50 protein-coding genes and 1 pseudogene are annotated in these 52,763 nt (G+C 36.9%); 18 read left to right on the forward strand and 33 right to left on the reverse strand.

The genetic code is table 11. The features are described 5' to 3' along the window. Nucleotides 1-97, forward strand: a 97-nt coding sequence (locus FHL05_RS12840) for an IS3 family transposase (RefSeq protein ID WP_153384755.1), incomplete at its 5' end; no start/stop codon positions are given. Nucleotides 98-162: 65 nt separating this feature from the next. Here FHL05_RS12840 and FHL05_RS06070 read toward each other — a convergent pair. From FHL05_RS06070 to FHL05_RS06080, 3 genes are read right to left on the reverse strand one after another with little or no spacing between them, the layout of a single operon-like run. Beyond that, nucleotides 163-1,056: a shikimate dehydrogenase gene (locus FHL05_RS06070; RefSeq protein ID WP_153384914.1), complete on the reverse strand. Its 894-nt coding sequence runs from the start codon at nt 1,054-1,056 to the stop codon at nt 163-165. 27 nt (nt 1,057-1,083) lie between these two features. Continuing rightward, nucleotides 1,084-1,923: an SDR family NAD(P)-dependent oxidoreductase gene (locus FHL05_RS06075; RefSeq protein WP_153384913.1), complete on the reverse strand. Its 840-nt coding sequence runs from the start codon at nt 1,921-1,923 to the stop codon at nt 1,084-1,086. Nucleotides 1,924-1,925: 2 nt separating this feature from the next. Continuing rightward, a complete protein-coding gene (locus tag FHL05_RS06080) occupies nt 1,926-2,783 on the reverse strand; it encodes a sugar phosphate isomerase/epimerase family protein (protein ID WP_153384912.1) in 858 nt (285 codons plus the stop codon). A 172-nt stretch (nt 2,784-2,955) separates the two neighbouring features. Between FHL05_RS06080 and FHL05_RS06085 the strand changes: the two genes are divergently transcribed. From FHL05_RS06085 to FHL05_RS06105, 5 genes are all read left to right on the forward strand, one after another. Next, on the forward strand, nt 2,956-3,858 hold the full coding sequence (locus FHL05_RS06085) for a LysR family transcriptional regulator (protein ID WP_153384911.1): 903 nt from the start codon (nt 2,956-2,958) through the stop codon (nt 3,856-3,858). A 285-nt stretch (nt 3,859-4,143) separates the two neighbouring features. Continuing rightward, a complete protein-coding gene (locus FHL05_RS06090; RefSeq protein ID WP_153384910.1) occupies nt 4,144-4,635 on the forward strand; it encodes a PTS sugar transporter subunit IIA in 492 nt (163 codons plus the stop codon). Nucleotides 4,636-4,664: 29 nt separating this feature from the next. Continuing rightward, a complete protein-coding gene (locus tag FHL05_RS06095) occupies nt 4,665-5,510 on the forward strand; it encodes a PRD domain-containing protein (protein ID WP_153384909.1) in 846 nt (281 codons plus the stop codon). A gap of 6 nt (nt 5,511-5,516) precedes the next feature. Further along, nucleotides 5,517-6,980, forward strand: a complete 1,464-nt coding sequence (locus tag FHL05_RS06100) for a PTS transporter subunit EIIC (protein ID WP_153522267.1) — start codon at nt 5,517-5,519, stop codon at nt 6,978-6,980. Between the two features lie 6 nt (nt 6,981-6,986). Further along, nucleotides 6,987-7,745 carry a ChbG/HpnK family deacetylase gene (locus FHL05_RS06105; RefSeq protein ID WP_153384907.1) on the forward strand — a complete coding sequence of 253 codons (759 nt, stop codon included), beginning with the start codon at nt 6,987-6,989 and terminating at the stop codon, nt 7,743-7,745. Between the two features lie 107 nt (nt 7,746-7,852). Here the strand turns inward: FHL05_RS06105 and FHL05_RS06110 are convergent, their stop codons facing one another. The 8 genes from FHL05_RS06110 to FHL05_RS06145 all read right to left on the reverse strand — a co-directional run bounded on the left by FHL05_RS06110 (nt 7,853) and on the right by FHL05_RS06145 (nt 17,571). Beyond that, nucleotides 7,853-8,845 carry a sugar kinase gene (locus tag FHL05_RS06110; RefSeq protein ID WP_153384906.1) on the reverse strand — a complete coding sequence of 331 codons (993 nt, stop codon included), beginning with the start codon at nt 8,843-8,845 and terminating at the stop codon, nt 7,853-7,855. Between the two features lie 11 nt (nt 8,846-8,856). After that, nucleotides 8,857-9,591: a 2-dehydro-3-deoxy-phosphogluconate aldolase gene (dagF, locus tag FHL05_RS06115; RefSeq protein ID WP_153384905.1), complete on the reverse strand. Its 735-nt coding sequence runs from the start codon at nt 9,589-9,591 to the stop codon at nt 8,857-8,859. Nucleotide 9,592: 1 nt separating this feature from the next. Then, a complete protein-coding gene (locus FHL05_RS06120) occupies nt 9,593-10,690 on the reverse strand; it encodes a DgaE family pyridoxal phosphate-dependent ammonia lyase (RefSeq protein ID WP_153522269.1) in 1,098 nt (365 codons plus the stop codon). Beyond that, on the reverse strand, nt 10,677-11,804 hold the full coding sequence (locus tag FHL05_RS06125; RefSeq protein WP_153522271.1) for an amidohydrolase/deacetylase family metallohydrolase: 1,128 nt from the start codon (nt 11,802-11,804) through the stop codon (nt 10,677-10,679). Before FHL05_RS06125 ends, FHL05_RS06120 begins: the two co-directional genes overlap by 14 nt. Before the next feature lie 4 nt (nt 11,805-11,808). Continuing rightward, nucleotides 11,809-12,897: a DUF871 domain-containing protein gene (locus FHL05_RS06130; protein ID WP_153522273.1), complete on the reverse strand. Its 1,089-nt coding sequence runs from the start codon at nt 12,895-12,897 to the stop codon at nt 11,809-11,811. Between the two features lie 272 nt (nt 12,898-13,169). Further along, entirely contained in the window at nt 13,170-14,447 is a 1,278-nt protein-coding gene (locus FHL05_RS06135) for a PTS sugar transporter subunit IIC (protein ID WP_153384901.1), read from the reverse strand. A 74-nt stretch (nt 14,448-14,521) separates the two neighbouring features. Next, the gene (locus tag FHL05_RS06140) at nt 14,522-15,217 is read right to left on the reverse strand and encodes a GntR family transcriptional regulator (RefSeq protein ID WP_153384900.1); all 696 of its coding nucleotides are present in this window, start codon (nt 15,215-15,217) and stop codon (nt 14,522-14,524) included. A gap of 155 nt (nt 15,218-15,372) precedes the next feature. Beyond that, nucleotides 15,373-17,571, reverse strand: a complete 2,199-nt coding sequence (locus tag FHL05_RS06145; protein WP_420838739.1) for a glycoside hydrolase family 31 protein — start codon at nt 17,569-17,571, stop codon at nt 15,373-15,375. 210 nt (nt 17,572-17,781) lie between these two features. Between FHL05_RS06145 and FHL05_RS06150 the strand changes: the two genes are divergently transcribed. Further along, entirely contained in the window at nt 17,782-18,702 is a 921-nt protein-coding gene (locus FHL05_RS06150; protein WP_153384898.1) for an aldo/keto reductase, read from the forward strand. Nucleotides 18,703-18,768: 66 nt separating this feature from the next. Here the strand turns inward: FHL05_RS06150 and FHL05_RS06155 are convergent, their stop codons facing one another. The 3 genes from FHL05_RS06155 to FHL05_RS06165 form a co-directional block, all read right to left on the reverse strand. Then, nucleotides 18,769-20,442 (reverse strand): glycoside hydrolase family 13 protein, encoded by a 1,674-nt coding sequence (locus FHL05_RS06155; RefSeq protein ID WP_153384897.1) that lies wholly within the window; start codon nt 20,440-20,442, stop codon nt 18,769-18,771. Nucleotides 20,443-20,515: 73 nt separating this feature from the next. Next, nucleotides 20,516-21,274 carry a YibE/F family protein gene (locus FHL05_RS06160; RefSeq protein WP_153522277.1) on the reverse strand — a complete coding sequence of 253 codons (759 nt, stop codon included), beginning with the start codon at nt 21,272-21,274 and terminating at the stop codon, nt 20,516-20,518. Further along, nucleotides 21,274-22,350: a YibE/F family protein gene (locus FHL05_RS06165; protein ID WP_153384895.1), complete on the reverse strand. Its 1,077-nt coding sequence runs from the start codon at nt 22,348-22,350 to the stop codon at nt 21,274-21,276. The genes FHL05_RS06160 and FHL05_RS06165 overlap by 1 nt, the downstream gene beginning before the upstream one ends. A gap of 378 nt (nt 22,351-22,728) precedes the next feature. On the opposite strand from FHL05_RS06165, the gene trpX reads away from it, so the two are divergent. From trpX to FHL05_RS06180, 3 genes are read left to right on the forward strand one after another with little or no spacing between them, the layout of a single operon-like run. Beyond that, on the forward strand, nt 22,729-23,736 hold the full coding sequence (gene trpX / locus FHL05_RS06170; protein ID WP_153384894.1) for a tryptophan ABC transporter substrate-binding protein: 1,008 nt from the start codon (nt 22,729-22,731) through the stop codon (nt 23,734-23,736). Continuing rightward, the gene (locus FHL05_RS06175) at nt 23,733-24,623 is read left to right on the forward strand and encodes an ABC transporter permease (RefSeq protein ID WP_153522279.1); all 891 of its coding nucleotides are present in this window, start codon (nt 23,733-23,735) and stop codon (nt 24,621-24,623) included. Before trpX ends, FHL05_RS06175 begins: the two co-directional genes overlap by 4 nt. Beyond that, complete coding sequence (locus tag FHL05_RS06180; RefSeq protein WP_153384892.1) at nt 24,620-25,369, forward strand: ABC transporter ATP-binding protein; 750 nt, start codon at nt 24,620-24,622, stop codon at nt 25,367-25,369. The genes FHL05_RS06175 and FHL05_RS06180 overlap by 4 nt, the downstream gene beginning before the upstream one ends. Before the next feature lie 90 nt (nt 25,370-25,459). On the opposite strand, the gene FHL05_RS06185 is transcribed toward FHL05_RS06180, so the two are convergent. The 10 genes from FHL05_RS06185 to FHL05_RS06230 all read right to left on the reverse strand — a co-directional run bounded on the left by FHL05_RS06185 (nt 25,460) and on the right by FHL05_RS06230 (nt 35,302). Then, nucleotides 25,460-26,863, reverse strand: a complete 1,404-nt coding sequence (locus tag FHL05_RS06185; RefSeq protein ID WP_153522281.1) for an SLAP domain-containing protein — start codon at nt 26,861-26,863, stop codon at nt 25,460-25,462. A gap of 280 nt (nt 26,864-27,143) precedes the next feature. Then, nucleotides 27,144-28,271, reverse strand: a complete 1,128-nt coding sequence (locus tag FHL05_RS06190) for an SLAP domain-containing protein (RefSeq protein ID WP_153384891.1) — start codon at nt 28,269-28,271, stop codon at nt 27,144-27,146. A 110-nt stretch (nt 28,272-28,381) separates the two neighbouring features. After that, nucleotides 28,382-28,708, reverse strand: a complete 327-nt coding sequence (locus FHL05_RS06195) for a metal-sulfur cluster assembly factor (protein ID WP_153384890.1) — start codon at nt 28,706-28,708, stop codon at nt 28,382-28,384. A gap of 12 nt (nt 28,709-28,720) precedes the next feature. Further along, nucleotides 28,721-30,112, reverse strand: coding sequence for a Fe-S cluster assembly protein SufB (gene sufB, locus FHL05_RS06200; RefSeq protein ID WP_272950442.1), 1,392 nt, complete (start codon nt 30,110-30,112; stop codon nt 28,721-28,723). Next, entirely contained in the window at nt 30,105-30,551 is a 447-nt protein-coding gene (gene sufU / locus FHL05_RS06205) for a Fe-S cluster assembly sulfur transfer protein SufU (RefSeq protein WP_153522283.1), read from the reverse strand. The genes sufB and sufU overlap by 8 nt, the downstream gene beginning before the upstream one ends. Beyond that, nucleotides 30,548-31,777 (reverse strand): aminotransferase class V-fold PLP-dependent enzyme, encoded by a 1,230-nt coding sequence (locus FHL05_RS06210; protein ID WP_153522285.1) that lies wholly within the window; start codon nt 31,775-31,777, stop codon nt 30,548-30,550. The genes sufU and FHL05_RS06210 overlap by 4 nt, the downstream gene beginning before the upstream one ends. Further along, nucleotides 31,752-32,936, reverse strand: a complete 1,185-nt coding sequence (gene sufD / locus FHL05_RS06215) for a Fe-S cluster assembly protein SufD (RefSeq protein WP_153384886.1) — start codon at nt 32,934-32,936, stop codon at nt 31,752-31,754. Before sufD ends, FHL05_RS06210 begins: the two co-directional genes overlap by 26 nt. A gap of 10 nt (nt 32,937-32,946) precedes the next feature. Next, entirely contained in the window at nt 32,947-33,741 is a 795-nt protein-coding gene (gene sufC / locus FHL05_RS06220; RefSeq protein ID WP_153384885.1) for a Fe-S cluster assembly ATPase SufC, read from the reverse strand. A gap of 135 nt (nt 33,742-33,876) precedes the next feature. After that, on the reverse strand, nt 33,877-34,380 hold the full coding sequence (locus FHL05_RS06225) for a prolyl-tRNA synthetase associated domain-containing protein (RefSeq protein WP_153384884.1): 504 nt from the start codon (nt 34,378-34,380) through the stop codon (nt 33,877-33,879). Between the two features lie 34 nt (nt 34,381-34,414). Next, nucleotides 34,415-35,302 carry a helix-turn-helix domain-containing protein gene (locus FHL05_RS06230; protein WP_153522287.1) on the reverse strand — a complete coding sequence of 296 codons (888 nt, stop codon included), beginning with the start codon at nt 35,300-35,302 and terminating at the stop codon, nt 34,415-34,417. Between the two features lie 343 nt (nt 35,303-35,645). On the opposite strand from FHL05_RS06230, the gene FHL05_RS06235 reads away from it, so the two are divergent. Then, complete coding sequence (locus FHL05_RS06235; protein ID WP_153384883.1) at nt 35,646-37,070, forward strand: amino acid permease; 1,425 nt, start codon at nt 35,646-35,648, stop codon at nt 37,068-37,070. A gap of 78 nt (nt 37,071-37,148) precedes the next feature. Here FHL05_RS06235 and FHL05_RS06240 read toward each other — a convergent pair whose 3' ends face one another. After that, nucleotides 37,149-38,564, reverse strand: coding sequence for an NAD-dependent succinate-semialdehyde dehydrogenase (locus tag FHL05_RS06240; RefSeq protein WP_153522290.1), 1,416 nt, complete (start codon nt 38,562-38,564; stop codon nt 37,149-37,151). A 209-nt stretch (nt 38,565-38,773) separates the two neighbouring features. Here FHL05_RS06240 and FHL05_RS06245 point away from each other — a divergent pair, with 209 nt between their 5' ends. Beyond that, nucleotides 38,774-39,712: an AEC family transporter gene (locus FHL05_RS06245; protein WP_153522294.1), complete on the forward strand. Its 939-nt coding sequence runs from the start codon at nt 38,774-38,776 to the stop codon at nt 39,710-39,712. Between the two features lie 237 nt (nt 39,713-39,949). Here FHL05_RS06245 and FHL05_RS06250 read toward each other — a convergent pair whose 3' ends face one another. Continuing rightward, a complete protein-coding gene (locus FHL05_RS06250) occupies nt 39,950-41,125 on the reverse strand; it encodes a MalY/PatB family protein (protein WP_153384881.1) in 1,176 nt (391 codons plus the stop codon). Nucleotides 41,126-41,288: 163 nt separating this feature from the next. On the opposite strand from FHL05_RS06250, the gene FHL05_RS06255 reads away from it, so the two are divergent. Beyond that, nucleotides 41,289-42,680, forward strand: coding sequence for an amino acid permease (locus FHL05_RS06255; protein WP_153384880.1), 1,392 nt, complete (start codon nt 41,289-41,291; stop codon nt 42,678-42,680). Here FHL05_RS06255 and FHL05_RS06260 read toward each other — a convergent pair. The 3 genes from FHL05_RS06260 to FHL05_RS06270 all read right to left on the reverse strand — a co-directional run bounded on the left by FHL05_RS06260 (nt 42,677) and on the right by FHL05_RS06270 (nt 45,083). Next, nucleotides 42,677-42,997 carry a DUF898 family protein gene (locus tag FHL05_RS06260; RefSeq protein WP_153384973.1) on the reverse strand — a complete coding sequence of 107 codons (321 nt, stop codon included), beginning with the start codon at nt 42,995-42,997 and terminating at the stop codon, nt 42,677-42,679. The two genes, FHL05_RS06255 and FHL05_RS06260, sit on opposite strands and share 4 nt — an antisense overlap. A 262-nt stretch (nt 42,998-43,259) precedes the next feature. Further along, nucleotides 43,260-44,738 (reverse strand): IMP dehydrogenase, encoded by a 1,479-nt coding sequence (guaB, locus tag FHL05_RS06265; protein ID WP_153384879.1) that lies wholly within the window; start codon nt 44,736-44,738, stop codon nt 43,260-43,262. A gap of 126 nt (nt 44,739-44,864) precedes the next feature. Then, the gene (locus FHL05_RS06270) at nt 44,865-45,083 is read right to left on the reverse strand and encodes a hypothetical protein (RefSeq protein ID WP_153384878.1); all 219 of its coding nucleotides are present in this window, start codon (nt 45,081-45,083) and stop codon (nt 44,865-44,867) included. Nucleotides 45,084-45,368: 285 nt separating this feature from the next. Between FHL05_RS06270 and FHL05_RS06275 the strand changes: the two genes are divergently transcribed. The 5 genes and pseudogenes from FHL05_RS06275 to scrK all read left to right on the forward strand — a co-directional run bounded on the left by FHL05_RS06275 (nt 45,369) and on the right by scrK (nt 49,448). Then, the gene (locus tag FHL05_RS06275) at nt 45,369-45,680 is read left to right on the forward strand and encodes a nucleoside triphosphate pyrophosphohydrolase (protein ID WP_153384877.1); all 312 of its coding nucleotides are present in this window, start codon (nt 45,369-45,371) and stop codon (nt 45,678-45,680) included. 101 nt (nt 45,681-45,781) lie between these two features. Then, nucleotides 45,782-46,154: pseudogene (locus FHL05_RS06280) on the forward strand (DUF1304 domain-containing protein). Between the two features lie 49 nt (nt 46,155-46,203). Beyond that, entirely contained in the window at nt 46,204-47,811 is a 1,608-nt protein-coding gene (locus FHL05_RS06285) for a polysaccharide biosynthesis protein (protein WP_153384876.1), read from the forward strand. Between the two features lie 96 nt (nt 47,812-47,907). After that, nucleotides 47,908-48,384 (forward strand): nucleoside deaminase, encoded by a 477-nt coding sequence (locus FHL05_RS06290; RefSeq protein ID WP_153384875.1) that lies wholly within the window; start codon nt 47,908-47,910, stop codon nt 48,382-48,384. 191 nt (nt 48,385-48,575) lie between these two features. Then, nucleotides 48,576-49,448, forward strand: a complete 873-nt coding sequence (gene scrK, locus FHL05_RS06295) for a fructokinase ScrK (protein WP_162000232.1) — start codon at nt 48,576-48,578, stop codon at nt 49,446-49,448. A gap of 445 nt (nt 49,449-49,893) precedes the next feature. Here the strand turns inward: scrK and FHL05_RS06300 are convergent, their stop codons facing one another. From FHL05_RS06300 to FHL05_RS06315, 4 genes are read right to left on the reverse strand one after another with little or no spacing between them, the layout of a single operon-like run. Further along, entirely contained in the window at nt 49,894-50,304 is a 411-nt protein-coding gene (locus FHL05_RS06300) for a GtrA family protein (protein WP_153386192.1), read from the reverse strand. Nucleotides 50,305-50,316: 12 nt separating this feature from the next. Further along, nucleotides 50,317-51,114, reverse strand: a complete 798-nt coding sequence (locus FHL05_RS06305) for a metal ABC transporter permease (RefSeq protein WP_153386194.1) — start codon at nt 51,112-51,114, stop codon at nt 50,317-50,319. 3 nt (nt 51,115-51,117) lie between these two features. Beyond that, entirely contained in the window at nt 51,118-51,786 is a 669-nt protein-coding gene (locus FHL05_RS06310) for an ATP-binding cassette domain-containing protein (protein ID WP_162000233.1), read from the reverse strand. 2 nt (nt 51,787-51,788) lie between these two features. Continuing rightward, nucleotides 51,789-52,673, reverse strand: a complete 885-nt coding sequence (locus tag FHL05_RS06315; protein ID WP_153522292.1) for a metal ABC transporter solute-binding protein, Zn/Mn family — start codon at nt 52,671-52,673, stop codon at nt 51,789-51,791. Between the last annotated feature and the right edge of the window lie 90 nt (nt 52,674-52,763).

Below are 52,763 nucleotides of genomic sequence, written 5' to 3' on the forward strand. Positions count from 1 at the left end.
ATATGTATATTACTATAACAACAAAAGGATAAGGACAAAATTGGCCGGAAAGACACCGGTAGAATACCGGAATCTTTCCGACCAACTGATTGCCTAAAATAAACTCCAATTAATGGGGTTCACTTCAGTCTCTTTTCAAATAATATTTTTCTGATTAACTGATTAATTTTCTTTAACTGTCTCTTTAGCTTGTTCTTGCTCATAAGCTTGATATTCTTTAACCGGCATTTCTTTACCAGTAAATAACTTATAAGCTGCAGCTCCTTGCCACAACAACATCCCTTTACCGGGTGCAGTAATACAGCCTAAGGATTCAGCGTCTTTAATCAATTTAGTCTTGAGTGGGTTATAAACAGTATCCGCAACCACTAAATCTGAACGCAAAAACTTTTTATCAACTAAAGACTTGCCATCCATTGGTTTCATCCCAACGACTGTGGCATTGGCTAAAATATCAGCTTGAGAAATTTTTTCTTGTAACTTAGCCTGCTCATCGAGTGGATAAACATTAACTTTGACTTTTGGCGTAGCTTTTTCAATCTTTTCTTTAGTATTGACAGCATTTTGATAAAATTCATCCTGACGACTAAAAATGGCGATTTCTTTAGCGCCATTTAGAGCACATTGAACTTCAATCGCTGTGGCAGCACCACCGGAGCCAATGATAACTAGTTTTTTGCTGGCAATATCGACGCCCTTTTCCTTAAGATTGCGAACAAACCCAATCCCATCAGTGATGTGACCTGTCAATTTTCCATTGTCATTAACGATAACATTGATAGCGCCAATAATTTTAGCAGCTGGCGAAAGGTCATCGACTAAACTTGCAGCAATCGTTTTGCAAGGCATCGTGACATTGCTTCCGCGAACTTTTAATAGCTTTAGGGCATCGATTGCTTGTGGCATCTGATCCTTTTTCACGTCAAAGGCTAAATAGGCATAATCTAAACCTTGTTTTTGGAAGCTAAAATTAAACATTGCTGGTGAACCTGAATGCCCAACTGGTGAACCCAAGAGCGTGAATAAACCGGTCGTTCCGGAAATACGTTTTTCCATAGTGAAACCTCCTCTAAAAACTAATTTTTACTTTTTAGCTGGTTGATGGTGATCAATAGCATATTGACGACGGCCACCTGGCTTTGGAATCATATCAGAAATCATCATGTGAATTCCGCCATCGACCATGATTTCACTGCCGTTAGTGTAATCGGAACGGTCACTAGCCATAAATAAGACAGTATTAGAAATATCGTTTAGATTACCGATTCTCTTGCTGGCAACCAAGCGTTTTCTGCCATCTTCTACCTTAGGATCACTGTAGAAGTTCTCTGACAAAGGTGTCTTAACCAAACATGGAAGAACGCAGTTGCTACGAAGTCCGAACTGTCCCCATTCAGCGGCCATTTGTTTGGACATCATATTTACCGCTGCCTTTGTCGTGCTATAGGCACCACTGTAGGTTTCGGGTGAAAGTGAAGCGGCAGTCGAGATATGGATTAAGGTACCGTGCTTTTGTTTAATCATGACTTTGCCAAATCTTTGCGACATCAAGAAATAACCGGTAATATTAACGTTCAAAGCTTGTTTCCATTCGTCTAAACGTAAGTCTTCCAAAGGTGAAAATCTTAAGATGGCGGCGGTGTTGACCAAGACATCGACTTTGCCAAATTTGGCAACTACCTGTTTAACGGCATCATCAACTTGAGCTTCATTTGTTGTGTCACATTGGATTGCCAAAGTTTCCACATTATATTTTTCTGAAATTTCTTTAGCTAAGGCGTCAGTTTTATCCTTTAACAAATCGACTAAAACGATATTAGCTCCTTGTTGTGCAAAATCGTTAGAAAACTTTGTTCCCATTCCACCGACAGCACCGGTAATAACAACAACTTTTCCATTTAAACCTAACCATGTATCACTCATCTTTATGCCTCCACTTTTTTATTTTCTTGTAAAATTTCAGGCCATGCTTCTTTTAAAACTTTGACCGTATTTTTGTACGTATAATCGGCTACATAATCGATTCCTTTAGCCATATAGTTATCAGAAATCACTTCAACGCCAATGACTTTAGGGTCGACTCCGGCATCTTTAATCATTTTGACGAATCCAACTGTATCCAAATCGCCAGTTCCCGGAGCTAATCTGTCATGCATTGATTCATCCCGCAAAATCGACTGGGCATAAGGTCTTTTATAAGCGTCATCCAATTGAATGGAGATAACTCGTTTAGCTTGCTCTTTGGTCAACTTATCGTAAGGTTGGTTAGCTCTGACCCAGTGCCACATGTCTAAAAGCATGTAAACATTGTCACAATCAGCTTTTTGAATGATAGCCCAAGTCTTGTCTAAATCAGTCAAACCACTGTATGGCATTGGCTCTAAAGCAATAATCAATTTGCCAGCTCTCTTAGCTAATCCTTGAAGCTTTTTAGCTGTATATTCAACTGAATAATTTTCCATCAAACCAGTATTGATATGCTTGACGCCGAACAATTCGCACATGTGAAAGCACATTTGTTCTTTATATTTTTGTTCATATGAACGTGGCTCTTCACACCACTGCACGATGTATTCCACTTCAGTACATCTCAAATTATATTTAGCCAACATATCTAGAATATCTTGGTCAGTTAGTCCTTCATTTAAAGCATCGACGTAAGTTTCAGCTCGTAAACCGATGCCGTCGTAACCCGCAGCACTGGCCGCTTTGCAGCGCTCTTCAAAACTGCACTTATCGCCCAAAGTCCACGAACTCACCGTGATTGGATGTGTCTTTGTCATCATTAATTCCTCCAAAATTCTGGATTATTAATATGCATGTTTTTTAATTCACATATTACTTACAACTCCAATGTAATCGTCTTCTAAAACAGCGTCCAATTACTCTTTGTCACAACCATTCATAGCTAAAAGTTATCGGTTCTGTTATATTTGATTTAAAGAGGTAATCGTTATGAATTTAGATCATTTACGTTATTTTGTAGCCCTCTCACGGACGGAAAATTATACCCAAACGGCTAAAATGTTACACATCACGCAACCTAGTTTGACCAAGGCGATTCATTCGTTGGAAAAGGAACTAGACTTATTGTTGTTTCAAAAAAATGGCCGTCGCGTCGCTTTAACTCCAGCCGGAAAACTCTTTGCCAACAGCGTTTCAGCTTCTTTGATTTCACTGGATAAAAGTATTGCCGAAGCTAAAAGTTTCCACAAGAAAAAAGCCATCATCCGCCTAGCATCTTTACGAACGCTAAGCGTCAAATGGCTTCCAAATATTGCTCAACAATTTTTGAAATCAACGGACAATCATGCCGTCGACTTCCAATTTAATACTGGAACCGGATTGTCCCCCGATATTTTGAATGACTTACGAGCTAAAAAATACGACGTCGCCTTTTGTTCAAAATTAGACGACTATCCCGATTTAGACTTCTTCCCCATTGCTGAACAGACCATGGTCTGCATCACCCCAATCGACCATGCCCTAGCCAATAAATCAAGCGTCAGTCTGATGGAGACCTTGAATTACCCACAAATTACCTTTTCTAAAAGCAGTGGCTTGCATCCCATCATGAATAAACTTTTTAACGACGTCGGAGGACAACCTATCAGCGCTTATTCAGTCGAAGAAGACCAAACTATTGCTGGCTTAGTTGCCAATGGCTTCGGAATCGCCATCGTCCCCAATATGTCAATTCTACAAACCTTGCCGGTTAAAATAATTCCTATTTCTTTTCCCAACTGGCAGCGTATCCTTTATATGGCGACTTTGAAGCAAGAAACACAACCTGATGTGATGAGATTTGTGAACTTTGTTAAATCACAGAGTAAAGAACTTTCGGTAAATAATATTTAGACTAAAACCCGTGGTAATTAAAAATTTGATTACCACGGGTTTTGATTTATATATATATCATTAATTATTTAATAAAATAAAATCATTGCATTAAAAAACATTTGATTTCTTTTTACTACGTGCTATAATTTCTTTTGTAAGCGCTTGTAAGTGTTTATAAGTGACTTAAATTAATTAAAAAACATAAGGATTGTTACCCAAAACTCTTTGGGGCATTACCTTTATCTATTAATCATATTAGGTAAAGTGTGTGCCTTGAAGAGTTTTTTTGTCGTGGAGGAAAAAATGTTTGGATTAAAAAGTAAAAAAAAGCAACTTTTTGAAGTAGTTTCACCAATTAGTGGTGAATGTATACCAATTGATGAGGTTAATGACGAAGTATTTTCAAAAAAAATGGTAGGCGACGGTTTTGCAGTAAAGCCAGATGATTCTTCAAATATTGTAGTATCTCCAGTTTCTGGAAAGATTGTTGCATTGCCTGACAGTAAACATGCCATTGGTATCCAATCAGATATAAACGATATTAATATCCTAGTTCACATTGGACTTAATACAGTAAATTTGCATGGTAAAGGCTTTTCATCAAAGGTCAAGTTAAATCAATCTGTAAAAATCGGACAACCAATTATGGAAATAAATCGAAAAATTCTAAAACAAGCTAATGTTGATATGACCACAATGGTTGTTTTTACAGATGGGTATAATGGTTCCATTGAACTAGGAAGCAAAAAGAACCATTCTATAAAATCTGGACAGCCAGTTTTAAAACAAGCTTAGATTTTATTAATTGAGAGGAAGTGAGGTAATTGAAAGTAGTTAAAAAGATTAACAATAATGTTGCTGTTTGTATTGATAGTAATGGAGAGGAAGTCGTTGCTTTTGGAAACGGAATAGGTTTTGGAAAGATACCATATGAAGTTAAAGATCTTAATAAAATATCAATGACATTTTACAAATTGGATTTTCAATATTATCAACTTTTAAAGGAAATCCCCTCAGATATTTTTGATTTAAGTGAAGATATTTTAAAAGAAGCTGAAAGGGTAATTAATAAACCACTAAATCCTAATATTTTATTTAGTTTGGCTGATCACATCAATTTTGCAATAACAAGACTCAAAAAATATAAAAGCGCACAATTGCCATTTTCATATGATATTGAACATTTATATCCAAAAGAAACTAAAGTGGGCTATTATGCCGTTAATCTAATAAAAAAGAGATTGAACATTAACATGCCAATCTCAGAAGTTACAGCGATTGCCTTACATTTTCTCAATTCTCAATCACCAACTATCAAAAGTGAAAGAAGAAAAAATATTGATGAATTGATAGATTATTCTACAAAAATTCTAGAACAAGAATTTGATATTGACATAAACCGAAAAGAATTTATTTACAACCGTTTTATTATGCATCTTCGTTATTACATCCAACGGGTTAAAAACAATAATCAACTAACTGAACAAAATAATAAAGAACTATTTAATACTATTAAGGAACATGAGCCAAATATTTATTTAGGTGCTAAACGTATTGCAAATTATATTGATAAAGAACTTAAGACTAGTAGTAACGATGATGAACTATTTTACTTAATGATTTATGTCAAAAGAATAGTTAATAAAAAAGATACGTCAGTGAAAGGATGAAATAGTATGTCAAAAAAAGACGAAAAATATAAAAATTTAGCTAATAAAATACTAGATGAAATTGGTGGAAAAGCCAATATTTCATCAGTAACACACTGTATGACTAGATTGCGCTTTAATCTAAAAGATGAAAGTATTCCCAATGATGATAATATTAAAAGCATTAATGGAGTCTTGGGAGTCAATCGTTCTGGTGGTCAATATCAAATTGTTATTGGTCAAACTGTACCCAAAGTTTATGATGCATTGATTGCCATTAGTGGATTAACAAAAAATGCTCCCATTGATGAAAATCTGGATAAAGATTTGACCAAAAAAGAACCATTCTCATGGAAAAAACTTGGGTCAGCTATTTTAAACAAGTTAGCTGGAAGTTTAACTCCTTTGATTCCAATACTTGTTGGAGCTTCCATGTTCAAAATGTTTGTAGCAATTTTTGGACCAACAATGTTAAATTGGCTTTCTACAAGTAGTGATACTTATAAGCTATTTACATTAGTCGGAGATGCAGGATTTTATTTCTTCCCAATTTTCTTGGGATATACAGCTTCAAAACAATTTCATACAAGTCCCATGATTTCAATGCTTTTAGGTGCTATTTTACTGGATCCTAATCTAACTAGCATTGTAAAAGCTGGAAAGGCCTTCAGTGTTTATGGTATTCCTATGAAATTGGTCAGTTACAGTAGTACTGTAATTCCAATAATTCTTGCAGTTTGGGTTATGTCTTATATTGAACCACTAGTCAAAAAAATTGTACCAGATTCCTTATCAGTCGTTTTAACTCCAACAGTCACACTATTAGTAATGCTTCCTATCACATTAACTGTTGTTGGACCTGCTGGTGCTTTCTTAGGACAATACGTTTCAGATGGTATTCTAGCATTCAGTAAATCAGGCGGTATCTGGAGTATCCTAGGTATTGCAATTATTGGTGCCCTTTGGGAACTATTAGTAATGACTGGAATGCACTTGATTTTAATTTCAACTATGATGATGATTTTTGCGACAGCTGGTCATGAAAACTTTATTAGTATCGGTGGATTAGTCGCAAGTATGTCAGTTGCTGGTATGTGTATTGGCACTGCTTTGGCTCTACACAACAGAGATGAAAAAGTTCTCGCTTGGGGATATTTTGTTGCATGCTTTATTGGTGGTGTTACCGAACCAGCTCTTTATGGTTTAGCTATTAGATACAAGCGTCCATTTATCGGAATGATGCTTGGTGGATTTGCAGGTGGATTATATGCTGGTATCGTTCACCTAGATGCTTATTCTCTTGTACCTGTTGCTAATTTTCTCGGCTTAAGTGCATGTATTGGTGGAACAACCGCCAACTTCATAAATGCAATTATTTCCGCTGGAATTACTATTGTGGTTGCTGCAATTGCAACTTATATAATTGGTGTTGAACCTAAAACTGGAAACAGTAAAGAATCAAGTAAAAATCTAAAATTAGTCGAGGCATAATTAAATATGAAAAAAATGATATTACGTGCTGATGATTTGGGATATTCAAAAGCTATCAATCTCGGTATTTCTGAATCTGTTCACAACGGTTTAATAAATAACGTTGGTGTTATGGTAAACATGCCTGAAACAGAAAACGGCTTAAATCTATTAAAAGACACAGATGTTTGTCTAGGACTACATACAGTCATCTGTACTGGTAAACCATTAAGTGACCCTAAATTGATTCCAAGCATCACAAATTTTGATGGAACTTTCGTTCATTCAAAGGTTTATAGATCCGTGAATAAAGATTTTGTAAATTTAGATGAAGTAGTTATGGAAATAGAAGCCCAATATCAAAAATTTGTTCAATTAGTTGGTCGCGATCCAGATTATTTTGAAGGCCATGCGGTTGTTAGTGATAATTTCATTAAGGGATTAAAAATAGTCGCTAAACGTCATAATCTTAATTTCTTAGATTTTGCCCTTGGCCCTGATTCTGATTCAGTCCCCTTCAAAAATATCAGGCTATATAGTTATATGGATAGTATGAATGATAATTACGACCCTTACGATACGTTAAGACGTGCTGCCTTGGCAGAACATGAAGATGGATATTCTATGATGGTCTGTCATCCAGGTTATCTAGATAATGATATTCTTACACATTCAAGTTTAACTATTCCTCGTACTCAAGAAGTCGCTATGCTGACAAATCCTCAAACAAGAAAATGGATAGATCAAAATGATATATCATTAATCAAATACTCAGATATTAAATAATTCCTCTCTTCAAATGATAAGTGTATATATACTTATCATTTGAAGAGTTTTTTTTTACAAAAAAGTCCCATAACCATTGATTAAGATTATGGGACCTGCTATAAATTTTATCTGATTAAATCATTCTTACCTTCATAATCGATGTAATTAAAAACATCCTCCCGACTAAAGATAGGTGAATCATTCATTGAAGCTTGTGCTAAAACGGAATTAGCAATCGCAAATTCCAAGGTATCGTCAAAATCCCACTTTTCAATCAATCCGGTTAGGATTCCACTGGCAAAGGCATCTCCGCTTCCGATTCGATCGAGGATATTCAATTCTTTAGCAGCTGAATGGTAGATTTTATTATCGTGGAACAAGAAACCGGCAAAATACTTCTTGCCTTCGACAAAACTGCGGTTGCTGCCGGCAAAAAAGTTGATTTGATAATCTTGGCAGAATTTACGATATAACTTAGTTTCGTCTTTTTCTTGATAATCCAATAAATCGGTTAAATCTCTTTTACTTCCAAAAATTATATCGATAAATGGTAGAATTTTTTGATAGCGTTTCTTCATCATTAAATGGGTATTGCCCTTATTCAATTGATTGCGATAATTGAAATCAAAACAGACGGCTTTGCCACGTTCGTGCGCCATTTCAGCTAATTTAAAAGCTGCTTCTCTGGTTTGATCCGTTAAACTCAACGAGATTCCACAAATATGGACGATATCTACTCCCGAAAGAGCTTTTTCAAAGTCATAATCTGAAGCTTTCATCTGACTAAAGGAACTAGCTAAACGATCTTGATAGGTCACCCTTTGTGGTCTTGCTCCCTGGCCTAATTCGACGAAGAAGCTACTGATGCTGTTGCCTTGATAAATAACTTTTTTATCGGAGATACCTAATTTTCTAATATCCGCACTGGCTTTTTTCCCGATGGGATTATTTGGTAATACTGTCAAAATCGAAGTGTCATAACCAAAGTGAGCTAAGCTACTCAATAAATTGACGCCAGTTCCGACTGTCGATAAGTGGAGGTCATCGGTTTGTTCAAGCAGCATTTTATCGGCAACTGTAAAACGAAGCAATACTTCACCAAAAGCTAAAATATTCATCCTTGAACCTCTTAAAATTTCTTGATAATTTCGTAGAGTTTAGCAACGTCTTCAGGTTTAGTATCTCCAGTTGCTTTGTCGATAATTGAGCTATAAACGTGAGGGATAATCCTTTTAACACCAGCATCGACGGCGATTTGAACAATTTCTTCAAAGTTCTCTAAATCAATTCCACCGGTTGGCTCCAAGTCAAAATCATTTTCAGCACAAGCTTTAACTACCGCTTTGAATTCTTCTTCATGAGTTAAACCTTTCATAGGAAAGAACTTGATGGAAGATCCGCCCATATCTTTTAATAAGGCGATAACTGTCTCAATTGGAACTTTGGTTGGTTCTTCTTGGCTGCTGAGTGGACCAGTGGCTAAATTGACAAGACCAACTTCTCCAGTAGGTGAAACTAGACCATTGATGATAGTTTCATTCTGTCCTAAAGCTTCTCGACTAGCTCCAACTCCAGTAAACACTTGATTGACGTGTTGTGGTTGAATAGCTTTAGCTACTCGAGTAACCATACCACTTTGCTTAGGGTCGCCTGCCCCGAGTCCAACAGATACAGCATTGTCGATTTCAGCTTGATACTTCTTCATATCCTCAATGGCCGCTTCGTCACTAGGATAATTCTTCGTCAAAACTCCCAAAACGACATGACCTTGTGCAGCCTCGTAACAGTCCTTGGCATTTTGCACTGAATTAGCCAAGACATTCAAACAAATTCCGTTCTCTAAATAATTTGGTCGTAAACTCATCTTAATTTCCTCCAACGATTTCTTTTAATCTTGCAACGATTTGGTCCATTTCGCTTTGGTCGACCGCTCTAATATCGAATTCGATGAATCCTTGGTTGACGCGATATTCACGGGCATAAATGGCAGTTTTGCCATTTCGTAATTGGTCACAAATTTGCTCAGCGGATAACTTGCCAACAGGCTTCACCTCTGCTCGATAGATTTGACGGCCAGCGGCATCTTGAATCACCTTGACTTCAAAGTCAGGAATCTTCTTTAATTCAGCAACAAATGGTTCGAGTCGCTCAATCATCGAGTCGCCAGTTTCTGGTCCATCTTGCAGGTACTTCGTGATAGCGGCTGTTAATCCGATAATATTTTCCTTACCAATTTTCATAGCTCGACCCATACCATGACCTTGCAGTCGAGCCCACTTGATATAGTTGCTCTTGCCAAAAATCACCCCTGAAGCTGGTCCCTCTAAAGCTTTAGCACCACTATAAATTACGACATCAGCCCCGATTTTCAGATACTTTGTTAAATCTTCTTCAGCAGCTGCATCTAAAACTAAAGGTAGGTCGTGACTATGTGCGACTTCAATTGCTTGTGGTATCGAGAGCATACTCTTTTGAACCGTATGGTGGCTCTTGATATAAAGGATGGCAGCCGTTTGGTCAGTGATTTGCATCTCCAAATGTTCTGGTTTACACATATTGGCGTAGCCGGCGGGAACCATTTTGGCTCCGGCTAGTTGCAACATCACGTCAACCGGTGCTCCGTAATCGACATCGTGACCCATTGGTAAAATCACTTCTCGTTTGGTAATGCGACTGGTGTACGGATGGTAGAGATGATACTCGCTGCCTTGTCCAATGATTCCAGCAATTGTTTGTGCGATTCCTGCTGAAGCAGAATTGACGACTAAGGCGTCTTCGCTGCCGACTAAATTGGCTAAATATTTACCCGTTTGTATCAAGAGATCTGACATTTCAAAGAAGTTTTGGTCGCCCAATTTTTGAGCTGCTACTACTTCATCAGGCACTTTGGAAACACCGAGAATCGTCATCTTGCCGTCAGCATTGATGACGTGTTTTAAATTGTACTTTTCATAAAGATCCATGCTTTTCTCCTAACGAATAAATTTTGCCGCCAATAATGCTATACAATGGTCGAATTATTGTATCGGTCTCTTTTGTATAACCATCGGAATCGGTCAACTTTTTTTTGCCATCTTCAACATTGAAAATCGTTACGTCCGCATCAAGTCCTTCAATCAAGCGACCTTTAGTTTTCAAGCCAAAATTCGTAGCCGGTACGCTTGTTATCATTGGTATAATTTCGGTCAAACTAAAACCTAGATAGAGCATCTTTTCGATACAAGTGGCCATGTTATAAACTGGACCTTCTTCACGATTTTTATGGTAGATATCAGTACTGAGGCTTTGGGGATAAAGGTGATTTTCTTTAGCAACTTCAGCTGTGTGGAAATTGAAGCTATCAGTGCCATGGCCAATATCGAAGATGATGCCTTTTTCAACTGCCTTAAAGACGAATTCTTTAATCTTGCCATCAGCATTCAAAATGCCATTTTTCTTACCATTAAAGCAGTGCGTTAAAATATCGCCTTTTTCTAGTAAATCCAAAATCCCTTCAAGTTCAGGTGGATTGGATCCAACATGAACCATCAAGGGCAGTTTTGGCAGTTTAGCTTGAATTTGCTTTGCCAAAATCAGCGGCTTGATTCCGTTATCCACCACGACCGACTTACTGATACGTGCTTTCATCCCAATGATGAAGTCCGGATATTTAAAAACAGCTCCTGCAAAAGGTTCCAGTTGAATCTTGTTCAAATCGCCTAATTCGTTTTGTGCCAAAATTCCGGTTTTAGCAATATTGAGCATGGCATAAACATTCGTTTTTTTCTTGCGTGCAAGTCGATAAAAGTCACCTACATTGTCTGATCCAGTCGAACCTGCATCGATTAATGTCGTGACGCCCGTTTGATAGCCTACCTTATCAGGGTCGTCATAATAAAGCGACAATTTTTCATAACAGTGAACATGGTCATCAATCCAACCCGGACTGATATAAGATTTGTTGTGCAGGTTGATTTCTAAGTCTGCATCGACATTTCGCAATTGGGAAGCAATTTCTTTGATTTTGCCATCTTCCAAAAGGACTTCAAGTGGCTGTCCATCAATATTCTTACCATTTCGAATATATAAACTTCCCAAAAGATCACCTCCTAAAGCGGAATTTTGCCCAAGGACCAAGGTAGTCGAGCAAGAATAATTCCTCAGGTGCAATCGAAGCAACTTTGTTCTTTCGAGGGTCGGTGTGATCTTCCAAAACGACCTGTAACTCATTCTTATACTTACCAAAATTATTATTACCAATGACGATGTCGCCACGCTTGAAATCATGGGTACCCAAACTAACTGAATTGTTGCTATCCTTATACTTCTTACGAACTTCCGTCGATCTGATGACTAAGTCAGTGATGTCGCCACGTCTAACATGTTGATTATCGAGTAAGATTTCTCGTTCAACTTGCGTGATGTCATCAGCTAAATCAACTTTGAAAACTAATTGGTAGCGGTCGAGTTCACCCAATTTTCTGAGTTCAGCTTCTGAAGCATAAGCGTTGCCGATAATTACGCAATCGATCAGACCGGTGCTGAAAAGATGCTTAGCTTGAATCTCAACTGGTAAATCCCGGTGCATCTCTAAGGTTGGCAAGCCATCATTGATGTCCCAAGGTCCAATCGTCCCAGTTTGCGAAGTGATAAAGGCTGCTGTTTCAATCCCATGTTTTTTAAAGCGTGTCGATGAACTGATAAAGAAATCAAGTGGCAAACCAGTCCCTCGTTGAGGATAAAAATTATGGCAACCATAAATGAAAGGTTTGTTAGCGGCGTAGCTCAAAATATTGTTCAAATAGGCAACGTCATTACTCATGTTCAATTCAATATTGAGGTGTTGCGGATTGTAAGAAATCAAAGCTTCTTTTTGTCCATCGAATCCTTGATCCAATCTGATAGCATCGGCACCTAATTCCGAGAAGAAATCTAAATCATCATATGAGATTCCTAATTGGTTGAAGATGTTAGGTGCAATATCCAAGGTCGTTGAAAAGCCGAGATCTTTAGCAAATTTAATCAATTCGCTAAATTTTTTGGCAACTTTTTCTTTGCCTTCAGAAACTTCCAACATACTCATAAAAATACGGGTAAAACCGTAGCGATTGGCCAGCACTAAATATTTTTTGTCTTCATTTAAATCGCTGTGGTCGGGATAAAGTGAAATACCTAAAGTCCTCTTGGTCATATTCTTTTACCTCTTTCCCATTTCTGGAATTCCTTCATGTAGTAATCTGAAATTACGATTGACAGATAGATTGTGCTTAAAATTACGAAAATAACAGCGAAGCGTAAGAAGAAACTAATTGTCGCAAAGCCTAATATGATGAGTGATGAGAATAAAATCAGTTTTCCGGCGGCTAATTTTTTCAAAAACTTCGGTACGAGGCCTTTTTGAACGAGGACTTCGCAGATTAGAAAATAAATTGCAAGTAATAGAAAAATCATCGTCTCACCTCATTATTCTTTTTCTAGTTGTTGTTTTTCGAAGACTTTGAAGAATGGATAGTAGATTGCCAAATCGATGATGAAGTTGACGAAGACTAGAATCATTGCGGGGATGCTCCAGTTCGTGCTGAGGTATGCGGCTAGTGGACTAGGCATTGTGAATGGCAACCGCGCCATCATCATCGGTACGACTCCGGTAACTGTCATGACATAGGACAAGGTTCCGGTCACTAATGGTGCGACGATGAACGGAATGCTCAAAATTGGGTTCATCACGATTGGTGCACCGAAGATGACTGGCTCGTTGATGTTGAAGAGTCCTGGTAGGATTGCTAATTTACCAAGATCCTTTAAGTAAGCCGACTTTGAGAAGAGGAACAAGACAACCAAGGCTAACGTACCACCGGCACCACCAATCCAGAGGAACCACTGTAAGAACTGTTCTGTAAAGATTGTTGAAAGGTGGTTAGCGCTAGTACCTGATGCGAATTCACTCATATTTTGGGCAATCGACATTTCCCAAAATGGTCTGGTAATTGGTGCCATAATGGCAGCACCGTGAATACCTAAAGTCCAAAATCCAGTAATCAAGAAGATAGTTAACAGACCACCGAAGAGACTGTTTCCAACTAAAACTCCTTTTAGTGGCATTAAAATCATACTCAAGAAGTTAGTTAGATTGAAGTTCAAGACGTAACGGATAAACCAGAAGAACAACAAGATAAAGGCAGCTGGAATCAAAGCCACGAACGAATTGGAAACTTCTGGTGGTACTCCATCCGGCATCTTGATAGTGATATTTCTTTCTTTAAAGAAACGATAAATCTCAACTGTCAAAAGGCCTGTAACAATTGAAGCAAATAATGACGAGGCACTTAAATTGGCAATATTGATATAACGACCAGCCTCAAGAACTCCTTTAACGTTTTTTTCAACGTTAATTGGCGTTGCAGCAGAAATCATAAATGCTAAGACAGCTAAAATACCATTAGTTAATTTATCTAATTTATAACTATCGGCCAGTGACGAGGCAATTCCAAAGGTCGCATATAAAGCTAAAATTCCGACAGTGTAGCGGAATGGAATATCCAAAATTTCCTTGTAAGGCAGTAGCCAGCCGGCAACCGTTTTGTTAGGAATATTATTGATAATCGTAAAAAAAGAACCCACGATCGTCAGTGGCAGCGTTGAAATAATTCCTTTCCGAATCGCCATCATATGCCGTTGCGCTCCCATTTTATTGGCAACGGGAAGTATTTTGACGTTTAAAAAATTAACAAAGTTATCCATGTAGTACCCTCCTTTTTTTTCGGAATCATCATAACATTATAATGTTATGATGTAAACGCTTAAATAAAGATTAATTAAATATCATATTCAATTTTGTATGGCATTTTATTACTGTCATAGATAGACTCAGTATACTCAATTAAATTTCCTTTATTATCAAAACCACGACGGATGCGTTTCAAAGCTAGAGCATCTTTCTTATTTAAAATCTTCTTTTCATCATCATCTAGTTGAATAGCACTGAATTCATCGCTAAAATGACTGATTTCTTGACCGTTATCCTTTAAAAACTTGTATAACGATTGATGATTGAGATTTTTAACTTGCGATGTCCCCTCAATTTTTGGCAATAAATGGTTCACGATAATAAAGGGTTCATCATCTAGTGAATAGAGGCGTTTAACAAACACGACTCGAGGACTAGTGAATTCATCTTTTAAAGGCGTTTGTTCAGTCGGTAAAATCTTTGAAGAGAGAATCTCCTTTGTCAACTTGCCCTGTTCGTTGACGATAGCTGAATAAGACTTAGCTTTCGAGAGTTTGTTGAAGAGATTATCGCTGATAACTCGAGTACCGATGCCGCTTTTCTTTCTCAAATAGCCGTCAGCAACTAATTGTTCCACTGCCTTACGAACAGTGATTTTACTGACGTCATACTTTTGTTCCAAATCATTTTCAGTTGGAATCAAACTATCAACTGGATAAGCTCCAGAGAGAATATTCTTCTTAATATCAGCTGCAACCTTTTGATACAAAATTTCTACGACCATAGACACGCTTCTCCAAATATCAATTTTATTTATATATATTATCGCATTACTTATTCTAACAAAATTAGTAGTTTATGAAAGCGAATAACAATTTTATTTTTCACGGCAAAATAAAAAACGCCCTGTTATCAGGACGCTAGCTTAGTAAAATTTGATTAAAATGATTCACGAATAAAAGCCACTTCGCTTAAACTACTTCGTAAATTATCATCATCCAAAGTATTCAAAAGATTGATGAATTGAGAATAATTATAATTTTTAGCTGTAAAACTGTCATAGAGCTTTTGTTTCAAATCAAATTCAATTTTGGCACGTTGAATTCGAAAGCGCATTTCTGAAAAAATCTGCTCTGGATTATCTTTATAAATAACCTTTTGAATAGTTCTCTTTTCAGGCACGATGTGTTCAGGATCTTCAACGACAATTGACAATTTTTGTTCTTGATCATCCCAAGTAAATTTAGTTCTTGCAATCTTCTTTCCTTGATGCTCAAATAATTCAAACTTGCCATTGGCTCCAGAAAAAATCTCCACTTCTAACTTTTCCGGTAAATCATTGATATTAGCCATTGAATCAGGATTAGTAACAATAATAGCTCCCTTTTTAACGAAAACTGGCATCTTATCAATATCGCGATAATTTTTGATGACCGTAGCCCCGTTATAAGGTAAATGCGTAAAGTAGTCGATCCACTTTCCTTCTGGCAGCCATGTCGTTGCATGGGACATTTGAGTAGTCTTGTCATGAGGTTGCGTGATGGGTGAAACCAGCATTTGCGCACCGAAGAAATATTCATTTTTAATTGCATAGGCATTATCGTTTTTGGGAAAGTCATAATAGAGCGGCTTGACGATGGGGATGCCTGCAACATGTGTCTGATAATTGGCAGAATCTAGATAAGGCACTAACTTAGTCCGCAAACGTAAGAATTTTTCTTGAGATTTTTCGTAATCTAAGCGGTAATTCCATGGTTCTTTACCTGAAAATAGATTATTTGAAGAATGCAAGCGATTGATGGGACTGAAAACGCCCAATTGTAACCATCTAGTGGCTAATTCGCCATCGAAACTGCCATGCATATGACCTCCGATGTCATGACTCCACCAAGTGTAACCAATATTTGCCGCTGTAATTGTAAATTGAGGTTGGAAATTTAAGGATTTCCAAGAAATCACCGTATCGCCAGAAAATCCTAATGGATAACGATGTGAACCAGGTCCGGCGTACCGGCTCAAAATCAGTCCATTGCCGTTAGTTCTGCGATTGTTATCCTGATAGTGGTAATGATTCAACAACCAGAGCGGATCCATCTTGTTTTCTGATTTAGCCAAGCCTTGTTGCCAATCAATCCACCAAAAGTCAACGCCTTGATGTTCCAATTGATGATGTATATCTTCAAAATAAGCTTTTCTAAATTTAGGATTTTCTAAATCAAAGGAAATTGGCTCACCCTTTTTAGGATCCATCCCCATCGTTGCGCAAGCTTTTTGATAATTATCTTCAAAGGCTCTGATACCAGCAGCCGGGTGAACGTTCAAGGTAACTTTTTCACCATTTTCATGAAGCCACTTGAGTAATTTTTCCGGTTCTGGAAATAGTTCTTTGTTCCATGAATAACCAGTCCAACCAGAACCGTATTTTTGAGGAATATCGAACTTATGCCAATCCATATCGAGGACGCAAACATTAATTGGAACATCTTTTTGAGCAAATCTTTCCATTAATTCCTGATAGCTAGTTTGCGTATATTGATAAAAACGGCTCCACCAATTTCCTAAAGCATATCTAGGCAATAATGGCGTTGGTCCTGTCAGTTGATAAAAGTCGCTTAAAGATTTTTGATAGTCTCTGCCATAACAAAACAGATAACCATCGACTGTTTCAGATTCTCTTTTTGTAAATGAGTCAGTCTTTGTTTGATAAATAAAGGATTTCGAATCATCCAAATAACTGTAGCCGTCTTTTGACATGATACCTTTGCCTAAGTCAGTTGCTCCATCGATTTTGTCCAAAGTTCTAATCGTGCCACCTAAGTTTTGGCGATGGCTATCGTTGTCAGCTCCAAAGTACCAACGATTCCCATAAGTTGCATGACCTTTTTTCAAATCGATATAAAGAGATTCAGAATTAAGGCGACCACCATCGTAGTATAAGTGAAACGAGTCTGTCTCGATTTCAATCTCATGTTGGTTGTTATCACGTAAAACTTGAACCTTAGGACTGGCAAAATCTCGATTAACCACTGTCTGGGTAGGTCGATTCTCAAATTGACCACTCATGTCTTCTTCAATTCTCAATAACGAGTCCGTTATAACGGTAAAGCGACAAGTTCTTCCAGCAACTGCTTTCATCAAATCCACTCCAATTTCAACATATTATCCATCTAACTAATTTTTCTTGCAGCAAAAATCGGTTGTTTTTAAAATTATATCTTTAGAATACCACCTCTACTAAATAACTGTAAAAAAGCTTAGAATAGTCTTTGTAAGCGCAATCTTAATTATTGACTTCTCACAGGCAACATTCAATAATAAAATTGTTAATCAAATATTGGAGGTATTTTTATGAAACAACGTTATATTGGTGAAACTAATTGGCAAGCATCAGCAGTTGCGTTAGGAATCATGAGGATGAACAAATTGAATCCTGACCAAGCTGCTAAAGCTATCGACACTGCTTATAACAGTGGCATTAATTATATTGATTCAGCTGATATTTATGGCAATGGCGATTCAGAAAAAATCTTCGGTCAAGCTCTTAAAAAGAGCAGCGTCGACCGTGACGATCTCTTTATTCAATCTAAGGGTGGCATCGTTTCCGGCGAGAGATATGACTTTTCAAAACAACATATCATCGATGCTGTCGATGGTTCTTTGAAACGTTTAGGAATTGATTATCTCGACTCCTTCTTGTTGCACCGTCCCGATCCATTGATGGAACCTGAAGAAGTGGCTGAAGCTTTTGATGAATTGCAAAGAACTGGCAAAGTTCGTCACTTCGGTGTTTCAAACTTTAATCCTCAACAATATTTACTCGTTCAAGAAGCTGTTGACCAAAGACTGATTATCAATCAATTGCAATTTAGCATCATGCACACCGGTATGATTGACTTTGGACTGCATACCAACATGACCGATACTCGCTCGATCAACCATGATGGTGGCATCCTTGAATTTTCCAGACGTCTTGGCGTAACTATTCAAGCTTGGTCACCATTCCAATATGGTAACTTTGCTGGAACCTTCATCGACAACGATAAATTCCCTAAGTTAAATGATGAATTACAAAAATTAGCTGATAAATATAACGCCAGCAAGAATGCGATTGCGACTGCTTGGATTTTGAGACATCCTGCTAATATTCAAGTAATTATTGGAACAATGAATCCTGAACATATTTCTGACAGTGCTCAAGGTGGAGACATCGACCTTACGAAACAAGAATGGTACGACGTTTACTTCGCTGCTGGAAACGACTTACCTTAAAATACGATTTTTATAATAAAAAAGGAGGTTCTCATTGATTTGAGAATCTCCTTTTAATTTCTAAATTTATTTAAAAATATAAACTTTGCTCTCGTAAGGTCTAATTTCCATATTTAAGTCATCATCATAGTTACCAATCAACAACTGGCCCTTTTCTTGACCATAGTCACGAGTCAATTTCTGGTCAGTGAAATTACTGATAACTAAGAGTGTTTGACCGTTATAACGACGTTTGTAACTAAATACCTTTTCATCCTCTGGGTCAAGCAATTCATACTCGCCGTAAACAATCAAATCGCTGTTATGACGTAATTCAATCAATTTCTTATAGTAGCTAAAGACTGAATTTTTGTCTTCAATTTGATCACGAGCGTTGATTTCTTGATAATTAGGATTCAATTCAAACCAAGGTTTGGCGCTAGAAAAACCGGCGTTCTTATTTTCATCCCATTGCATCGGCGTTCTAGCATTATCACGTGACCTAGCAGAGAGATACTTCAACATTGAATCTTTATCGACGATTTTTTCATCCTCAACGAATTCATGATAAGCATTCAAGGATTCCAAATCCTCATATTGTGAAAGTTTCGTATAGTGAACGTTGGTCATTCCCAATTCTTCACCCTCATAGACGTAAGGTGTTCCCTGCATCATATGTAAAGTGGTCCCTAACATTTTCGCAGCTTTTGTCCGATACTTCGGATTATCTGTTGCAAATCTTGAGACAGCCCGAGGTTGGTCGTGGTTATTCCAATACAAACTGTTCCAACCTTTGCCATTGAGCCCGGTCTCCCACTTACTCAAAGAATGCTTTAATTCCGTCAATTTGACTGGAGCATCATACCATTTTCCCAAACGCTTATCGGGATTTCCAGAAAGTCCCACATGATCGAATTGGAAGACCATGTTCAACTCGTGTGAATCCAATCCGGTGTATTTTATTGCATCTTCCGGCGTTGAGTCAGGCATTTCGCCAACTGTCATCACATCATATTTAGATAAAACTTTTTGATTCATTTCTTGGAGAAATTCATTTAAACGGGGACCGTCAGCAACGACTTTACCCACGTCAGCGTATTTCTCATCAGGCAATTTCTTTCCGTCAGGCAAACCTGCAGGTTTAGAGATTAAATTGATAACGTCCATTCGAAATCCGTCGACGCCTTTGTCTAACCAAAACCGCATTACATTCCAAACTTCATCGCGAACTTTAGGATTTTCCCAATTTAAATCGGGTTGACCCTCCGCAAACAGATGCAAATAATATTGGCCTGTTTGTTCATCAAATTTCCAAACTGAACCATTGAAGTAAGAACCCCAATTATTAGGTTCGTGACCATCCACTGGGTCGCGCCAAACGTAATAATCACGATAAGGATTATCTTTTGACTTGCGACTTTCTTGGAACCACTTGTTCTGATCAGACGTATGGTTGACCACTAGATCCATCATAATTTTCAATCCTAAAACATGTGCTTTTTGAAGCATTGTTTCAAAATCATCCATCGTTCCATAGGTTGGCTGGATGCTGCGATAATCGCTAATATCATAGCCATTATCTTTATCAGGAGACTTGTAGATTGGATTTAACCAAATTACGTCCGCTCCTAAGTCCTTGATATAAGGCAACCGACTCGTCAAACCTGGTAAATCGCCGATACCATCGCCATTGCTATCTTGGTAGCTTCTTGGATAAACTTGATAAACTACTGATTTTTTCCACCAATTATTCTCTGTCATACTTTGCCCTCTTCCTAGAATTATTAACTCTATTCTAGGTTTGATTACAATTTGTGACAACGGTTTCAGAGAGCTATTTTTCAGTTTTTTTAACTTTGTTATTAGCTTTTCGATAAACCAAATAAGATGTAATCGGCACTGTCAAAATAACGCCAATCGTACAAATCAAAGTCGTTAAAATCTGCGCCACAATCAATTTATCATTCAAGATTTCTGAAAATTTGTATCCCAATGAATGAATCAAGAAAAACAATGGAAAAGTTGAAGAAAAGAAATTGAAGAGCAAAGTATTAGTCTGCGTATTGAGAATTTTATTGCCAACTGAAAAGCCATCGTTAAATATTTCTCTTGGCGTTAAAGTTGGCTTGTTATCAACGATTTCATTCAAGCCACTCGTTATCGCCACACTGGTTTCAGAAATAACTCCTAAACTATTGATAACGATGATTGAAATTGCTAATTCGGGAAATGAAATTCCTGCGGCTAGAGAAAAGGCTTCAAGTTCATCTTGATTTTCAGCCCCCATCCCTTGAGCATTAACCCAGGTTTCTAGGGGAATCGTAATCAATAAAATAATAACTACAATTATCAATGACGTCTTAAAAGCTGTATTGGCTGTTTGCGGATTGTCGACATTCATAAAAATTGCGACTACCAAAATTATTAACGCAACGATACCAGTCGTAATTAAAATATTGAAGCCATCTGCAATCAAAATTAACAAAGCTAAAATTGAAATAACATTGATGCCAAGTCCGAATAATAAAGTAAATCCTCTAGTTCCACTGACTAATAATAGTAGAACAACGAAAGTTAAAAATAGATATAGCATTAATTCAACCTCCTTGTAATTACTTTACTAGCAATAAAACTAGTGACCGGCACTGTCAAAACGATACCGATAGCACTGATCAACAGCTGTGTGACGCCTAAACTCAAGGTCATGTTCAACGTGTAGCCGACGGAATTGCCATTGCTCAAATAAAGTAAGACAACATTCAAACTCTCCGCAATCACAATAAATAACAAGATATTGATTAAAGGTCCAATCAATTCCCGACCGATATTGATACCAGATTTAAAGAGCGTCTTATCAGTTACATCGCTCAATTCCTTTTTCATTTGAATCAAAGATGAAGAAATATCCATCGTCTCATCAAGAATAACACCTAAAACACTAAAAATGACTTGCGACAAGAAGACGCTCAGATATGGCTGCAGTTCATAATCGTTAAGTTCCAAGTGAATCCCACTGTAGCCTGTCATTCCAAGAATAAAAGTACTCAATAACATTGCGGCCGTCGTAGCAACCACCGTACTCGAAAAAGCCATTAAAGCTGAATAAGTCGGCCCTAAAATAACTAATAACGCCGTTGCAGAAATTAATAACGCCGTTATGATAGTCATCAAAAGTAACGCGTTGTTGTGTGTTTTAATAATCGACTGCATATAGCCATAGAAAATAACGATGTTAATCAAAACACTGATAAATAATTTTTTCCGGTCGAATTTCATACAGAACAATAGGAAAATGACTAGTCCGAAAGTAAAGACCAGACTCGTGTCACGCTTGATATTTTGAGGTGAATACGAGTGTCCGCTATGTGCTAGGATAACTTGCTGTCCAGTTTTATACTTTGTATCAGTCAACTGCGACTTGTAGTAAGTATTGTGAAACGAAATCGTTTTGCCTTTATTTTTACTATTTAATAATTTACCACTGACACGTTGCGTGATTTGCGTATCGGTGTTTTTGTACTGATCCTTAGAAGTATTTTTACTAAGATTCTTAACATTTGTCACTCTTACCACAGGGTCGTGGTACAAGAAACTGTCAAAATACGTTAAGGCTGTGGCAAAAATCACCATCAACCCCACGATTAACAATAATCGTATATTTTTTCTCATAAAATAAATTTCCTCGCAATTCTGCCAATGTCTACATTATATGTTTTTTCAGAAAATAATTAATAGGCAAAGTATTATAAATTTGTGGTTGACAAGAGTTAGTTATTGAAATATATTTGAGTCATCAATTTGTTAGGAGAAAACATTATGAAAAATACATACTCTCTAATAAATATTCGTTGGCAAAGCCGATAACTCAGATTGATCCGATATGGATTCAATCTGGAGTGGATTGTATCCGTGTCGGCTTATTAAACTATGATAATTTTAGAGCCCACATGGAATTTTTATACAAAATAACCATGTGGGTATTTTATTTTCTAAGGACAATCCCACAAAAATTCTGGGATTGTCCTTTTAATTTGGGGGAATATAACGATGAAACATACGAGAAGACTTTATTTTACGCTAGCTGCACTAGCAATGTTCTTAATTTTTGCATACTTCTACACAGGAAGAGCTGATGGACAAAAGCAAAATGCCATCCCGAAAGTTGGTATCTTGCAGTTAATGTCGCATCCAGCTTTGGATCAAATCAATAAGGGGATTAACGATACACTCAAGAAAAATGGTTACGTTGATGGCAAGAATGTCAAAATTGAATTCCAAAATGCTCAAAACGACCAAAGTAATTTACGAACGATCAGTAAACAATTCGTTCAAGACAACGTGGATGTAGCAGTCGGTATCGCTACTCCATCAGTTCAATCATTGAAAAACGCTACTAACAAAATTCCCATCGTTATGGGAGCTGTCACTGATCCTGAGGGCGCGGGAATCATTAAAAACAATAAAAAGCCAGGTGGAAATATTACCGGTGTTTCCGACCAAGCTCCACTAAAAGCTCAATTAGATTTAATGAAAAAGGTCATCCCTAATTTGAAAACGATTGGAATTATTTACACTTCTAGCGATGCCTCAGCCACTAGCCAAATGAAAAAAATGCAAAAATTGGCTAAAAAAGAAGGCATTACCGTTAAGGTCTCAAGTATCAATTCTGTCAACGATATTCAACAGGTCGGAACGGCTTTGGCTGAAAGTGTTCAAACGATTTACGTTCCAACTGACAATACCGTAGCTTCTGGTATGAAACTCCTATCTTCAATTGCTCAAAAACAAAACATCGCTGTCTTCCCTGCAGCAACTACCATGGTTAAAGATGGTGGTTTAGCTACTGTCGGTCTTAGCCAATATGAACTCGGTGAAAAAACTGGCGAACACGTCGTCAATATCTTAAAGGGTAAAGAGAAGACCGCTACGACACCAGTTACCTTCATGGAAAAAGGACACTTGATGTTAAACGAAAAAATGGCTAAGAAGCTCAATATTACTTTCTCAGATTCACTTATTAAGGAAGCTAAAAAGAAAGGACAGATTATCAAATGAATTTAATTGTCTCTACTATAAGTCAAGGTTTTATCTGGTCGATTATGGCTATCGGGCTCTTTATCACTTTTAGGATTCAGGACTTCCCTGATATGACGGTTGAAGGCAGTTTCCCACTCGGCGCTGTCACTGCTATCAGTTTGATTCAAAGTGGTCATTCGACGATTTACGCGCTTTTCATTGCTTTTATTTTCGGATGTTTGGCCGGATTTGCGACCGCATTTCTTTACGCTAAATTAAACGTTCCGATTCTTTTAGCCGGTATCTTAACGATGACCGCTCTTTACTCTATTAACTTACGTATATTGGGTAAAGCTAATATGTCATTGACTAAATCAACTAACATTTTCAATCAATTCGGATTGGATAAGTTGCCTACTAATTTCAATGGCATCGTCTTAGGAATCGTTGTGATTGCTTTGATTATTTTCCTACTGATCATCTTCTTGAATACTGAAAAAGGGCAAGCCTTGATTGCTACAGGTGATAACGAAACTATGGCCGCTTCCCTTGGTATCAACACAACTGTGATGAAATTCATCGGCTTGATGGTCTCAAACGGAATCGTTGCTATCACTGGTGGTCTGATTGCCCAACAAAATGGTTTTGCGGACGTCAACATGGGTATCGGCGTCATCGTTATCGGCCTTTCTGCTATCATCATCGGTGAAGTCATCTATCCAGATGTTCCCTTAAGTATTCGCCTTATCACCATTGTCATAGGTAGTATCTTCTATCGTCTGATTTTGATGGCCATCTTGCAACTAGGCTTCAATACTAACGACTTGAAACTGATTTCAGCTATCATTTTGGCACTGTGCCTAGCCTTGCCAACGATTCGCGAACAATTCTTGAAAACTCTTAGAAATGGGGTTAAAACCAAATGAAACCATTATTAGAAATAAAAGATGCCGTTAAAACAATCTATAACGACGATGACACTTTGAATATTCTCAATAATATCAATTTAACGATTAATCCCAAGGATTTCTTAGTCGTTCTCGGAACTAATGGTGCTGGGAAGTCGACTTTACTGGACGCCATCACCGGTACCAACAAATTAACCTCTGGTAAAATTTTATTGAATGGTGAAGATATTACCTCTGAAAATCTAGCTAAGCGCAGTCGCCACATCAGTCGAGTTTATCAGGACCCAAAATCGGGGACCGCACCACGAATGACCGTTGCGGAAAATCTGCTTTTAGCCAAACGTCGAGGACTTCCTAGACGATTAAGATTACGTAAGTTGAAGGAAAACCTCCCTGAATTCAAAGAGTTAATCTCCAACTTGCCCACCTTGGACAACCGCTTGAATACTTTCACCGAAAAATTATCCGGTGGTCAAAGACAGACTTTGAGCTTTTTAATGGCCATCATCCAACGACCAGAATTGCTTCTACTCGACGAACACACCGCCGCTCTTGATCCACAAACTAGCAAGGATTTAATGGAATTAACTAATCGTATCATCTTAGAAAAAGAACTGACTTGCATGATGATTACCCACGATTTATCAGAAGCTATGAAATACGGCAACCGTTTAATCGTTTTGAAAAAAGGTGAAATCATCCTCGATTTGAATCAAGAAGAAAAAGATAAGTTAACTGAAGCTGACTTATTGCAATACTTCTAAAAATAATACTTATAAAAGTCATAAAAAAAGGCCAATCCATAACGGATTAGCCTTTTTGCGTGATTTCAAAACTTTTATGATTTTAAAAAATTATTTAACGTCGCTAGCTCTTAACCATTCGTTAGTTGCTACATGATACATCTTGATACCATTGATTGTTGCTGTTCTGTCAGTAAACCAGCTTGAGTTTCCGGCAATAGCACGGTTACTAATTTGTTTACCATTTTCATCGAATAATACTTTATATTGACCACCAGTAGTTTGAATAGTAGTGATATTTTCAGTATATTCAAGAACTTCGCTAGCTTTTGCCCATTCGTTAGTTGCTACACGGTAGTAAGTAACGCCATCAAGAACCATTGTTTCATCAGAAGCCCAGTCTGAACCATTGCTGAGAACACGGTTAGTAATTTCCTTACCTTCTTGATCATACAATCTAGCATATCCCTTACCATTAACACTAACTACACTACGGTGATTTGAAACAACACCCTTGTTAGATTCTTTTACAAGGTAAACTTTAACAGCTTTTGTCTTGCTGTCTAATTTGATTGTGCCATTTTCACCATTAGCAAGTTTGTAACCTTTAGGTAAAGTAAGCTTTTGTTGGTCGCCAACTTTACCTGTGATTGTTGAAGTTGTGATTGTTTTGTTTGTTGCTTTGTTGATGTATGTCACTGTTACGTTTAGGTTTTGAGTTGCATTAGTTGATGTATTTGGTTTATTTACAATTGTATCTTTAGGTTTAAAAGAAACTTCTACATAATTTAAATTACCATCTTTCAGTATTTCCCAACTATCATTACCAACTAATTCATATTTATTATCATCAAAATCTAAATCCTGTTTGGAGATTTTATTAGCTGAAGAATCTACTTTAATATATTTAATATCAATTTTATCTTTTGACTTACTATTTACATTCTTAAATTTAACTTGAACTTCTTTTTTGGAATTAATACTTGTAATTGGCACCACTTTAACGTTTAGGCTTCCATCAGTATTAAGGTTTTTTAAATTTAAAATCGTTTCACTCGCTTTATACCCGCTTGGTATTTTTTCTACTAAAGAATTTGTACCCAGTTCTTTAGTTGCTGTCAGAACTTCTATTGAGTTAGATGTATTTTCTAATTCAGTTTCACCGTTCAAATAATGTAAAGTGATGTTTTTTTTCTTTGAAACCTCTACTTTTACTACTTTATTATCAACGTTATATTCATCTTGTATATTGAAGATACCATAATCTGGATAAGCATCTTTTAATTTCGTAGCAATTTTTTCTTTTGTGATTTTAGATTCATTAGAATTAATTGTTGCTTGCATTGTTGAATTATCATCAACATTTTCAAATTTAATAGTCACTTCTTGTTCATTTGGCAATTGATTTGAATCTGATGCTGCAGTTGCCAATGAAACAATATTACTAGCATTAACCCCACCTAAAATGCTTGAAAATAGAATCCCCGTTACAATTATACTTTTAGCTAACTTCATAATACCCTCCGGAATAAAAATATTTTTCCTTAATACTCATAAGGTAATCCTAATGTAATATATCTTTAAATTCCTAGCAATAAAAAAATCAAATATTTTAAATTAGTTAAAATTCCTACAATTATAATGATGATGTAATAAATAATAAATTCAAATATAAGCTAATGCTTATGAATAAAGATAACATTATATTGTTTCTTTCATAATTTACCCACAAAAAAAAGCCACAAACCAAAATTGATTTGTGACTTCTAATTAGTTCATTAATATATAAAAATTTCTATTCAACAATATCAGTTACTTTAACCCATTCATTTGTAGCAACGCGATACATTTTAACGCCATTAACGGTTGTCATTTTATCTGTTGCCCAAGCAGATTTTGCGCCTAAACCACGGTTACTGATAAGGTCGCCAGTTTGAGTGTAAAGTTTTGTGTAAGCTACATCTTTAGTTGTTACAACATTTCTATCAGCTTTTTGAACGATATCGTCATTTGATGTTTCTTGTGAAACAACTGTAACGTTGTCGGCTGGAACCCATTCGGTTGTAGCTACTTGGTAATATGTTTTGCCGTTTAGGACTAATTTATTAGCGACCATCCAATATGAATCAGCGGCTAAGGCACGGCTTTTAATTTGTTCACCTTTTACTGTGTACAAATTAGTAAATGTTTTGCCAACTTTAACTTTTCCAGTAAAAGGTGTGACATCGCTAGTTGCTTTAGTAACTGTCACGATTTGCGTATTGCCTTCAGTTTGCAATGTGAGAGCTTTGCCATCGGTTGCATAACCTGCGGGGATTTGTTCATCAGTTAGTGAAATTGAGTCTCCTGCTTTGTCTCCAAAAATTTGTGTGCGGCCAACTTCTGTTTGATCAGCTGTCTTGAAGATAACAGTATTAGAAACTTCTTTTTCGACAGGAACGTTATATTCCTTGCCTTGTTCCAAAGTGATTGTCTTATTAGCATCTTTAGGCCATGAACAACCAGCTGGCAAGTTTGAAATTGTGTAGCTATTGCCAACGCCACCATTAACTGTTTCTGATTTAACTAGTTTATTGTTTTGATCCACAAAGTTAATTTTTGCGGAAGTTAATGGTGTGATAGTAACCCCAACACTTGAATTATCAGAACCCTCATTTTTTACATAAGTAGCATTTTCGCCGTCTGCTAAAGTGTAACCATCTGGTACATTAGTAATCTTGGCGCCAATTGTGCCCTCTAGTTCAACTGGTTGACCAACTTGTTCGCTATTTGATGCTAAATAATAAGTTACTTTATTAGTTACATTTTCAGATGCTTGTGTAACTGCACTAGCAGCATTTACTGCTGTTGGAGTTATAATGCCTCCTAATACCATCCCTGAAACTAAAACTCCACTGAGCAATAATGATGTTGTTTTTTTCAAAATAAATCCCCCGTATTCTATTTGAACTTTTTCAAATCTCAATATCTAAATCTTAATTGAGTCCAACCTTTCTTTCAAGGAATTTATAAAAAAATCAATAAAAACGGAAACTAGACACCAAATCCTTCAGGTATCCCCAAGGCTACTCGCGCGTAGCGACTCATCTTGCTAATATCCCAAATTGGATACCAGACTAATTCGATTTCAACTTCTGTAATGCCGGAAACGGATTTAGCTGCCTGTTTAATGGCATCATTTAACATATCGCTCAACGGACAGCCCATAGTGGTCAAGGTTATGGTGATAGTTGCTTGATTGTCATTTTTTATTTCAACTTCATAAATCAAACCGAGATTGACGATATCAATGCCAAGTTCTGGATCGATAACTTTTTCAAGTGCATCCATGACTTGGTCTTTTTTTGCCTTTTCTGCCATAGTGACCTCCTATTATCCGATTGAACCTTCCATTTCAAAACTGATCAAGCGATTCAATTCAACCGCATATTCCATTGGTAATTTCTTGGTGAACGGTTCAACGAAGCCCATCACAATCATCTCCGTAGCCTTAGCTTCAGAAATTCCTCGGCTCATTAAATAATAGAGCTGTTCTTCCGAAATTTTAGAAACTCTCGCTTCATGTTCCATCGAAACGTTGGCATTAGCAATCTCATTATAGGGAATCGTATCAGAAGAAGATTGGTCATCCATGATAATCGTGTCGCATTCAACGTGGGCCTTTGAGCCATCGGAATGCTTGCCAAATCGAACAGTCCCTCGATAATCGACTGAACCACCTGTTTTAGCAATTGACTTGGACACGATTGAACTAGAAGTATTCTTGGCATTATGAATCATTCTAGCTCCAGAATCTTGATGAATCCCATTACTAGCGACTGCAATCGACAGCATCGTTCCTCTAGCATTTTCGCCATTTAAATAAACGCTCGGATATTTCATCGTTACCTTTGAACCAAGATTGCCATCGACCCATTCCATCGTGGCATTTTCTTGCGCTGCTGCCCGTTTAGTTTCCAAACTATAAACATTGTCAGACCAATTCTGAATCGTTGTATAACGGCAGTACGCATCCTTATTGACGTTTACTTCCACCACGGCCGCATGCAAACTGTCAGAAGAATAATTAGGAGCCGTGCAACCTTCAACGTAATCAACCTTGGCACCTTCATCGACAATAATCAAAGTCCGTTCGAACTGACCAGAGTTCTCTGAATTCAAGCGGAAATACGATTGGATAGGAATATCGCAGCGTACGTTTTTGGGCACATAAATAAATGAACCACCCGACCAAACGGCACCATTTAAAGCCGCAAATTTATTGTCTGCAGGCTTGACCAATTTACCGAACCATTTCTTAAACAACTCTGGATATTCTTGCAAAGCTGTGTCTGTATCAGTAAAGAGAATCCCCAGTTTACCAAACTCGTCGCGCATATTGTGGTAGACCACTTCGGATTCGTATTGGGCCGACGACCCAGCCAGATATTTCCGCTCAGCCTCTGGAACCCCAAGCCTATCAAAGGTTTGTTTCAATTTATCTGGCACATCATTCCAATCACGGTACTTACGATCGGTCATTTTTTGATAGTAAAGCATATTCTTCAAATCTAGGTCCGATAAATCGGGCCCAAAGTTTGGCATGGGCAATTTTTGGTAGAGTTCAAAAGACTTAAGACGGTAATCTAACATCCATTGCGGTTCATTTTTTTCAGCTGAAATTTGGCGAACTGTTTCTTCAGTTAAACCACGACCGGTCGAATATTTAGGTTTTACATCGTCATGAAAGCCATACTCGTAATCTGAATCATTTAAATCAATCATCGTCTTCATCTCCCAAAGATTTTCTCAAAGCCCACCAGCATAAAGTAGCACATTTAATACGAGCCGGAAATTGCATCACGCTCGATAAAATGGCCGCATCCTTTAACTTATCTAAATCCTCTTGTGAATGTTTTTTACCCATGACCATATCAGAAAATATCTGGGCCATTTCAAGTCCCTGCGTGGTGGATTTTCCAATAACTGCATCGGTCATCATACTAGCCGAAGCCTGACTAATCGTGCATCCAGAACCAGTGAATCCAATATCTTCGATTACATCATCTTTTAAAGCTATTTCTAAATTAATCACATCGCCACAAGTAGGATTTTTCAAAGTAATCTTTTTTGTAGCCTGATTTAAAAGGTGTTTGTGATGTGGATGTTTGGAATGGTCTAAAATCACTTCTCGATATAAATTATCTAATCCTGATAAACTCATACTTTGAAAAACTCCTTTGTCTCAAAGATGGCTCTTAATAATTGATCAACATCTTCTTTAGTATTGTAAAAATAAAAACTAGCTCTGACAGTGGCAGATACTCCTAGGTATTCCATTAACGGCTGGGCACAGTGATGTCCCGCTCTGACAGATACACCATCCATATCAAAAGCTGTGGCAACATCATGTGGATGAATATTCGCCAGATTAAAGGATATAACACCGTTATGCTTGTTGCTTTTTTTTGGACCATAGACAGTTAGTCCTGGTACTTCCAAAAGTTTTGGCAACGCATAATCAACCAATTCATGTTCTATTTGAGCAACCTGTTCCATCCCTAAATCTGTTAGATAATCGATTGCTTTGCCTAATCCAATTGCATCAGCAATATTTTGCGTGCCAGCTTCAAATTTCCAGGGAATTTCAGTCCAAGTACTGTGATACTTCTTGACGAAATCAATCATCTCACCACCATATTGATAAGGCGACATCTTCTCAAGCAATTGCTTCTTACCGTATAAAACGCCAATTCCCGTTGGACCCAGCATCTTATGTCCTGAAAAGGCATAAAAATCAGCATTTAAATCTTGAACATCAACTGGCATATGAGGCACTGCTTGGGCTCCATCAACTACCATAACGGCGTTATGAGCGTGTGCTATTTTGGCCATTTTTTTGATGTCATTGGTAACGCCTAAGACATTGCTAGCATGCGTTAAAGCGACGATTTTAGTTTTATCAGTGATTTTATTTTGCATATCTGCTAAATCCAACTGACCATCAGCAGTTAATTCGATATATTTGAGGATGGCTCCTTTTTCCAAGGCTAATTGTTGCCAAGGTATCAAGTTGCTGTGATGTTCCATATAGGAAATCACTATTTCATCGCCCTTTTGAATATTCTCTTCGCCATAAGTGCTAGCTAAAAGATTAAGACTATCAGTCGTTCCCTTAGTAAAAATAATTTCATGAGCATCTTTTGCATTAATAAATTTTTGAACTTTAATGCGGGCATTTTCATATTCTTCAGTCGCTCTTTGTCCAAGCGTATAGACGCTTCGATGTACATTCGCATTGTCATTTTGATAAAAATTCATAATTGCATCTAAAACTGCCTGTGGTTTTTGACTTGTAGCGGCGTTATCTAAATAGGCCAAGCGTTCATTATTAACCTTCTGCTTTAGAATTGGAAAATCTTCTCTAATTTTCAAAAATTTTTTGTCCATTTTCCAACTTCCTTTCAATCGTCTCAATTAATTGCTGACGAATAATCTTTGAAGGAATCGCTACGAGTACATCGCCTAAGAATCCACGAATAACCATTCTTTGGGCCGTTTTTTGATCAATTCCTCGGCTCATCAAATAATACAATTGATTCTTATCAACTTGACCAACACTTGCGGCATGTCCTGCAATAACGTCATTTTCATCAATCAATAAAATCGGATTGGCATCGCCATAAGCCTTACTAGACATCATCAAGACCCGATTTTGCTGCTCAGCGTGAGAACCTTTGGCGCCATTTTCAATATGACCGATTCCGTTAAAAATAAGACGAGACCGATCCATAATTACGCCTCGTTGATTAATATTTCCAATCGAATGCTGACCATAATTGGTAACTCTAGTATTGACTCCTTCTTGTTGACGTTTAGACGTGATATCGACCACTTTAATCTCTGAATGGGCACCTTCGCCATTGAGGTCAGTATCAAAGTCAGCTACGGTATCGCCGTCATTCATTAGCCCAATTGACCAATCGACAAACGCATTTTGACCGACACTAGCACGACGACTCAAATATGAAGTGACATTTTCACCAAGTTCATCGACTGCCGCATACTTAATTCGACTATTATCTTTTGCCACGATTTCAACGATGCAATTAGCTACAGATTTTTTATCGCCTTTAGAAGTCATCTTTTGGATAAATGAAAATTCTGAATTTTCCTCAGCCACGATTAAAATATGTGAAACAAAGGGACTGTCCGACAACTGCTCCAAATTAACCTCAATCGGCTGTTCAACTACAGTATTTTTGGGGACGTACAGGAAAATACCCTGATTCACAAAAGCAGCATGGTAAGCAGCTAACTGATTTTCAGAAAATTTAATAACTTGGTTCATATAATAGTGCTCAATAATTTCTGGATGCTCTTTCAAAGCTTCAAAAAAATCCATCAAAATATAATCTGACCCTGATTTCAAGTCAGTATGGAAAATCTGCTTGATATCAGGCGTCATCTGCCAAGAATGATAATCGAAACGCTGCATCTTAGGCAACGACAACTGTTCTATCAAGTCCCTTGCTTTTAATCTCGTTTCCACAAACCAATCCGGTTCCCCATTAGCAAGTGCAATTTGCTTTAACTCTTTTGGTGACATCACGCTCCTCCTAATCTTCGTCAACTAATTTAACATCAAGTCCTAATTCATCTCGTAAACCAGCGTAGCCTTCATTTTCCAATTTAACGGCCAATTCACTTGAACCGCTCTTCACGATTTTTCCACCCATCATCACATGAACAACATCTGGCTTGATATAATTCAATAACCGTTGATAATGCGTGATTATTAAAGCACAAAAATTGTCGTCTCGCATCGAGTTAACGCCTTTAGAAACAACTTTTAAAGCGTCGATATCAAGGCCTGAATCAATTTCATCTAATAAAGCAAAACTAGGTTTAATCATCAACAGCTGCAAAATCTCATTGCGTTTTTTTTCGCCACCGGAAAAGCCTTCATTTAAATAACGTTCCGCCATTGATTGACTCATATCTAATAAGTCTAAATTGTGGTCGAGTTCTTTTAAAAAGTCCATGACGGAAATCTGATCATTTTCGGGTCGACGAGAATTGATGGCAGATCGCAAAAACTCCGCGTTCGTCACACCTTTTATTTCAGCAGGATATTGCATTGCTAAAAAAAGGCCTTGGCGAGCACGTTCATCAACTGGCCAATCCAAAATACTCTGTCCATTTAAGAGGATGTCGCCCTTTGTCACGTGATAATTTGCCTGACCCATGATTGTCTGCGAAAGAGTCGATTTCCCAGTTCCGTTTGGTCCCATGATGGCGTGAATCTCGCCTGTTTGCATCTGCAAGTTCACACCTTTGAGAATTTCTTTTTTCGTCTTCTTTTCTTCGTCTTCAACTTCAACGTGAAGATTTTTAATTTCCAAGCTGGCCATATAACTCCCCCCCATTTTATCTAATCTAAAATCATTATAGTATAGGTTACGATCATTTATTATTACAATATTTATATGTACATTTAACAGAATTAATAGGCATGGCAATCTTTTGTGATCGTCATGCCTATTGTTTTACTTTAAATCAATAATTTTATAATCGAAGCCACAGGCTTTAATAAATTTCATTAAGTCAGATGCTTCCAAGAAAATCGTGTGGGTATTGAGATTAGGATGAAAGGTCAAAATATTTTCGGCATCTAGCATCTCTTTATCAAAGAACACCTGAATATTATGAGTTTGGTTGTTAATTAATCCAAATGGAGAAATTATTCCTGCTTCTAAACCTAATTGTTCATCAATATCATGATTGTGCGCCATCGACAGACGTTTAGTACCAGTCAATTGTTGAAAATCTTTAAAATCAAGACGCTTTTTATCATCCATAACAATCATATAAAAATGCTTCTTGTCTTTAAGGAACATGCTCTTAGTTCTAACGCCCTCTAAACCTGCAATATAACTATCTGCTTGTTGAATAGTTTCAGCAGCTGGGTGATCAACTATTTTATAGGAAATTTCTAATTTATCTAAGTTATCAAGTAAGTCGATATATGCCTTTTTTGTACCCTTAGTCATCAAATCTCCTCCTATTTAATGTGCCTTAATATTTTTAGTCATTAGACTCATTTTGATATTTCCCTTGCAGTGCTTTAACTTTCAAACCGACAATTTCATTATGATTGATTCGCGCAAAGGCTGAAGCATCAGCTAACAAACTTAAAATTTTCTCTTTTGGCTTCTTCTGAGCAATAGCGTTTTGAGCTGATAATAATTTTAACCGGGGTAAATAATAGGTAATGTGCTGTTCAGAACAGAGTTTGATTCCTAGGTAGACCAATTGTGTACTTAAATCATATTTTTCATTCTCTAAATAAAAGTCAGCTGTGAAAAAGACAATTGTCAGAATACGCAAATAAGCGTTAATGCTACCCTTGTCAAAATTTTCATCCTTATGACGTTCTATATAATCAAATACTTTAGTAAAATAAAAGTCGGCTTGTTTTTTTTGATCAGTTCGCGAATAAACGATTCCTAAACCAACGTATGCCAAATAAGAGTAAATCGTTCGATGGTTTTCGTCCAAATTATCCAAAATTTGTGCAAAATAATAAAAAGTATCCTCAGTTTTACCATTAGTGAGGGCATTATACAGTCCTTTTTCATAGAAATATTGCATCTCTTGGGAGTCACTCTTGATTTCACCCACTTTGATTTCATCTAAACTGTTACCGACATCTGAATAACGCTGCATCATCAATTCGCTTTCAATTCGATTCAAGACGTTTCTCATGTGAGTCGTTGATGCTAAAGCATTTCGATAGAGGTCATCAACTGATAGCCCTAAGCGTGCACAAAGTTTGCTCAAAATGCTCAATGAAGGAACTCGACCATTGTTCTCAAATTTGCTTAAAGTCGATTGGGTGCAAATCCCCTTGCATAGTTTAACTTGGGATATCTTTAATGATTTACGACGCTCAATAAATATATTAATGTCCATAATTTTATCCTTATAAATTTTGTTTCTCATAAAAATTATTGCGAAATATAAGTTAAAAGTTTGGCCTATATTTCGCATGACTATTTAAAGATCCCAAAATTCCCTTTACTCATATATACCAATTATCCAATTTATAGAGCGATTTGTAAATATATATAAGTGTATTTATATTGGTTTAAAAAATAGTTATTTTTATTTCAATTATTAATTATAATAATATTAATTTCTTATTTTCATATTATTTTGGAAAAAAATATGACAACTTCACAAACATGATGTATGATAGAGTCCATCAATAAAAAACAAGTGTTCATTTCTTGTGAACACAAAAGGTGGGATTAATATGGCTAAAGAAAAATTAAGCCGAAGTTTATCTTCAAGACAAATGCAAATGATCGCTTTAGGTGGAACCATCGGAGTCGGTCTATTTATGGGTTCTGCATCCACCATCAAGTGGACCGGACCTTCAGTCTTATTGGCTTATGCTTTAGCTGGGCTAATTCTTTATATGGTAATGCGTGCTTTAGGGGAAATGCTTTATGTGGACCCTTCAACCGGTTCATTTGCCAAATATGCAACCGAATATTTACATCCGGTGATTGGATATTTGACAGCTTGGAGTAATGTTTTTCAATATTTAGTCGTTGGTATCAGTGAAGTTATCGCCGTGGGAACTTATTTGGAATTCTGGTTCCCCACAATGCCAAAATGGATTGCAGGTGTTATTGTTGTTGTAACACTTTGCTTAGCCAATTTGACATCAGTTAAAGCATATGGTGAATTGGAATTTTGGTTTGCCTTAATTAAAGTTCTTACTATTATTATGATGATCATTTTAGGATTTTTCGTCATTGTCTTTGGTTTTGGTAACCACGGTAACCCTGTTGGTATCAGCAATCTTTGGACAAACGGAGGATTTTTCACTGGTGGTCTGAAAGGATTTATTTTTGCATTATCGATTGTTGTAGCTTCTTATCAAGGTATTGAAGTTATCGGTATCACAGCTGGTGAAGCTGAAGATCCACAAAAAAATATCGTGAAAGCTATTCGTTCAATCGTTGGTAGAATTTTGATTTTCTATATCGGAGCAATTTTTGTTATCGTTTCTATCTATCCTTGGAACAAATTAGGTACGATCGGTTCACCATTCGTTGAAACATTTTCCAAAGTTGGTATTACATTTGCAGCCGAAATCATTAACTTCGTTATGTTGACAGCTGCTATGTCAGGCTGTAATTCTGGTATTTTCAGTTCCAGCCGGATGCTCTACACATTAGGTATCGAAAAGAATTTGCCTAAGTCATTTACAAAATTGTCAAAACACAGTGTTCCTTATATTCCAGTTATCGCAATTTCAACTGGTATCTTAATTGGTTTGATTTTGAACTATTCATTGCCAGCACTCCTACATACATCAAGTAATATTTTCGTTATCGTATATAGTTCCAGTGTTCTACCAGGAATGGTTCCATGGTTTGTGATTTTATTCAGTGAACTACGTTTCAGAAAAATCAATAAAGATAAGATGGCTGAACATCCATTCAAGATGCCATTTTACCCAATCAGTAATTACTTATCGATTGCGGCATTATTGGTTATCCTAGTCTTCATGTTTTTAAACCCTGAAACAACTGTTTCATTACTAGTTGGCGTGGTCTTCTTGATAGCTATGACCATCGTCTACTTCGTCAAGAACCGTAAATCAGTCAAAGCAAAAGAACCTAAAGCTGAAAAAGTCAGTGATGACTCTGAAGAAGAATTAGATTAATAAATAAAAGACATCTATCCAAGTTTAAGTTGAAAACTTGGATAGATGTCTTTTTTCGTTATAACGCTCTAATTAATTTTATTTAAAAACTGCTAGACCACCAGCTGGATTATTCCAATCTGGTTCTTGAGCTGTGACAATCAATTTCTCATTAACAAAGGCCATCAAACCTAATTCACTCATTTCACGTCCATAACCTGAACCTTTGATACCGCCAAATGGCAATTCTGGCAAAGAGATGAAGAAGGAATTGACGAAGACCATTCCTGTTTCAATCTTTTCAGCAACTCTCTTACCACGTTGTGGGTCGCCAGAAACAACTGTGCCACCAAGTCCTAATTCAGAGTCATTAGCTAAATCAATAGCTTCTTGGTCTGAACTTACTTTAAAGACTTGAGCAACTGGTCCAAATAATTCATCGTAAAATTCAGGATTATCCTTAGAAATATCTGTCAAAATGGTTGGTTCTAAAAATTGACCTGGCAAATCAATTGGTTTGTCGCCATAGTAAATTTTGGCACCGCCTTCAACAGCTTTATCGATTTGTCCTTGAAGCTTTTCCTTAGCACGCTTAGAATTCATTGGAGCAATTGTAGTATTTGGATCCATTGGATCTCCTGGCGTCAATTTTTCAAAATTTTCTTTTAATTTCTTCAAAAATTCATCATAGAGATTATCAGCGACAATAAATCTCTTAGCAGAAGTACATACTTGACCAGCATTATAGATTCTAACTCTCCATGCTAGGTTAACCGCCTTATCAATATCAGCATCTGATAAGACGACAAAGGCATCAGAACCACCTAATTCCATCGAATTCTTCTTCAAATTCTTACCAGCATTAGCAGCAACTGATTGGCCACCACGCTTTGAACCTGTCAAAGCAACGCCTTGAACTCTCTTATCGGCAATAATATCGCTAACTTGATCATAACTGGCAAACAAATTAGTCAAACTGCCTTTTGGAGCTCCTGCTTCAGAAACGATTTTTTCAAATGCTTCTGCAGAGCCTGGTGTATTAGAAGCGTGCTTTAAAATCATTGGGTTACCAACCATAAAGTTTGGTGCGAAGACACGCATAATTTGATAATATGGGAAATTCCAAGGTTCAACCATCATCAAAACTCCGGTTGCTTCTTTAACTACTTCAGCATCCCCAGTATTACGACTTGTAATAGGAGTTGGTTTCAAAAGATCAGCACCATTGTCAGCATAATAGTCGGCAATCATAGCGCACAATTCAACTTCTCCTTTTGATTCACTGATCAACTTACCCATATCGATCGTGGCAATCTTAGCTAATTCATCCTCATTTTTTCTCAATAAATCAGCAATTTTATGTAAAGTCTCAGAACGACTAGCAACTGGCTCATTTCTCCACTTCTTATAAAGAGCATCTCCAGTACTTAAAGCCTGTTCTATTTCTTCTGATGTTGCATCAGGATAAGATTTCACAAGTTCATTATTATAAGGGTTAATCGTTTTATAAGCCATTTTGTTCCTCCTCAATCATTAGTAAACACATTAAAGCGCTTACCTCGTTGTCAATTGTAGTTTAATGAACCTTATTTTTAAACCATTTAGACTCATCCGCTTAAATAAGTGGGTCGCACCTCTTTTGAAAATAGCTGAATCAACCTTTCCAATCTTTGTGAAAAAAGAGTACCATAGGGAATAAATATTAAATGAAGGGTGTTTTTTTCATGGGTGTTTTCTTCTCAAGTATTCAGGGAATCCTCATCATCATCGGCTTGATTGCCGTTGGTTATGGTTTGAGTTATTTAGGCTGGTTTTCTGAAAATGCAACTAATTTAATTGCCAAATTAGTTACGCAAGTTGCCTTGCCTGCTTATATGATTTCCACTATTACTAAGGATTTTACGGCTAAAAAATTAATTAAATTGCTACCTGATTTAGCAATTCCAGTCATTTCAATGACTATTTTGATTTTTGTCTCAATTCTATTAATTAAAATTTTGAAGATTGATCCTAAACATAAAGGATTGTTCTCTTCAATGTTCTTCAACTCCAATACCGTCTTTGTTGGATTGCCCGTCAACATGGCACTTTTTGGCGAGAAGAGTTTGCCTTACGTTTTAGTTTATTACATGGCTAATACAACCTTTTTTTGGACTTTAGGAACTTACCTAATCCAAATGGATGGAGAAATCAAAGGTCACTTCAAGTTAAAGACCACCTTAAAGAAAGTCTTCTCGCCACCATTATTAGGATTTATCATTGGATTGATTTTAGTTATCTTACATATTCAACTACCAAACTTTTTAATGTCGGACTTTGAATACTTAGGAAACCTAACGATTCCTTTATCGATGATCTTCATCGGAATTTCCATCTTTAATGCTGGATTAAAGAATATCAGCTTCCACAAAGACAACATCGCTATTCTCTTTGGAAGATTTTTATGTGCCCCATTATTAATGGCCGCCTTATTCTTATTCATCCCTTCAACACCATTGATGAGACAAGTCTTTATCGTTCAAGCAGCCATGCCAGTAATGACTAATGCCCCAGTAGTTGCAAAACTTTATCACGCCGATTCAAATTACGCCGCGATTATGGTTACAGAAACTACTTTGATGAGTTTGATCGTTGTGCCTATTATTATGATGATTATTAAATAAAGAGAGCGAAGTGGGGGCGCTCAGCTCCCGAGGATTAAGACCAATATCTCAGTTGGTTGCGAAGCAGCCAACAGAAATATTAGACTTAACCGCAAGGAGTTGCCCCCACGTAGCTCGTTTCCGCTATAAAGCAAAGAAGCGACACATCAATCTTATTAAAAAAATCAAAAAAGTTGCCAGTTCAAAATCTGAACTGACAACTTTTTTTATACCAATATCTAAATTTGAATCAAAAACCTATTCAGAATCTTTTTGAATAAACTTCTCGATTCCCTCTTTAAGTCGTTGAACGCCATCTTCAACGTTGCTGCGAGGAGTAGATAAATTAATTCTCAAGAATTGATTGCCATTACCTTTATACTTAGTACCTTCAGCTAGATACAAACCAGTTTCATCTCTCAAAAATTGATTAAATTTATCTGACTCATTAGTCAACTTGCTGCAGTCAATCCAAGCTAAGTAAGTTGCTTGAGCTGGCAAAACTTTGATTTCAGGAATATTTTCTTTAGCAAATTTTTCCAAATACTCACGATTGCCTTGAATATATTTACGTAATTCGTGCAACCATTCGCTTCCCTTAGTGTAAGCGGCTATTGAAGCATCGATGGCCAAAACTCCAGGTTCATTGGAACCATCAATGGCAACGGCACGAGCAGCTTTTTCACGAACATCCTTATTAGGAATAATCATCGTTGAAGCATGCAAAACAGCCAAATTGAAAGTCTTGCTTGGAGAAACTAAAGAAATACTATTGTTAGTAATTTCTGAATCCAACGAAGCAAATGGCGTATAGTTATAACCTGGCATCGTCAAATCTCCATGAATTTCGTCAGAAATAATCATGACATTATATCTCCATGCCAAACGACCAATTCTGGTTAAAACATCGCTATCCCAGATATGGCCGGTTGGATTATGAGGATTACAAATAATCATAACGGTTGTTTGTGGATCAGCTAATTTACTTTCCAAGTCATCCCAGTCGATTTCATAAGTCCCATTTTTATAAGTCAATTCACTATTCAAAATGTGACGACCATTATTTGTAATCGTCTTATAAAATGAATTATAATTAGGCTCTTGCAATAAGACATTATCGCCAACGTCAGTCATATGACGCAAAATGGCACCTATTGATGGCATAACGCCAGTACTGAAAACTAGCCATTCAAGCTTTGGCGAAAAATCGTGCTCAGTTCTGTACCAATTGGCCACGGCTCGGTAATATTCATCTGGGACGTATTGATAACCAAAAATGCCACGTTCGACATCCTTGTGCATGGCTTCAATAACTTCGGGAACTGTTTGAATGTCCATGTCAGCAACCCACATTGGCAACTCATTTTCCTCAACATTCCACTTGTTTGAATTGGTATCGCGACGGTCATTTATCTTGTCAAAATCATACTTCATTCATTTCACCTCTTAATCGTATTCATTTCGATATTATCACTAATCAGCAAATTTCGTGAATGTAAGCTTATATATTAAAATAAATATAATATCATTAGAAATGACTCTGTATTTTTAACTTTTGAAATGCCATAATAAAAAGTATTAGATTGGAGTATATTAAATGCCATCACTTTTTCGAAAAAAAGATATCGTTCATGATTTAGAAAACGAACAAACTAGTCTCAATCGAACTCTCAGCGCTAAAGACCTAATCATCATGGGTGTCGGCGTCATAGTTGGTTCAGGAATTTTCATCACGCCAGGTATCATTGCCGCAAATTATGCTGGCCCTGGGGTTATTTTGACTTATTTATTAGCAGCCTTAGTCTGTATCGGCGCTGCTTTTTGTTATTCAGAATTCTCTTCCACTATTCCCTTAGCTGGAAGTGCTTATACTTATTCTTATTCAGTCTATGGCGAAATAATCGCATGGATCGTCGGTTGGTCGTTGATTTCAGAGTACTTATTCGCAGCTTCATCAACAGCTGTCAGTTGGTCAGCTTATTTTCGGAACCTTTTAGCCGGCTTTGGAATTACCTTACCAAAAGTTTTACAGTCAGCTTCTGGAACAGCCGGAAACCCAAGTGGACGCTTTGATTTAGTTGCGTTTATCATCGTTTTGATTGCAACAGTCCTTTTGTTGCAAGGTTTAAATGAATCAATGAAGGTTAATACAATTATGGTTTACGTCAAAATTTTTGTTATCCTGCTCTTCATTGCCGTAACAGTCTTTTACGTTAAGCCTAAGAATTATCAACCATTTTTACCATTTGGCGTTGGTGGAATCGGACGAGGTGCCGCCGTGGCCTTTTATGCCTTTCTAGGTTTTGACGTCGTCTCTTCAGCCAGCGAGGAAGTTAAAAATCCTAAACGAAACATGCCAATAGGAATCATAGCTTCACTCTTAATTGTTGCTATCTTATATGGATTAGTTTCCTTGGTTCTCGTCGGAGCAGTCAATTATAAACAACTTAATGTGGCTGACCCCGTGTCACACGCGCTAAATTTGCTTAATCTTAATTGGGTCTCTGGCATCGTTTCATTAGGTGCCATCATGGGTATGACAACAGTGTTGTTAGTCGTAATTTACGGTGGAACCCGTTTGATCTTTTCACTCAGTCGTGATGGCTTATTGCCACAAAGATTTAAAAATCTCAGTAAACAAGGAGTTCCAATTAGTAGTACCTTTTTAGTTGGCTTGGTTGCAGCTACAGTTGCTGCGGTCGTACCAATTGAAAAAATTACTGAATTAGTCAATATCGGGACGTTATTAGCTTTTGCCGTAACTTCAATTGGTGTTATCTTTTTACGCCATAGCAAAAATACTAAAGACCTTAAACCAGCCTTTCGAGTGCCATTTTATCCTGTTTTTCCATTAGTTTCTTTTGTTGCCTGCATTTACTTAATGACTCAATTGCAGAGTTTCACTTGGAAAATGTACGCTGGCTGGACAATACTAGGATTAATAATTTACTTTGGTTATAGCTTCCGCCACAGTAATGAAAAATCTTAATTAATAAAACTAGTATTTTTAGCCTTCCAATCTTCTAGTTTGATGCAAACCCAAAATGAATAAATACCAAGCGTTACGATGGATAAAGCAAGCCATTTTATCCAGTTGCCAAACAGTCCCATCGCACTTCCAGAAAAGTGCATTCTCTTACCATCGACAACTGTGTGATCAATTTTCCATCCAAATAACAAACATAGGGCCCACGGATACAAGATACCTAGACTGAAAAACGTCATAAGTCCGCAACCGATTCCTAATAAAATTAATTCTATTAAACTTCCATCAAAGAAAGAGTCTCGTCCATATTTCATTTCCATTGAATCAGAATTTGCCGCTGACTCGCTAAAGATCACATTTTCTCGTTCATTCATTTTTCTATCCCCTAATTTTTAATGTAGAGATAGTATACAAGAATTATCTTTTAGAAAATGTACTAAATTCAATTAATTTACTAACATTAATAAGTTAATTAAATGCTGAATATATAAGGTTTTGGACCAAGTTATCAATCAAAATAAAAATTTAAATATCGTTAAAACAAAAAATGCCGATCAAGAATTGATCGACATTTTTTTATTCTTATTTAACTGAATAGTTAGGTGCTTCTTTCGTAATTGTAACGTCATGTGGATGTGATTCTCTTAATCCAGCATTTGAAATTTGAATAAATTGAGCATCTTGTAATTCTGTAAGATTATGTGCTCCAACATATCCCATTCCTGAACGTAAGCCACCAAGCAATTGGTAAATCACATCGCCAACAGCACCTTTGGCTGCAACGCGACCTTCGATACCTTCTGGAACTAACTTGTTTGCTTCGTTAATTCCACTTTGGAAGTAACGATCTGATGAACCGTGAGACATGGCAGCCAAACTACCCATTCCACGGTAAGTCTTGAAACGACGACCTTGATAAATTTCAAATTGACCAGGAGCTTCATCAGTACCGGCCAACATTGAACCAAGCATAACGGCGTTACCACCACCTGCTAGAGCTTTAACAATGTCACCTGAATACTTGATACCACCATCAGCAATAATTGTCTTGCCATATTCATGGGCCACGCTTGCGGCATCATAAACAGCTGTCAATTGAGGAACACCGACACCGGCAACGATTCTAGTTGTACAAATTGAACCAGGTCCAATACCAACTTTAACGACATCAACACCAGCATCGTACAAGGCTTTAGTACCTTCAGCAGTTGCTACGTTTCCGGCAATCAAAGTTGCTTCTGGGAACTTAGCTCTGATTTCACTGATTTTTCTTAAAACACCAGCTGAGTGACCATGAGCTGTATCGATGATAATTGCATCTGCACCTGCATCTAACAATGCTTCAGCACGTTCGAAGGTATCGCTTGTGACACCAACAGCTGCAGCAACGAGCAAACGACCATACTTATCTTTAGCTGCCTTAGGGAACTCTTTAACTTTTTCAATATCTTTAATTGTTACTAAACCACCGAGACGACCGCTCTTATCGATCAATGGCAACTTTTCGATTTTGTGATCTTGAAGGATTTCCTCAGCTTCCTTCAAAGATGTACCAACTGGTGCTGTTATCAAGTCTTCACTCGTCATAACGGTACCAATTTTTACTGAATAATCTGTAATGAAACGTAAATCTCTATTAGTAATGATTCCGACTAATTTTAATTCATCAACGCTTGTAACGATAGGAACGCCACTGATGTGATAAGTTGACATCAACTTTTCAGCTTGGCTAACTTCATCGTCTGCTGTTAAATAAATTGGATCAATGATTACTCCGTTTTCAGAACGCTTAACTTTGGAAACCTCGTCAGCTTGTTGTTCAATACTCATGTTCTTGTGAATTACACCTAGTCCACCTTGACGAGCCATTGCAATGGCCATTGGTGCTTCGGTAACTGTATCCATACTTGCACTCAAAATTGGAGTGTTTAATTTAATATTTTTTGCTAATTGAACTGATAGATCTACCTCATTCGGTAAAACGTGACTCTCCGCTGGTATCAATAAAACATCATCAAACGTGAAGCCCTTTTTATCAAATTTTGTATCCCATGCCGACATGATATTCCTCCTAGTTTGTTTTTACCTGTTGGTAGATAAAATTTATAGACATGATAGCCGATTTTTTTACAATAGTCAATAAAAGTTTGTGAAAATAAAAAGACTTATCCTTTAAGGACAAGCCTATTAATACATTTTTATTGCTACAACCTTGTAATTCCAAAAATCTTTTTTCTCGAGATAAAAATCAAAACTACGCTTCTTCAAACACAATTTATAACGAATTAAATCGTCTTCTTTGGAAATAAAATCATCGACGCGATAAAGCTCTTGATTACTATTGCTTTTTAAATAATCAGCTGTTTTTTCATCAACTGCAATTTGAACTATCTTATCCTTATCCATTAGGGTTGCTCGACAAGCATAGACCATCCTCTTACGAATAAGGTCATTTATAAATAACATAATAATTATTAAAATTATTATGAGCAGCAAAATGCTGCCATAAATTTCCGCAATCACAATCCCCGATAAGTTCATAATAATCAACACTTTTTATATTTTTTTATTCGATATAATAATATCATGACTATATTATTGTTATCAAACATATAGCTTTTTAGTTTTGATTTGGCAGTTTTGAAGCTTCATGGTAAGCTTTTTTACAGACGTTTTAGGGGGGATTTAAATATGAAAAAATTAGTTCGGGATAAAATTCCGGATATTATTTCTGACGATACTCAGTTCGAAGTTCTTTCCAATGAAGATTATCGCGTAATATTACGTACAAAGATAATTGAAGAAGCTAAAGAAGTTCAAACTGCTGCTACACGTGCTAACTTAGTCGAAGAACTCGGGGATTTAGAGGAAGTTATCCGTGCTATTTTAGATGATGCTTCTATTACGTATGAAGAAATGGACAGTCTTAGACAAGCTAAAATCAATCAAAAGGGTAAATTTGCTAAAAAATTTGTTATGATTAAACCTAATGAAGAATCGTAAATCTGTTTATGATTCTTCTTTTTTATCCAGAAATTGAATTTGTACAACAAAACAAAACAGTTTAATATTATCTTATACTTTTACACAGAAAGAAGATTATCATGCAAATTTTGACCTTATTCATCGTGGCATTGGTTGCGGTTGAACATGTCGGCATCGCCTTTTTAGAGATGTTTGCTAAACCTGACATGCAAGCTAAAGCCTTTGATATGCCATTGGACTTTGTTAAATCAGAGCACGCACAAATTGCTCTTGCTAATCAAGGAATTTATAATGGCCTTTTTGGCGTTTTAATAATGTTAATGATCTTATTTTTTACTGGTTCAACTCTAAAAAATTATTCTTATCCTTATGATGCTTTACATCGTTCTTGTGGCCCTTTATGGTGCCTTTACAGCTTCAAAGAAGATTCTCTTTTTACAAGGATTGCCTGCTTTAATCGCTTTGATTTTGGTAGCTGTTTTCTTTAAATAATCCTAAATCTTCTATAATATAAGTAATTTTATAAAGAATGGAAAATACAATGAAAAAAGATTCATTACTAAAGAGTTCACTTTGGATTTCCATTAGTGGAATAATTTCGAGAGTTTTAGCTGTCGTCTATATTATTCCTTGGAATATCTGGATTGGACCCGCTGCCGTTTATGCTGCCAATGCGATGTACGGTAAAGTTTATAATATCTACAATTTATTCTTAATCATCGCAACTGCTGGTATTCCTTCAGCAATTTCAAAAGAAGTTGCAGCACACAATGCTTTAGGCCGATTCGACCAAAGTGAAAAGCTCTTTAAAAAATATACTTTCTACATGACATTAGTTGGTATCGGTTGTGCTGCCGTTATGTTCTTTGGAGCAAAATATGTTGCTATCGTACTAGCGGCAGGCGATATGCGCGTCGTAACGCCTATTAAATATTTGAGTATTGCAATGTTGATTATTCCTGCTTTAGGAATTCTTCGTGGCTATATTCAAGGTTATGCTTTTATTTCATATTCAGCTTTTTCTCAAGTTATTGAACAAATTGCTCGTGTGGCTTACATGCTTTATGCCACTTATACAATTATGATTTTACAAAAGGGTAATTATATTTCTGCTGTTAATCAGTCTACTCTTGCTTCATTTATTGGTGCCACTTTAGCTTACTTATTCTTGCTTTGGATTCGCGTCAAAGTCAGACGTTCAACAACAATTGAAGATATAAAGCCACCAAAAAATGTGGCTCCAGCATCAGATATCAACTTTGGTTCAATGCTAAAGTCAGCTATTCCCTTTTTGCTAGTCGATACAATTATGACCGTTTTGCAATTGTTCGATCAGACTACTTTTACTTGGATTTACCAGCTGATTTTACATGCTAGTCAAAAAACCATCGATAATCTGTATGCGATGTTTGGCTTCCAAGCTAATAAAATCATCATGGTGCTAGTTTCTCTAGCCATTTCAGTCTCTGCTTCAGTTATTCCCGCATTATCAGCGATGGTCAGTCGTAAGGTTGAAAATAAAGAAGTTCAAAACTTCATGCGTAAGATTATGCAATTTACTATCTTTATTATTTTGCCAGCTACATTTGGTGTCATCGCTATCAGTCGCCAACTTTGGACAGCTTTTGTTTTCTATAATCAAAGTATTTTAGGAGCTAAAGTTTTGATTGTTTCTTGTTTTGAAGCTTTCTTCTATTGTTCATTTATGATTTTGGAAAATATCTTGCAAGTAACTAACCACATGAAAAAATCCATGATTTACTTAGCCATTGCCTATTTGATAAAAATTATTTTGCAATTACCAATGACTTTGATGCTTGGCGTTTACGGACCCGTAGTCGCAACGACGATTGCTTTTGTAATTATGAGTTATTTTGACTTTAGATTATTGAATAAACAGTTCCAAATTATCGATAAAGTCTTAGCCAAAAAATTATTCCGCATTTTTATCGACGGTTTAATCATGCTTGTAGTTGTTGGAATTGCTAATTTATTAATTGTCCAAGTGATTTCTGAGGCAACTAAAGTCGGAGCTATCATTGTAATTATTATCTGTGGTATCTTAGGAATCCTTGTCTATGGTTTCTTAAGTTACAAAGATGGTTCTTTAAAAATATTGAAAGAAATTCGCGATACAAAAATATACTAATATGGAAAGAATTAAAAATTATTTAGTTTTTAATTCTTTTTTTATACCATCATTATGCTTTATACTGAATTTAGAAAAGATTGGAGGTCGCTTTTAATGGCATACGATAAGAAATTCATGCGGCTTGCTGCTAATGAAGCTCAAAAAAATGTTGGAACTCAAATTGGCGGACCCTTCGGAACTGTCATCGTCAAAGATGGAACGATTGTGGCCCAAGGTAAAAACAGCGTTTTATCCAATGATGACCCTACTGCCCATGGTGAAATACAGACTATCCGTAAGGCTTGCAAGAAACTCAAAACTCACGATTTGAGTGGTTGCGAATTATATACCAACGCTTACCCCTGTCCTATGTGTTTAGGTGCTATCATTTGGTCAAATATTAAAACTTGTTACTATGGCAATACTCCTGAAGATGCTGATAAAATCGGATTCCGTGACGACGTTATGTATAAATTTTTAGATAGTGGTTCAACAGATAAATCAACTTTAAATTTAGAACAACACGATCGTGACTTAACTATCAAAGCCTTTCAAGATTTTAAAGAAAATGAAAGCAGTACCGTTTACTAATTTTCAATTATTTTTTAAAAACCGTCCAATTCATTAATGAATTGGGACGGTTTTTTTGGTCGTTTCAAGACTGTTATATCGCCTTTAATACGAATTTAGTATAAACTGTATATAAAAATATTTGACGTCAAAAATAAAAAATAGTATCGTATAAAACATTGAAAACGATTACCCGATAAGGAGAGATAAACGTGTTAGTAGGAAGCATTGAAGCAGGTGGAACTAAATTTGTTTGCGCCGTAGGTGATGAGGATTACCGTATTAAGGACAGCATACATTTCCCAACAACAACACCTGAGGAAACAATCCAAAAAGCAATTGACTATTTTAAGAAATTCGACATTGAGGCTTTAGGGATTGCTTCATTTGGACCAATTGAATTAAGAAAGAACTCACCCAAGTATGGTTATATAACGTCAACGCCAAAGCCAGGTTGGAAAGACACAAACTTCATCGGCAAGATGAAAGAAAACTTTGATATACCAATGTTTTGGACAACTGATGTTAACGGTTCAGCTTATGGCGAATACGTTATGTCAACGTTATCTAACGAAAAAATCGATTCATTAGTTTATTACACAATCGGTACTGGTGTAGGTGCTGGTGCTATTTCTAACGGTGACTTTGTTGGAGATGTTGGACATCCAGAAATGGGACACACATTCTTAAAACGTCACCCTGACGACCTAGACTTCAAGGGAATCTGCCCATATCACGGCGATTGTTTAGAAGGATTAGTAGCCGGACCTACATTCGATGCTAGATTAGGCAAACCAGGAAAAGAAGTACCACTAACAGACCACACCTGGGACATCATGGCCTACTACGTAGCCCAAGCAGCTATTCAAGTAACATTGATCCTAAGACCAGACAAAATTGTCTTCGGTGGTGGAGTAGTCAGCGAACCATTCCTAGACAAAGTACGAGCACAATTCAAAGAACTACTAAACGATTATGTAGAAGTACCAGAATTAGATAAGTACATCACAATGCCAGAAATCAAAGACAACGGCTCAGCAACATTAGGTGATTTTGCTTTGGCTATTAGAGAATTGCAGGATTAGAGAAAAAGAGAGTGCAGGTGGGGCGGTCAGCTCACGAGGACTAAGACAATTTCACGAATTGCTCGCGCACCTTGCGAGTGATTTGGGAAATAGGCTTAGCCGCAATGAGTTGCCCCACCGGAACTCGTTTCAGTTAGAGAGTGCAGTGGGGACGGTCAGCTTCCGGAGCCTAAGACAATTTCACGAATTGCTCGCGCACCTTGCGAGTGATTTGGGAAATAGCCTTAGGTGTAGGAAGTTGTCCCCACGGAACTCGTTTCCACTATAAAGCAGCAAAACACCAAAAGCACTAAACGTATAAAACAACAAAAAAGCCCTCAACCAAAGGATAACCTCCAAAAGTTGAGAGCTTTTTTAAAAATAAAATCATCAACCAAGAGAGAACTGAAAAAGGTCCTCTCTTTTTCTATACATCAAAATCAAATTTTCAAAAAAAAGAATCTCCCTAACTCCTCTTCCGAAAAATAATAAACTTACTAAAAATATAATTCAAAACAACCACGACCACATTAGCAATGAACTTAACCAACAATCCATTCCAACCTAACAACGAAACACCAATCGTCATCGTTCCCTGATCGATCACCCAAGAGGCAGCTCTAAACAAGAAAAATGATCCCATTTCTTTCCAAAAAGCGCCCCAAGTACTGGTATGGGAATTAAAAACCCACAACTTATTAGTAACGTAGGCAAAAAGGACTGACAAAACATATGCGACAGCATTGGCAATCTGATAATTCCAGCCTAAAAATTGCCATAAAATATCGAAACTAGCGATATTAACGACAGTTGTTAAAACTCCAAAAAATAAATAAGGGATCGTATCTTTATATTTCTTCCACAATTCTTCTATCATTTAATTTATTCCTTAATGGTTTAATTTCCAATTTTTATAACTTAATCCTAAGAAGTAAGCAATCACTTCAAAAGCTGAAATGAAGAAGGTCACTGGCCAATTAGTTACAAAAGCTAAGTATAGTCCTAACCAAACTCCAGCAAGCGACAATCCTACTGACACCATAATTAACTTAGGAACGGTATGGACTAAATACTTAGCCGTTGCTCCAGGAAGAGTCAATAGAACGAAAACTAATAATGAACCTACGATTTGAGCACCAATACTGACGCTTAGAGCCAAAGTTACTAAAAAAGCGATAGAGAGTAATCGAGTCTTTAAACCGGCTGCACGGGCTCCAATATGGTCAAATGAGTCAAATGAAAGTGGCTTATAGAAAATTATGAAAACAAAAATTACAAATAAAGCCAAAATCATTAATTGCTGAACTTCCTTGGCACTGATTCCGACAATACTACCAAATAAGATGTTAGTAGCATAACTACTGGATTCAGATGACAACGACAAGAATAAAATTCCTAAACCAATGAACAGCGATGAAATAGCACTGATTGAAGCCTCACGCCGAGACGATTCTGTGCTCAAACTGCCGACTGCAATTGAACTGACCAAAGTAAAGAGAATCATCCCTGCTAATGGTGATATTCCCACTAGAATGCCAAATGCCGCTCCAGCAAAGCCAATTTCTGACAACGTGTGCGACAGAAAAGACATGTTGCGAGATACAACGAAGACCCCGACTAATCCAGCCGTTATAGCGATAAAAGTACTAGCAATAAAGGCCTCGCGCATAAATTCATATCCAAACATCTTTTAACCACCCATCTCGAACATCTCTTCAGAAATGTCACTCACATTAACTTCTTTAATCGTTTTATTCTGGAAGAAAAGTGCTCGACTCGTATATTTCTTAGTCAATTCGTAATCATGCGTAATGAAAATGACTGTTAAATTATACTTCTGATTTAGTTCTTGCACTAAATCCATCAACTGCATCTTGACCTCAACATCCAAACTAGCCGTCGATTCATCCAAAATCAAAACCTTCGGGTCGTTCAACAAAGCCTGGGCCAGATAAGCCTTTTGCTTTTCACCACCAGAAGCTAAGCCTAATGGACGATTTTTTAATTGCGTCAGACCCGTCTTTTCCAAAATGTTTTTGATCAATTCATCGTTTTCACGCTTCTTAGTTGGACTAAAAGTGAATTTTAGATTCAAGCGAATAAACTGCTCAATATTCAAAGGATAATCTAAATCAATGTTTCTAAATTGAGGAACGTAGCCAATCGACTGCTTGTTATCAAGCGACAATTCGCCGCTAGTCTTTTTCTCTAATCCCATCATGATTTTAACCAAAGTCGTTTTCCCAGACCCATTAGGACCAATCAAACTAATAAAGTCGCCATCATTGATTTTGAAGTTGAGATTTTCAAAAACTAGTTGTTGCCCAAATTTCTTGGTTAGATCTTTTGCTTCAATCACAGTTATTTCTTCACTATCCTTTCAATCTGCGTAATATTGCTGTTCATCCAATCATAATAACCTAAATCGCTAGGCAAAGTTTCCGTAAAGTAAACGATTGGAACATGATGCTTTTTCGCTAAGGCTGTCATTTTAGTAATGATTCCACTAGTAACTTGCTTATTGACCACTAAAAAACTAACTTTGTGGTTTTTTAAGCCTTGTTCCATTTTCTCAACATCTTCAATGGAAGGGTCCGTGTCATCTTCAATCGATTTGGCAAAATGCGGATTAGCAATCGACATCCCTAAATCCTTTAACAAGTAATAAGGCAAAGGTTCAGTTGCATAAGCCTTTTTCCCATCAGTGTACTTTTTCAAAGCTTTTTCTCTTTTGATCAAGCGTCCCAATTTTAAATCGTATTTCTTAAAGTTAGCTTGATAATAAGCTTGATTCTTGGGATCGATTTTTTTCATGTGTTGATAAACGCTACGCGTCAATTTCTGAACGTTTGAAACGCCAAACCAAACGTGTTCATTAGCGCCATCTTCTTTTTTCAAAACGTCGCTTGAGAAATCAATCAAATTTTTATTCTGACTATTGGCAGTCACAATTTTATTGATCCAATCGTCATATCCCAGACCACTGGAAACAATCAGTTGTGAGTCAGCCACTTGCTTAGCATCGTTACTCGATGGCGAAAAGCTATGTGGATCAACATTGACTGATTCGATGATTGATTTGACTTGGTACTTGTCCCCGACGACGCTTTCAATCGGTTCAATATATGTATTGACCGTTGTTGTGATAAGTTTCTTGGAAGCAGTTCTTTGACTGCACCCGCCTACAAATATCAGTAGCGAAAATAAAAGGCTGTACGATAAATAAAGTTGATAGGTATTTTGCAATCAACTTTATTTTTGTATACCATTTATTAGTAATAACCATTTAAGAACACCAAAAAAGGACACCATTCATGCCCTTTAGATGTTCGACCC

This window comes from Companilactobacillus halodurans (assembly GCF_009600995.1).
Classification (GTDB): domain Bacteria; phylum Bacillota; class Bacilli; order Lactobacillales; family Lactobacillaceae; genus Companilactobacillus; species Companilactobacillus halodurans.

Excerpts from the sequence above, each read along its gene's own strand:
- FHL05_RS06195 (WP_153384890.1), bottom strand. The coding sequence starts at position 28,708 with ATGGCAGAAAAGGCAAAAAAAGACCAAGTCATGGATGCACTTGAAAAA.
- FHL05_RS06230 (WP_153522287.1), bottom strand. The coding sequence starts at position 35,302 with ATGGACATTAATATATTTATTGAGCGTCGTAAATCATTAAAGATATCC.
- FHL05_RS06250 (WP_153384881.1), bottom strand. The coding sequence starts at position 41,125 with ATGAAGTATGATTTTGACAAGATAAATGACCGTCGCGATACCAATTCA.
- dagF (WP_153384905.1), bottom strand. The coding sequence starts at position 9,591 with ATGAGTTTACGACCAAATTATTTAGAGAACGGAATTTGTTTGAATGTC.
- sufD (WP_153384886.1), bottom strand. The coding sequence starts at position 32,936 with ATGTCACCAAAAGAGTTAAAGCAAATTGCACTTGCTAATGGGGAACCG.
- FHL05_RS06255 (WP_153384880.1), top strand. The coding sequence starts at position 41,289 with ATGCCATCACTTTTTCGAAAAAAAGATATCGTTCATGATTTAGAAAAC.
- FHL05_RS06290 (WP_153384875.1), top strand. The coding sequence starts at position 47,908 with ATGGCATACGATAAGAAATTCATGCGGCTTGCTGCTAATGAAGCTCAA.
- FHL05_RS06085 (WP_153384911.1), top strand. The coding sequence starts at position 2,956 with ATGAATTTAGATCATTTACGTTATTTTGTAGCCCTCTCACGGACGGAA.
- FHL05_RS06135 (WP_153384901.1), bottom strand. The coding sequence starts at position 14,447 with ATGGATAACTTTGTTAATTTTTTAAACGTCAAAATACTTCCCGTTGCC.
- FHL05_RS06300 (WP_153386192.1), bottom strand. The coding sequence starts at position 50,304 with ATGATAGAAGAATTGTGGAAGAAATATAAAGATACGATCCCTTATTTA.
- FHL05_RS06090 (WP_153384910.1), top strand. The coding sequence starts at position 4,144 with ATGTTTGGATTAAAAAGTAAAAAAAAGCAACTTTTTGAAGTAGTTTCA.
- FHL05_RS06210 (WP_153522285.1), bottom strand. The coding sequence starts at position 31,777 with ATGGACAAAAAATTTTTGAAAATTAGAGAAGATTTTCCAATTCTAAAG.
- FHL05_RS06105 (WP_153384907.1), top strand. The coding sequence starts at position 6,987 with ATGAAAAAAATGATATTACGTGCTGATGATTTGGGATATTCAAAAGCT.
- FHL05_RS06075 (WP_153384913.1), bottom strand. The coding sequence starts at position 1,923 with ATGAGTGATACATGGTTAGGTTTAAATGGAAAAGTTGTTGTTATTACC.
- FHL05_RS06080 (WP_153384912.1), bottom strand. The coding sequence starts at position 2,783 with ATGACAAAGACACATCCAATCACGGTGAGTTCGTGGACTTTGGGCGAT.
- guaB (WP_153384879.1), bottom strand. The coding sequence starts at position 44,738 with ATGTCGGCATGGGATACAAAATTTGATAAAAAGGGCTTCACGTTTGAT.
- sufB (WP_272950442.1), bottom strand. The coding sequence starts at position 30,112 with ATGATTGATTTAAATGATTCAGATTACGAGTATGGCTTTCATGACGAT.
- FHL05_RS06245 (WP_153522294.1), top strand. The coding sequence starts at position 38,774 with ATGGGTGTTTTCTTCTCAAGTATTCAGGGAATCCTCATCATCATCGGC.
- FHL05_RS06185 (WP_153522281.1), bottom strand. The coding sequence starts at position 26,863 with ATGAAGTTAGCTAAAAGTATAATTGTAACGGGGATTCTATTTTCAAGC.
- FHL05_RS06180 (WP_153384892.1), top strand. The coding sequence starts at position 24,620 with ATGAAACCATTATTAGAAATAAAAGATGCCGTTAAAACAATCTATAAC.
- FHL05_RS06120 (WP_153522269.1), bottom strand. The coding sequence starts at position 10,690 with ATGGATCTTTATGAAAAGTACAATTTAAAACACGTCATCAATGCTGAC.
- FHL05_RS06130 (WP_153522273.1), bottom strand. The coding sequence starts at position 12,897 with ATGACCAAGAGGACTTTAGGTATTTCACTTTATCCCGACCACAGCGAT.
- FHL05_RS06150 (WP_153384898.1), top strand. The coding sequence starts at position 17,782 with ATGAAACAACGTTATATTGGTGAAACTAATTGGCAAGCATCAGCAGTT.
- FHL05_RS06155 (WP_153384897.1), bottom strand. The coding sequence starts at position 20,442 with ATGACAGAGAATAATTGGTGGAAAAAATCAGTAGTTTATCAAGTTTAT.
- FHL05_RS06070 (WP_153384914.1), bottom strand. The coding sequence starts at position 1,056 with ATGGAAAAACGTATTTCCGGAACGACCGGTTTATTCACGCTCTTGGGT.
- FHL05_RS06110 (WP_153384906.1), bottom strand. The coding sequence starts at position 8,845 with ATGAATATTTTAGCTTTTGGTGAAGTATTGCTTCGTTTTACAGTTGCC.
- FHL05_RS06160 (WP_153522277.1), bottom strand. The coding sequence starts at position 21,274 with ATGCTATATCTATTTTTAACTTTCGTTGTTCTACTATTATTAGTCAGT.
- FHL05_RS06270 (WP_153384878.1), bottom strand. The coding sequence starts at position 45,083 with ATGGATAAGGATAAGATAGTTCAAATTGCAGTTGATGAAAAAACAGCT.
- sufC (WP_153384885.1), bottom strand. The coding sequence starts at position 33,741 with ATGGCCAGCTTGGAAATTAAAAATCTTCACGTTGAAGTTGAAGACGAA.
- FHL05_RS06165 (WP_153384895.1), bottom strand. The coding sequence starts at position 22,350 with ATGAGAAAAAATATACGATTATTGTTAATCGTGGGGTTGATGGTGATT.
- FHL05_RS06260 (WP_153384973.1), bottom strand. The coding sequence starts at position 42,997 with ATGGAAATGAAATATGGACGAGACTCTTTCTTTGATGGAAGTTTAATA.
- FHL05_RS06175 (WP_153522279.1), top strand. The coding sequence starts at position 23,733 with ATGAATTTAATTGTCTCTACTATAAGTCAAGGTTTTATCTGGTCGATT.
- FHL05_RS06275 (WP_153384877.1), top strand. The coding sequence starts at position 45,369 with ATGAAAAAATTAGTTCGGGATAAAATTCCGGATATTATTTCTGACGAT.
- FHL05_RS06140 (WP_153384900.1), bottom strand. The coding sequence starts at position 15,217 with ATGGTCGTAGAAATTTTGTATCAAAAGGTTGCAGCTGATATTAAGAAG.
- trpX (WP_153384894.1), top strand. The coding sequence starts at position 22,729 with ATGAAACATACGAGAAGACTTTATTTTACGCTAGCTGCACTAGCAATG.
- FHL05_RS06305 (WP_153386194.1), bottom strand. The coding sequence starts at position 51,114 with ATGTTTGGATATGAATTTATGCGCGAGGCCTTTATTGCTAGTACTTTT.
- sufU (WP_153522283.1), bottom strand. The coding sequence starts at position 30,551 with ATGAGTTTATCAGGATTAGATAATTTATATCGAGAAGTGATTTTAGAC.
- FHL05_RS06235 (WP_153384883.1), top strand. The coding sequence starts at position 35,646 with ATGGCTAAAGAAAAATTAAGCCGAAGTTTATCTTCAAGACAAATGCAA.
- FHL05_RS06240 (WP_153522290.1), bottom strand. The coding sequence starts at position 38,564 with ATGGCTTATAAAACGATTAACCCTTATAATAATGAACTTGTGAAATCT.
- FHL05_RS06285 (WP_153384876.1), top strand. The coding sequence starts at position 46,204 with ATGAAAAAAGATTCATTACTAAAGAGTTCACTTTGGATTTCCATTAGT.
- FHL05_RS06225 (WP_153384884.1), bottom strand. The coding sequence starts at position 34,380 with ATGACTAAGGGTACAAAAAAGGCATATATCGACTTACTTGATAACTTA.
- FHL05_RS06100 (WP_153522267.1), top strand. The coding sequence starts at position 5,517 with ATGTCAAAAAAAGACGAAAAATATAAAAATTTAGCTAATAAAATACTA.